The 57,671-nt window shown below is 46.7% G+C and carries 58 protein-coding genes and 1 pseudogene (2 of these 59 running past the window's edge); 13 read left to right on the plus strand and 46 right to left on the minus strand.

What is annotated here, in order from left to right:
- From R7E47_RS12060 to R7E47_RS12080, 5 genes are all read right to left on the minus strand, one after another.
- Window positions 1-165: the 5' end (the start) of a NupC/NupG family nucleoside CNT transporter gene (locus R7E47_RS12060; RefSeq protein ID WP_005380131.1), read on the minus strand. Its footprint begins 1,119 nt before the window's first position; the window shows 165 of its 1,284 coding nt (coding positions 1-165); it begins with the start codon at window positions 163-165; its stop codon lies off the left edge, out of view.
- Between the two features lie 204 nt (window positions 166-369).
- Window positions 370-1,143, minus strand: a complete 774-nt coding sequence (locus R7E47_RS12065) for a TatD family hydrolase (protein ID WP_005380129.1) — start codon at window positions 1,141-1,143, stop codon at window positions 370-372.
- The gene (locus R7E47_RS12070; RefSeq protein ID WP_005380125.1) at window positions 1,130-1,327 is read right to left on the minus strand and encodes a DUF5363 family protein; all 198 of its coding nucleotides are present in this window, start codon (window positions 1,325-1,327) and stop codon (window positions 1,130-1,132) included. The genes R7E47_RS12065 and R7E47_RS12070 overlap by 14 nt, the downstream gene beginning before the upstream one ends.
- 94 nt (window positions 1,328-1,421) lie before the next feature.
- A complete protein-coding gene (prfC, locus tag R7E47_RS12075; protein WP_318084318.1) occupies window positions 1,422-3,011 on the minus strand; it encodes a peptide chain release factor 3 in 1,590 nt (529 codons plus the stop codon).
- A 256-nt stretch (window positions 3,012-3,267) separates the two neighbouring features.
- Window positions 3,268-3,915, minus strand: a complete 648-nt coding sequence (locus R7E47_RS12080) for a LexA family protein (RefSeq protein ID WP_000854920.1) — start codon at window positions 3,913-3,915, stop codon at window positions 3,268-3,270.
- A 117-nt stretch (window positions 3,916-4,032) separates the two neighbouring features.
- Here R7E47_RS12080 and R7E47_RS12085 point away from each other — a divergent pair, with 117 nt between their 5' ends.
- The 7 genes from R7E47_RS12085 to eexS are packed head-to-tail and all read left to right on the plus strand — an operon-like array spanning window position 4,033 to window position 7,708.
- A complete protein-coding gene (locus tag R7E47_RS12085; RefSeq protein ID WP_022609764.1) occupies window positions 4,033-4,284 on the plus strand; it encodes a helix-turn-helix domain-containing protein in 252 nt (83 codons plus the stop codon).
- A gap of 55 nt (window positions 4,285-4,339) precedes the next feature.
- Window positions 4,340-5,209 (plus strand): hypothetical protein, encoded by an 870-nt coding sequence (locus R7E47_RS12090; protein ID WP_028867980.1) that lies wholly within the window; start codon window positions 4,340-4,342, stop codon window positions 5,207-5,209.
- The gene (locus R7E47_RS12095; RefSeq protein WP_024015940.1) at window positions 5,196-5,858 is read left to right on the plus strand and encodes a DUF6475 domain-containing protein; all 663 of its coding nucleotides are present in this window, start codon (window positions 5,196-5,198) and stop codon (window positions 5,856-5,858) included. Before R7E47_RS12090 ends, R7E47_RS12095 begins: the two co-directional genes overlap by 14 nt.
- A complete protein-coding gene (locus tag R7E47_RS12100) occupies window positions 5,845-6,393 on the plus strand; it encodes a lytic transglycosylase domain-containing protein (RefSeq protein ID WP_024015939.1) in 549 nt (182 codons plus the stop codon). The genes R7E47_RS12095 and R7E47_RS12100 overlap by 14 nt, the downstream gene beginning before the upstream one ends.
- Entirely contained in the window at window positions 6,390-6,689 is a 300-nt protein-coding gene (locus tag R7E47_RS12105) for a flagellar transcriptional regulator FlhD (protein ID WP_000210563.1), read from the plus strand. The genes R7E47_RS12100 and R7E47_RS12105 overlap by 4 nt, the downstream gene beginning before the upstream one ends.
- Complete coding sequence (locus R7E47_RS12110) at window positions 6,686-7,219, plus strand: FlhC family transcriptional regulator (RefSeq protein WP_000566755.1); 534 nt, start codon at window positions 6,686-6,688, stop codon at window positions 7,217-7,219. The genes R7E47_RS12105 and R7E47_RS12110 overlap by 4 nt, the downstream gene beginning before the upstream one ends.
- A 57-nt stretch (window positions 7,220-7,276) precedes the next feature.
- The gene (eexS, locus tag R7E47_RS12115) at window positions 7,277-7,708 is read left to right on the plus strand and encodes an entry exclusion protein EexS (RefSeq protein WP_024015938.1); all 432 of its coding nucleotides are present in this window, start codon (window positions 7,277-7,279) and stop codon (window positions 7,706-7,708) included.
- 32 nt (window positions 7,709-7,740) lie between these two features.
- Here eexS and R7E47_RS12120 read toward each other — a convergent pair whose 3' ends face one another.
- From R7E47_RS12120 to R7E47_RS12130, 3 genes are read right to left on the minus strand one after another with little or no spacing between them, the layout of a single operon-like run.
- Window positions 7,741-11,310 carry a conjugal transfer protein TraG N-terminal domain-containing protein gene (locus R7E47_RS12120; RefSeq protein ID WP_064497034.1) on the minus strand — a complete coding sequence of 1,190 codons (3,570 nt, stop codon included), beginning with the start codon at window positions 11,308-11,310 and terminating at the stop codon, window positions 7,741-7,743.
- A gap of 3 nt (window positions 11,311-11,313) precedes the next feature.
- The gene (locus tag R7E47_RS12125) at window positions 11,314-12,702 is read right to left on the minus strand and encodes a conjugal transfer protein TraH (RefSeq protein ID WP_024015936.1); all 1,389 of its coding nucleotides are present in this window, start codon (window positions 12,700-12,702) and stop codon (window positions 11,314-11,316) included.
- A 2-nt stretch (window positions 12,703-12,704) separates the two neighbouring features.
- Complete coding sequence (locus R7E47_RS12130; RefSeq protein WP_024015935.1) at window positions 12,705-13,649, minus strand: thioredoxin family protein; 945 nt, start codon at window positions 13,647-13,649, stop codon at window positions 12,705-12,707.
- A 267-nt stretch (window positions 13,650-13,916) separates the two neighbouring features.
- On the opposite strand from R7E47_RS12130, the gene R7E47_RS12135 reads away from it, so the two are divergent.
- Genes R7E47_RS12135 through R7E47_RS12145 form a run of 3 tightly spaced genes read left to right on the plus strand, consistent with a single transcriptional unit; the run spans window position 13,917 to window position 17,654 of the window.
- A complete protein-coding gene (locus R7E47_RS12135) occupies window positions 13,917-15,152 on the plus strand; it encodes a hypothetical protein (RefSeq protein WP_043960473.1) in 1,236 nt (411 codons plus the stop codon).
- On the plus strand, window positions 15,145-15,666 hold the full coding sequence (locus tag R7E47_RS12140) for a hypothetical protein (protein WP_024015933.1): 522 nt from the start codon (window positions 15,145-15,147) through the stop codon (window positions 15,664-15,666). The genes R7E47_RS12135 and R7E47_RS12140 overlap by 8 nt, the downstream gene beginning before the upstream one ends.
- The gene (locus R7E47_RS12145) at window positions 15,657-17,654 is read left to right on the plus strand and encodes a hypothetical protein (RefSeq protein ID WP_024015932.1); all 1,998 of its coding nucleotides are present in this window, start codon (window positions 15,657-15,659) and stop codon (window positions 17,652-17,654) included. Before R7E47_RS12140 ends, R7E47_RS12145 begins: the two co-directional genes overlap by 10 nt.
- A gap of 102 nt (window positions 17,655-17,756) precedes the next feature.
- On the opposite strand, the gene R7E47_RS12150 is transcribed toward R7E47_RS12145, so the two are convergent.
- The 14 genes from R7E47_RS12150 to R7E47_RS12215 all read right to left on the minus strand — a co-directional run bounded on the left by R7E47_RS12150 (window position 17,757) and on the right by R7E47_RS12215 (window position 28,819).
- Window positions 17,757-18,464, minus strand: a complete 708-nt coding sequence (locus R7E47_RS12150; RefSeq protein ID WP_181477985.1) for a hypothetical protein — start codon at window positions 18,462-18,464, stop codon at window positions 17,757-17,759.
- 89 nt (window positions 18,465-18,553) lie between these two features.
- Complete coding sequence (locus R7E47_RS12155; protein ID WP_001207587.1) at window positions 18,554-19,627, minus strand: primase-helicase zinc-binding domain-containing protein; 1,074 nt, start codon at window positions 19,625-19,627, stop codon at window positions 18,554-18,556.
- A gap of 90 nt (window positions 19,628-19,717) precedes the next feature.
- Window positions 19,718-20,059 (minus strand): hypothetical protein, encoded by a 342-nt coding sequence (locus R7E47_RS12160; RefSeq protein ID WP_001014428.1) that lies wholly within the window; start codon window positions 20,057-20,059, stop codon window positions 19,718-19,720.
- The gene (gene radC, locus R7E47_RS12165; protein WP_049195485.1) at window positions 20,059-20,556 is read right to left on the minus strand and encodes a RadC family protein; all 498 of its coding nucleotides are present in this window, start codon (window positions 20,554-20,556) and stop codon (window positions 20,059-20,061) included. Before radC ends, R7E47_RS12160 begins: the two co-directional genes overlap by 1 nt.
- Window positions 20,557-20,642: 86 nt before the next feature.
- A complete protein-coding gene (locus R7E47_RS12170; protein ID WP_067206266.1) occupies window positions 20,643-22,298 on the minus strand; it encodes a VWA domain-containing protein in 1,656 nt (551 codons plus the stop codon).
- 69 nt (window positions 22,299-22,367) lie between these two features.
- Window positions 22,368-22,808 (minus strand): hypothetical protein, encoded by a 441-nt coding sequence (locus tag R7E47_RS12175; RefSeq protein WP_111804987.1) that lies wholly within the window; start codon window positions 22,806-22,808, stop codon window positions 22,368-22,370.
- Between the two features lie 61 nt (window positions 22,809-22,869).
- Window positions 22,870-23,823: a DUF3150 domain-containing protein gene (locus tag R7E47_RS12180; protein WP_000027441.1), complete on the minus strand. Its 954-nt coding sequence runs from the start codon at window positions 23,821-23,823 to the stop codon at window positions 22,870-22,872.
- 98 nt (window positions 23,824-23,921) lie between these two features.
- Entirely contained in the window at window positions 23,922-24,689 is a 768-nt protein-coding gene (locus R7E47_RS12185) for a hypothetical protein (RefSeq protein WP_067206273.1), read from the minus strand.
- Window positions 24,689-25,648, minus strand: coding sequence for an AAA family ATPase (locus tag R7E47_RS12190; RefSeq protein WP_022614428.1), 960 nt, complete (start codon window positions 25,646-25,648; stop codon window positions 24,689-24,691). The genes R7E47_RS12185 and R7E47_RS12190 overlap by 1 nt, the downstream gene beginning before the upstream one ends.
- A 209-nt stretch (window positions 25,649-25,857) precedes the next feature.
- Window positions 25,858-26,874, minus strand: coding sequence for a YqaJ viral recombinase family protein (locus R7E47_RS12195; RefSeq protein ID WP_000862954.1), 1,017 nt, complete (start codon window positions 26,872-26,874; stop codon window positions 25,858-25,860).
- A 60-nt stretch (window positions 26,875-26,934) separates the two neighbouring features.
- Window positions 26,935-27,078: a hypothetical protein gene (locus tag R7E47_RS12200; protein WP_000167276.1), complete on the minus strand. Its 144-nt coding sequence runs from the start codon at window positions 27,076-27,078 to the stop codon at window positions 26,935-26,937.
- A gap of 81 nt (window positions 27,079-27,159) precedes the next feature.
- Window positions 27,160-27,978: a phage recombination protein Bet gene (bet, locus tag R7E47_RS12205; protein WP_000414662.1), complete on the minus strand. Its 819-nt coding sequence runs from the start codon at window positions 27,976-27,978 to the stop codon at window positions 27,160-27,162.
- Between the two features lie 79 nt (window positions 27,979-28,057).
- Window positions 28,058-28,477 (minus strand): single-stranded DNA-binding protein, encoded by a 420-nt coding sequence (locus R7E47_RS12210; protein ID WP_012368368.1) that lies wholly within the window; start codon window positions 28,475-28,477, stop codon window positions 28,058-28,060.
- Window positions 28,478-28,492: 15 nt separating this feature from the next.
- Window positions 28,493-28,819 carry a plasmid-related protein gene (locus tag R7E47_RS12215; protein WP_140077943.1) on the minus strand — a complete coding sequence of 109 codons (327 nt, stop codon included), beginning with the start codon at window positions 28,817-28,819 and terminating at the stop codon, window positions 28,493-28,495.
- 369 nt (window positions 28,820-29,188) lie between these two features.
- Between R7E47_RS12215 and R7E47_RS12220 the strand changes: the two genes are divergently transcribed.
- Window positions 29,189-29,791 (plus strand): hypothetical protein, encoded by a 603-nt coding sequence (locus tag R7E47_RS12220; RefSeq protein WP_140077944.1) that lies wholly within the window; start codon window positions 29,189-29,191, stop codon window positions 29,789-29,791.
- Window positions 29,792-29,968: 177 nt separating this feature from the next.
- Here R7E47_RS12220 and R7E47_RS12225 read toward each other — a convergent pair whose 3' ends face one another.
- The 6 genes from R7E47_RS12225 to R7E47_RS12250 form a co-directional block, all read right to left on the minus strand.
- Window positions 29,969-30,625: a quinolone resistance pentapeptide repeat protein QnrS2 gene (locus tag R7E47_RS12225; protein WP_012537714.1), complete on the minus strand. Its 657-nt coding sequence runs from the start codon at window positions 30,623-30,625 to the stop codon at window positions 29,969-29,971.
- Window positions 30,626-31,058: 433 nt separating this feature from the next.
- On the minus strand, window positions 31,059-34,751 hold the full coding sequence (traN, locus tag R7E47_RS12230; protein WP_140077945.1) for a conjugal transfer protein TraN: 3,693 nt from the start codon (window positions 34,749-34,751) through the stop codon (window positions 31,059-31,061).
- 2 nt (window positions 34,752-34,753) lie between these two features.
- Window positions 34,754-35,782, minus strand: coding sequence for a TraU family protein (locus R7E47_RS12235; protein ID WP_039995231.1), 1,029 nt, complete (start codon window positions 35,780-35,782; stop codon window positions 34,754-34,756).
- The gene (locus R7E47_RS12240; protein WP_008844790.1) at window positions 35,766-36,890 is read right to left on the minus strand and encodes a TrbC family F-type conjugative pilus assembly protein; all 1,125 of its coding nucleotides are present in this window, start codon (window positions 36,888-36,890) and stop codon (window positions 35,766-35,768) included. Before R7E47_RS12240 ends, R7E47_RS12235 begins: the two co-directional genes overlap by 17 nt.
- Before the next feature lie 10 nt (window positions 36,891-36,900).
- Window positions 36,901-37,413 (minus strand): S26 family signal peptidase, encoded by a 513-nt coding sequence (locus tag R7E47_RS12245; RefSeq protein ID WP_169666767.1) that lies wholly within the window; start codon window positions 37,411-37,413, stop codon window positions 36,901-36,903.
- A complete protein-coding gene (locus R7E47_RS12250) occupies window positions 37,397-37,744 on the minus strand; it encodes a hypothetical protein (protein ID WP_008305502.1) in 348 nt (115 codons plus the stop codon). The genes R7E47_RS12245 and R7E47_RS12250 overlap by 17 nt, the downstream gene beginning before the upstream one ends.
- A gap of 129 nt (window positions 37,745-37,873) precedes the next feature.
- Between R7E47_RS12250 and R7E47_RS12255 the strand changes: the two genes are divergently transcribed.
- Window positions 37,874-38,977, plus strand: coding sequence for an RNA-guided endonuclease InsQ/TnpB family protein (locus R7E47_RS12255; protein ID WP_032479266.1), 1,104 nt, complete (start codon window positions 37,874-37,876; stop codon window positions 38,975-38,977).
- Window positions 38,978-39,039: 62 nt separating this feature from the next.
- Here R7E47_RS12255 and traC read toward each other — a convergent pair whose 3' ends face one another.
- The 10 genes from traC to traL all read right to left on the minus strand — a co-directional run bounded on the left by traC (window position 39,040) and on the right by traL (window position 48,324).
- The gene (gene traC, locus R7E47_RS12260) at window positions 39,040-41,451 is read right to left on the minus strand and encodes a type IV secretion system protein TraC (protein WP_008844786.1); all 2,412 of its coding nucleotides are present in this window, start codon (window positions 41,449-41,451) and stop codon (window positions 39,040-39,042) included.
- Window positions 41,451-42,143: a DsbC family protein gene (locus R7E47_RS12265; RefSeq protein WP_008305510.1), complete on the minus strand. Its 693-nt coding sequence runs from the start codon at window positions 42,141-42,143 to the stop codon at window positions 41,451-41,453. Before R7E47_RS12265 ends, traC begins: the two co-directional genes overlap by 1 nt.
- A 131-nt stretch (window positions 42,144-42,274) precedes the next feature.
- On the minus strand, window positions 42,275-43,213 hold the full coding sequence (locus R7E47_RS12270; protein WP_000356587.1) for a nucleotidyl transferase AbiEii/AbiGii toxin family protein: 939 nt from the start codon (window positions 43,211-43,213) through the stop codon (window positions 42,275-42,277).
- Complete coding sequence (locus tag R7E47_RS12275) at window positions 43,206-43,997, minus strand: type IV toxin-antitoxin system AbiEi family antitoxin (RefSeq protein ID WP_002026815.1); 792 nt, start codon at window positions 43,995-43,997, stop codon at window positions 43,206-43,208. The genes R7E47_RS12270 and R7E47_RS12275 overlap by 8 nt, the downstream gene beginning before the upstream one ends.
- 219 nt (window positions 43,998-44,216) lie before the next feature.
- Window positions 44,217-44,603 (minus strand): TraA family conjugative transfer protein, encoded by a 387-nt coding sequence (gene traA / locus R7E47_RS12280; protein ID WP_000180225.1) that lies wholly within the window; start codon window positions 44,601-44,603, stop codon window positions 44,217-44,219.
- Window positions 44,600-45,172: a TraV family lipoprotein gene (locus R7E47_RS12285; protein ID WP_148532759.1), complete on the minus strand. Its 573-nt coding sequence runs from the start codon at window positions 45,170-45,172 to the stop codon at window positions 44,600-44,602. The genes traA and R7E47_RS12285 overlap by 4 nt, the downstream gene beginning before the upstream one ends.
- Before the next feature lie 74 nt (window positions 45,173-45,246).
- Window positions 45,247-46,536, minus strand: a complete 1,290-nt coding sequence (locus R7E47_RS12290; protein WP_053410659.1) for a TraB/VirB10 family protein — start codon at window positions 46,534-46,536, stop codon at window positions 45,247-45,249.
- 6 nt (window positions 46,537-46,542) lie between these two features.
- Entirely contained in the window at window positions 46,543-47,436 is an 894-nt protein-coding gene (locus R7E47_RS12295; RefSeq protein ID WP_053410672.1) for a type-F conjugative transfer system secretin TraK, read from the minus strand.
- Entirely contained in the window at window positions 47,420-48,046 is a 627-nt protein-coding gene (locus tag R7E47_RS12300) for a TraE/TraK family type IV conjugative transfer system protein (protein WP_000667170.1), read from the minus strand. Before R7E47_RS12300 ends, R7E47_RS12295 begins: the two co-directional genes overlap by 17 nt.
- Complete coding sequence (traL, locus tag R7E47_RS12305) at window positions 48,043-48,324, minus strand: type IV conjugative transfer system protein TraL (protein WP_000433889.1); 282 nt, start codon at window positions 48,322-48,324, stop codon at window positions 48,043-48,045. Before traL ends, R7E47_RS12300 begins: the two co-directional genes overlap by 4 nt.
- A gap of 288 nt (window positions 48,325-48,612) precedes the next feature.
- Here traL and R7E47_RS12310 point away from each other — a divergent pair, with 288 nt between their 5' ends.
- Complete coding sequence (locus R7E47_RS12310) at window positions 48,613-49,185, plus strand: hypothetical protein (RefSeq protein WP_001167481.1); 573 nt, start codon at window positions 48,613-48,615, stop codon at window positions 49,183-49,185.
- 78 nt (window positions 49,186-49,263) lie between these two features.
- On the opposite strand, the pseudogene istB reads toward R7E47_RS12310, so the two are convergent.
- From istB to mobH, 8 genes and pseudogenes are all read right to left on the minus strand, one after another.
- Window positions 49,264-49,995: pseudogene (gene istB / locus R7E47_RS12315) on the minus strand (IS21-like element helper ATPase IstB); the annotation flags it as partial.
- Window positions 49,996-50,034: 39 nt separating this feature from the next.
- Complete coding sequence (locus tag R7E47_RS12320; RefSeq protein WP_318084319.1) at window positions 50,035-51,306, minus strand: transposase; 1,272 nt, start codon at window positions 51,304-51,306, stop codon at window positions 50,035-50,037.
- Complete coding sequence (locus tag R7E47_RS12325) at window positions 51,266-51,514, minus strand: hypothetical protein (RefSeq protein ID WP_001083547.1); 249 nt, start codon at window positions 51,512-51,514, stop codon at window positions 51,266-51,268. Before R7E47_RS12325 ends, R7E47_RS12320 begins: the two co-directional genes overlap by 41 nt.
- A 159-nt stretch (window positions 51,515-51,673) precedes the next feature.
- On the minus strand, window positions 51,674-53,230 hold the full coding sequence (istA, locus tag R7E47_RS12330; RefSeq protein ID WP_000850406.1) for an IS21 family transposase: 1,557 nt from the start codon (window positions 53,228-53,230) through the stop codon (window positions 51,674-51,676).
- 271 nt (window positions 53,231-53,501) lie between these two features.
- Complete coding sequence (locus R7E47_RS12335) at window positions 53,502-54,137, minus strand: DUF4400 domain-containing protein (RefSeq protein WP_318084320.1); 636 nt, start codon at window positions 54,135-54,137, stop codon at window positions 53,502-53,504.
- Window positions 54,124-54,684, minus strand: coding sequence for a hypothetical protein (locus R7E47_RS12340; protein WP_053410663.1), 561 nt, complete (start codon window positions 54,682-54,684; stop codon window positions 54,124-54,126). The genes R7E47_RS12335 and R7E47_RS12340 overlap by 14 nt, the downstream gene beginning before the upstream one ends.
- Before the next feature lie 9 nt (window positions 54,685-54,693).
- Window positions 54,694-56,514 (minus strand): conjugative transfer system coupling protein TraD, encoded by a 1,821-nt coding sequence (gene traD / locus R7E47_RS12345; RefSeq protein ID WP_053410664.1) that lies wholly within the window; start codon window positions 56,512-56,514, stop codon window positions 54,694-54,696.
- Window positions 56,515-56,562: 48 nt separating this feature from the next.
- Window positions 56,563-57,671, minus strand: the 3' portion of a protein-coding gene (gene mobH, locus R7E47_RS12350; RefSeq protein ID WP_053410665.1) for a MobH family relaxase. It continues 1,042 nt past the right edge of the window; only the last 1,109 of its 2,151 coding nucleotides appear in the window; its start codon lies off the right edge, out of view; its stop codon occupies window positions 56,563-56,565.

Raw genomic sequence — 57,671 nt, forward strand, 5'->3', positions numbered from 1 at the left:
TAGATCACGGCCCCAAGGTACATACAGAACAAATGCACCTAATGCGAATTGGATAGCGAATGCGCCACCCACAGTTCTAAAGTTGATAGCTTTTCGGTTGTTAGAAAATGCCACTGCAATCGCAAGAAGCACTACCATACCGATTAGGCTCATAAACAGGCTCATAGTTTATGACTTCCTTATAAGTTATTTATTGGCGTGTTACAAAATGGAGCTATAAAGCGGGGGCAATTATACTCATGCAGAATCAATTAAAGTAATGCCAGCCTCACACTTTCCTATAAGATTCATGATTGATTCAACCAGCTTTGTGAGTTAATTCACAATAAGCAGGAAAACGTTTTCGATTTCAAACCACATCTTTAGATTTTATTCACATATCGAGAAAGCAAAATTGCTATTTTTCCACAGTTGAGAGGCAATCGATTGCTTTCGGCCGTTATGCAACTCTACGAGCTCATTAAAGACGTGAATGAGTTTGGCTGGGTGATTTGACTCCCCTTGATATCCAAGTATAGGCATATCTGGTGCGTCTGTTTCGATTACTAGGTTTTCGAGTGGTAATTTTTGAATTGCGTCGCGTGTTTTCTTGGCTCTTGGGTAGGTAATCGTTCCTCCTACACCGATAAAAAAACCTAATTTGACCCACTCCATGGCTTGCTGATAACTCCCAGAAAAAGCGTGTAGCACACCACCTCTAGGGAGATTCGCCGCTTTCACCATTTGAATGAGGCGATTGTGCGCTTTTCGGCTATGTAAAATAACTGGGAGTTCGAAGCGTCTAGCCAGCTCAAATTGAACTTCAAGTATCTTTTCTTGCAACTGTGGATCAACATCAATGGCAAAATCTAAACCACACTCTCCTATTGCCACGCACTGCTGCCCTTTTTGATTTAGATAGCCTTCTAGCTCTGTAAGGTGCTGCTCAACGTTATCTTCAAGAAAATACGGATGAAAGCCGAGCGCATAATACAAATTGGCATGTTGCTCTGCCAAAGTTTGAATACGAGCCCAGTTTTGCGGACCGACGGAAGGAATCAAAATTCTTGCGACGCCTTGCGTTTGAGCAAGCTCAAGTTGATGTGCAAAGTCATCTTGAAACACATCAAAATCAAAGTGGCAGTGCGTATCAAAGAGCTTCATCTTGACGCTTTTTATCTGTATCTGCGGGCAGAAAATCAGAGGATGGTTGGGCTTCACTCTTCTCTTCAGTTTGATGGGCTGGGTCTTTTCGATATGGGACACAACTGCGTTTCTGATCGGGAGTTAACCCCATCTCTTTACACCAGTTGTCGTAACGCTTTAGCCCACGTTTAAACCAATTCATATCTTATCCTTATATAAAAACGCCCTTGGCTAAGTTTATAGCCAAGGGCGTTTTAAAATCTAGTTTGCGTTAAGGCTTACCCTAACCGCGCAAATTAGTGCTCACGCGTCGCACGGAAATCAACGTCAGGGAAACGCTCTTTCGCCAAGTTTAAGTTAACCATTGTTGGAGCGATATACGTTAGGTTATCACCACCATCCAATGCTAAGTTCGCTTGATTCTTGCGTTGGAACTCATCCAGTTTCTTCGCATCACCACACTCAACCCAACGAGCAGTTGCAACGTTAATGCCTTCATAAATCGCTTCAACGTTATACTCAGATTTCAAACGAGCCACAACCACGTCAAACTGAAGCACACCTACCGCACCAACGATCAGATCGTTGTTTTGCAGTGGACGGAATACCTGTACCGCACCTTCTTCAGAAAGCTGAACCAAGCCTTTTAGTAGCTGCTTCTGCTTCAATGGATCTTTCAAACGAATACGACGGAACAATTCAGGCGCAAAGTTAGGAATACCAGAGAACTTCAGAGACTCTCCTTGCGTGAAAGTATCACCAATTTGAATAGTGCCGTGGTTATGCAAACCAATGATGTCACCCGCATAAGCGTGCTCTGCACGTGAACGGTCACCAGCCATGAAGGTTACCGCATCAGAGATACTTACTTGTTTACCTAGACGAACGTGGTTCATCTTCATACCTTGCGTGTAAGTGCCCGATACAATACGCATGAATGCGATACGGTCGCGGTGTTTTGGGTCCATATTCGCTTGGATCTTAAATACGAAACCAGAGAACTTCTCTTCAGTCGCTTCAACTTCACGTTCAACCGCTTGACGAGTTTTCGGCGCTGGAGCCCATTCAGTTAGACCGTCTAGCATATGATCCACACCAAAGTTACCTAATGCAGTACCGAAGTAAACTGGCGTCAGGTCACCTGTTAAGAACATTTCCAAATCAAACTCAGGGCAAGCACCCATGACAAGCTCAAGCTCTTCTCGAACACTTTCCGCAAGGCCTGCACCAACTTTTTCATCAAGCTCTGGGTTATCGAGACCTTTGATGATTCGAACTTCTTGAATCTCATGACCGTGACCTGATTCGTATAAAATCGTTTCATCACGGTGAATGTGGTAAACACCTTTAAACTCTTTACCACAGCCGATTGGCCATGTGATTGGCGCACACATCATGCCCAATTCGTTTTCTACTTCATCCAATACTTCCATTGGATCACGAACGTCACGGTCAAGTTTGTTCATGAAGGTTACGATTGGCGTGTCACGTAGACGTGTAACTTCCATTAGTTTACGAGTACGGTCCTCAACACCTTTCGCTGCATCGATAACCATCAGACATGAGTCAACTGCCGTTAGAGTACGGTAAGTATCTTCCGAGAAGTCTTCGTGTCCAGGCGTATCAAGTAGGTTTACCAGACAATCGTTGTAAGGGAACTGCATTACAGAAGTAGTAACCGAGATACCACGTTCCTTTTCCATTTCCATCCAGTCTGATTTTGCGTGCTGTGCGTTACCACGACCTTTAACCGTACCTGCTTTTTGGATCGCGTTTCCGAATAACAGTACTTTTTCAGTAATGGTGGTTTTACCCGCATCCGGGTGAGAGATGATAGCAAAGGTCCTTCGCTTATTGATTTCATTAAGAAAATCTTGGTTTGCCATGTATAAATTCTTTTAGTTTGTACACGGATTTGTACACACTTTTGGAAGTACTCTCTTTTCAGTTCTTCGCTTGTCAAATCCGTCGTGTTAATCGTAATTGGCCGCTATTTTCGCTGATCTTGACTTTATAAACAATCAATGGTTATCTAATCGGTTACCATTTACTCTCAGCGTGCACCAATGCTCAGTTGTAGCTGTTTGCAATCGTTGCTTCTTCAGCTAATGAACAACTGTGGCTAAACCACAAATTCCTTCGCTACCAGAAATCGATGATAGCTTGTCGTACTACACCGATGATGGTGCAGTTGCCGTTGATCGGTATTGCAGGGTATTGCGGGTTCAAAGGTTTTAGATACTTCTGTTCACCATCAATAACCAACTGCTTAAAGGTTGCTTCTTTCGAATCATCCAAACGCGCAACAACCAATGAACCTGAAGAGTAAGGTAACTCAGGATCAACAACGATCACTGCCCCCTCAGGTATGGATTTTTTTCCGCTTGGATTTTCCATACTGTCGCCTTTTACGCGAAGTGCGAAACAACCCTCATGTGCTTTCCCAGTGACTTCACGCCACTCCTCAGCATCTTCATGGGCAAATCCCTCCGCTATTTCAGTCCAATCACCGGCCTGAACCCAGTTAATGAGAGGAATTCTTCCCTTAATATCAGGCCCGACTTCTACATTACCGACCCCCAAGCCAATCTCGCCATCACCTGTGGCGAGCCAATGAGCATTCACGCGAAGCGCCTCCGCGATCTGCATGGTGTAACGAGACCTAGCCGATTTACCAGAGCAAATCTGGCTGATCGACTGCTGTTTGATACCAATGCGACGAGCCAACTCAGACTGAGTTACCCCAGTAAGCTGCAAGGCATGGTTTAGTCGTTCGGATAAAGTTTTCATAAGCCCGCATTTTACAAATAAAACTGTAGTCTTTCAACAATTTTAACTGTTGACTTATCTACAGTTTAAACTGTAACATTCAATCTTGTAACAGTTATTATTGTAACAGGAGACGGTATGGAAGTGTTCAAAACGACACAAAAACATCTCCGCCGTGCCATTGACTTGGTCGGCGGGCAATCAGCATTAGCAAGAGCCATCAACTCAAAACAGCAAAACGTCTGGTTTTGGTTGAATAAATCAGGGCGTGTTCCCGCTGAATTCGTTTTACCCATCGAACAAGCTACGCAAGGACAGGTAACCCGATCTCAGTTAAGACCGGACATCTACCCCGAATGCCAAAGCGAGCTGAAAGCCAGTAACCAGTAGGATTAAGGGCAAGTAATGGTCAGCATTTTACGTAAATACAAAAGCGAGTACCTCCATGCGTGATTATGGCAAGGTCTATACCCGCTTTTGGCTAAAGCAAAACGTTTTGTCCTGGAGTGACTCAGCGAAGTTGCTAGGACTGTATTTGCTTACATGCCCACATTGTAATTTGCTTGGCTGCTTTCGATTGCCGATTGGTTACGTTGCTTCTGACTTGAACTGGGATGAGCAACAGGTTGCCAAGGCTCTAAATGAGTTAGAACAAGATCAGTTCCTCATTCGTTGCGAGGAATCCGGTTGGACTTTGATTCGGAGCTTTCTGAAGCACAACCCAATCGAAAACCCAAACCAAGGTAAAGCAGCCTTTCGGTTGCTTAAAGATGTACCTGCCGACTTCATTGGTATGGTATCACTTTTGAAATCTCTTGCCGCTTTTCAAGCTCGGCTACCAGAAGAATTTTCATCATTGTTTATGCCTGATGGCAACCCGGTAAGGGACTCTCAACGGTCGGATGACTCTGAGGGAAGCAATAAACCAACAGTTAAAACTGTTGACCACATACAGTTTGAAGACTTCTGGGATGTACAAATACGCAAAGAAAAAAAAGCGAAAGCCAAAGAAGAATGGCTACGCATGGGCCTCAATGAAGACCATGAACTCGCCTTGGAAGTGCTAACACGCTGGAAAGAGCAACGAGAAAACCGATTGCAGTATCAAGATCGGACTAAGACCCCTATGCCACATAACTGGCTTTTAAACCGGCAATGGGAAGACGAGTACGTTCGCATTGATGAAGTACAGCAATCATCGACGAGCCTAAAGGGCAGCAATCACCAATTGAATATTGAAGAAAGCAATCGCCGCATTGCTGAAAGCTGGGCCGGACCAGGTATTCGGGAGGTTCGTTCAAGTGCAGGAGGTTGATAAACGCGAGTTTGCTGAAATTTGGGGAGCAGCTTGGGCCATGTATGGCAAAAGCGTATCACCGCAATTGCTATCCATCGCATTTGAAGCCCTTCGTGCTTATAGCATTGAAGAAGTGCGAATCGGTCTGACTCGGCATATTCAATCACCGGATACTGGGCAATTTTTTCCAAAGCCCGCTGACGTCATCAAGCATATCGACGGCAACTCAGGTTCAAGAGCCATGGTTGCTTGGAACAAAGTTGACAAGGCTGTTCGTCAGGTTGGCGCTTGGACATCCGTGATGTTTGACGATGCGCTTATCCACCGCGTGATTTCAGACATGGGTGGATGGGTTGAACTCTGCAAGGTTGATGACAGGGAATACCCCTTTAAGCAAAAAGAGTTTTTAACACGCTACCAGGCTTACTTGCTGCGGGACGAAGTGGGTGAATACCCAAGGCTATTACAGGGTATTGCAGACCATCAGAACCAGCAAAAAGGATTTGATATGCAAGCGCCGGTTGCCGTAGGCGACTGGTCAAAAGCGGCACAAGTTTATACGAGAGGCATCGCCGACTTTAGCGCAGTGCCATTAAAAAGAATAAGCCCGAAAGCCATTCAGGCGCTTCTCGGAAATCAATTAGAGGACAAAAATGAAAACGATTAAAGCAAAAACCATTGCCCTAGTGATAGCCATGTCCGCAAGCACTTCAGTCTATGCGTTTCCGGGCTATCAGTGGGAAAAAGCAGCACATAGCGTTGGTATTGATCCAGTCATGCTCTACGCCGTTGCCTTGGCTGAGTCGGCCTCACATCGTGGTCTCAACATGACCAGTCCATGGCCATACGCAATTCGCAATGGTTCAAACGCAACCTACGCCAAATCTAAGACAGAAGCAGAGCAACTGTTAAACCAGGCACTGCAAGAGACTGAAAAATATCAGCTCGATATTGGCCTTATGCAAATCAATTTGCATTGGCATGGGCATCGGGTGAGCTCAGCAGCGGAACTGCTAGACCCCATCACCAACCTTACGGTCGGCTCAAGTATTTTGGCCGAAGCAATCAAGTCTTCACCAAATGATTTAGAGCTTGGCATAGGCCGCTATCACAGTTGGAACGAAGAGCGTGCACGCTGGTATGGGCAAAGAGTGCTTTCTATCTATCGCAATATTTTACATGAACTGGAGGTCCGTCAATGACAACCAATCAACAAGACTTCTATCAATTAAATTTGGCGTACCTACACGCAGCACGAGAATTGGCGCGAATTGATCCGCAAGAGGCCGTCTTGCGCTTTGGACTTACACGCGACGTGGTTGATGCTCTGATTAATGCTGGTGTTGACGACCTGCAACGAGTGGCGACCTCATCATTCATGCTGTTTCAACCAAGGGGTAACCAAAGCCAACTGATTGAGATGGTGAAGAGCAAAGGCACAGGTATCCCAAGAATCGCTTATTTATTATCAACCCTAAACAACAAGGGGGATGCATGATTGATAACCTGTCCAAAAGTGAGCTATTTACCCGAGCCTCGCTGCTTATTAAATACGGATTTCGAACAACCATTATCGCGCTCGATACAGGTTTGCCAATCCACATTATCAGAAGGCTCCACAAAGAAGTGACTGGCAAGTCACCTTGTCCTGGTCAATTGCCAGAATCTGATGCCATCGTCAAAAGCAGAAGAGCATTAGTTGAAGGCTCCCTGCTTATGGCGCTTTATGTCAATATTGGTGGTGATAATGTCTACAAGCAATTAAATATCGATGCTTTGATGAAGGCTTACGATGCGTATTTGGTTGCAAGAAAAGAAGCAGATCTTCCAGCTGAGATCCCCTGGAAAAAACTGACCATCAATGAAGGTTGGGTTCTAGCTCGTGATTTAAGATCACAGCTTGCATCCTTACACCGGTGTCGATGCGGCAGTCTGTATTTGACGGTATCACAACAGCGCATTCAGCTTAAATGTCCTGTGTGCGAGATTATGGCCGAGCAAACCACTAGAGCACTTTTTGAGAACTAACATGCAGATGCATGATTTGATTGTGCACCTCCCGTGCACTTTGAGAGTACTAAGAAGATGACAAACTTACTTAAATCTTTACCAGCACGCTGCTGGTTTATATCACTGGGGCTTTTTCTGGCGACTTTGGCTGCGGCTCATTTCTTTCCTTCAGAAATATTAACGGCATCTGCCAAGTTAGCGGCTTTGCCATTTCTGTTCTGCACCGTCGTTTTTTTCAGCTACTTGGGTTTCAAAGCGACCTGTAATCCCATCGGACTTATAGCCATAATCACTATGCTTGTAGCAATCGCATATTGGCAAGCGAGTTGGACAATTGTTGGTTTGGGACTCTCTTTCTTAGCTATTTGTACTGGAATTAGATTCTTGAGTAGCCAAGTTAAAGATTCGGGTAGAACTTTGAGCATTGAAGAAAAATGGTATTGGTATAAGCTCCATTCGTTTTTTGATGGCTTTTATCCAAGGTATCCCAAAAAGCCAAAAAAATAGCCAGCCAACCACAAGCTGGCTACCTTCTATTTTCAGTTCCTTCCTGATGCCTGGTTATAAGCCCTAATATCGATCAAGTTGTTCTGAGCATAATCTCCCGCAAGCGATGCATTTGAGATCACCGCTATCTGCTTATCCACAAATGCTTTATCTTCTTCAGACACACTGTCAGGGATGTAAGCGCCACTCTCATCCTTTTGACGATACTCATTTAGCATTTGCTCCCTTAGACCTAGCATTTCAGGCGACCAACTCGATGAGTCTTCAGAGTTGAATACGCGTCCCGCCAAACCTTCATTGAAAGCTTGAGCGAACACTTGACTTTGAATCGGGGTCAATCCCATTCTCTGCCCTTCGCTGTATGCTTCCTGTTTGAAATCATCGGCATACTGTTCTAAGAACTCACCATATCGATTGTTAACTGCCGCACCAAATGCCCCCGCCAACATGGCTTCAGACTTAGTGCCCCAGTTTACTTCGGAGGCATACTGCGAACTCGATCCACTGTATGCATCATTAAACGCCGTCAATGGATTTTCCAAAGAGGTTCCGGCATCAACGGCGGCTTTTAACCCATCCCAGGTTGATTTGCTGGCCACCGTTGCGTTGTGCAAGAAACCTCGTGAGCCAGGATCTTCAAGCGCTTGTTCTTTGTAACTCTCATAGTCTTCGCCAAAGTGATTCAAGGTATGCAGAGCTGCATCAGTATGCTTGCCACTGAAATCACCAATAGCACTGGCGCTGTTGAAGAACATTTCAGCACCAGAAACTCCGCTATCATCAGCCATAATGCGTGATCGCCACTGAGATCCAGCTTCACTGTTTAGTCCAGATTGATAGGTACTTGTGTCAGTAGCTACGGCCTGCTGAGCTTGCTGCTGATGCGCATTCAACTGTCCATCTATACCAGACAGATTGGTTTGGTAAGCCGATTGAGCTGCGTTGAACTGAGTTTGAACTGTTGCTGCATCCTCGTAGCCGCCCAATACACCCGATTCAACTTGGCTTTGAGTACCACCAAAAGTAGGTGCAGTTGATGACAAGCCTTCATTTGAGCGCGGCTGAATTGATCGTAAATCGGCTCCGGTAGCCATGGCCATAACCGTCATTGCAGCTTGATAATCATTGTCGCGTTCAGCGGGCGTTGAAGAGTTGCTATAGGTTAAAGACTCCATAGCTGCCGCTACATACGCCTGATTATCATCAGGTAGCAAGCGCTGATACATTGGAAGGTTTTCACGTAAACGGTTACCTGCTTCAACATGCTGGTTCATATAGCGACCTAAATAATCCATGACTTCAGGATTGTCCGCCGCTAATCGGGTTAACGTCGCACCATCAGTATTTCTTTGTCCTGATAGACTGTAGCTGGCCTGATCAAGCTCACTAAAGCGATTTGATGCCGTGACAACGTCTTGTGCTGAACTCTGAAGTGACTGATAGTCTTGGTTAGACAACGACATTTCAACGCCAGAACGTCTTGAATCTGAAAGGTCCTTAACCATCGCATCGCGATACTCAGCACGTCGTGAATCACTTAATGCCAAGCTTTGCATCTCCCCAGTGAGCGTATTTGCGGTCGTAGATCGAGAACTGCCTTCTGACGACTCAACTTGGCCACTAAAGTTACCACCTAAATCCAGCCCTGCTCGTACCCTTGATAGTTTTGGTACACGAGATGAGTCTGGCTTATCGACTCCTGGCAAGTTGCCCTGTGGAGAATCATTGCCGCCAGTACCAAGAAGCCTTCCAAGAAAGCCCTTATCAGCAACTTCTTTCTCACCGGGATTAGTAATGGTTCCATCGCCACCGACCCTTAGGCCTCCCGATAGCACGCCCGATACCAAGCCACGTACAGCATCTTTTTTATCGTCTCCAAAACCATACCGAGTTTGCAGGTCATCAGTAACCTGATTAACAACGGCGCTAGATGCGGAGTTAGAAGAACCAATCTGACGTCCAACCGAAGAAAGGTTGTCGTAACTTAGCTTTTCACCAAAGGTTCGACTCATGGTATTGCCAACCTGACGGCTAAAGGCTTGAGTTGCCTGAGTCATGGATTCTTTTGCAGAGCCGACCATTGAACCCACTGCGTTTCCGACAGAGAAACTGCTTAGTAGGTTTGACGCGCCGGTCATAGCAGAACCAGTGAGGGCTGAATTTTGGAACATTGACTGTGATTGCATTACCGGGGCATTTTTCGCGACATCTGGACTTGCCAGCTTTTCATCAATGGCATCACCGTTTTGTAGACGCCCAGCCAAGTGGGTAGCGGTTATTGCTGAGCCATAAACGAGCATGAGCGAAATCGCCGGAACACTCGACGCCAACATGCCGCCAGTAGCTATCCAGGTTTGCAGCACTGAATCCATCTGCATCATCCCAGCAAAAGATGGCACTTCTGTACCTGCAAAGGCATCAAGAGCAGACATTTTCCCTGCAACGGTTAAATGAATATACAGGTTAATGATGGCCATGACAGGCATCCAAAGTTGAATCCAAAGCAGGATTAACAAGTACTTCCCAGCCATTCGCATCCCGATTTGGCCAAGGGCTATCACAAAGGCCATCAATGGGGTGATGGCGTAAATGAACCCCTCAAAAAACGTCATCATCGGACGAACGATACTCTGGAACAGGGTCTGCTCCGCCGCCCATTGCGTATTACGCTGCTCAATCGCTTGGTTAACCATAACGGCTGCGGTGAAAGCTTGATCATCCATATACTTGCCCGTCACGCTTTGCTCATAAATAGGCAAAAGCACTGACGCGGTCATATACTCTTGGGTGTTAACCGAAGCCAAACCAAGGTTATTCAGTGCATTTCGGATCACGTCATCAGTGTCCGTTGCTGACGAAGTCCCCAATGAGGCTGACAGAACCTGTTTAAGCCTTGGAATGAAGGTTGATTCTGTCATGAGTTTCAGTTGGCTATAGGCATCGGTGCAGTCCAGATCGCTACTGCTACCACTGAGCATGATTCGAGTGCCATAAATGCGCGAATCAAACCTAATCGCTGTCATCGGGTTAGGATCACTCAGCACCTGATCGAGGTTCTTTTGGCCGATGTCGATACCAATCAAGGTGCACTCTTTGATGTAGTTAAACCACGATTGCTCGATGTCCGAGCCGCCGACACGATTTGCATCACCCAACCCAGAGCGATCCATCACCTGTTTTCTCACTTTAATCAGTGACTGTAAACTGGATGCAAAGCCGTATTCCGTCATCGCGGGAGTTGAGAAGGCGGTTTCAAACAATCGCGTGATTTGAAAGCCAACAGTCGAAATCGTACTACCTGCGGCAGCAACACCGATGGGCACATTATCAACCACTCGAACTTGTCCGGTGTACGCATCCTCAATGCTCACTCGGGTACTGGGTCCAAACATGGTTGCAAAGACTAGCCATGAGACTAAAACGTGTTGAAAGTTAATCCCACGACCGCCTTGCATTAAGGCCTGGACAGAGACCATCAATACCCCAATGAGCAAGCCAATGCGAACCATTGAAGTAAAATCGCCTGTACCAGTGATCATCGCGACAGCGTTCAGGACCTGCTCTAAAAAAGCCGAATCCCCGATGGAATAGATTTCCCACATGACCTATTCCCCCAGCGCCGTAGATTTAACGGTGTAATAACGCTGTTTGCGAATGGTCTGTATCACCTGGTTAAAATGTGCCAGCAACTCTTGCTCTGAGCCGTATCTTCGCTGCAACGCGGCGTACTCCTCATTGATTTGGCGACGTGCACGTTCAAGGTCTTCCGTTAATAACTTCGCATAGGCATGATCTTCCACACCGGAGGTACTTCTAGCTGCATTGAGCATGTCTTCAACTAATGCTCGGGCCATCTCAACAGCAATAAATGGTGCCGCTCGTGAAGCAAACGACCTAGCGGCCCCTTCATTTAATGCAGAAAGAGTTCGAATCATGCCCCCAATGCTGGCAGGAGCCGAGGTCATAAAAGCCTTTTCGGTGGCGCTAGCAGCCCCTGTATTTCGAGCAAACTTAAAAATAATGCCGTTACTAGAACCTGTACCAAGAAGTAAATTTTCTACCTGAGTTGATAACCCGGTAAGAGTCACGTTAGTGATTATTGGGTTCAGACAACCGTCTTGCGTCACTGTGTCACATCGGTACATAGCGACGTTACCGCCATGAATTAGATGTTCAATAGTCACTTTATTGCCATTCAGTCTGGTCAGTTTTGGGGCTTTACCTTGACCATCAGCCGCATTCGCTAAATCACCAACGATGATCGAGCCCGTCACGGACATAACCGCTTCAAGAAAACGGTCATCCCCAGATGCAAACCAGCTTGATGCCGAGTGACGTTTCAATGCTCGCCAAACCAAATTACCTTTAATCGTTTTGTTCACATCAGATGCCGCGACACTCGAAGCGTTCTCATATGGGTTCTTACCATTGGATTCACTCCAACTGGTAAAAATGTCTCCAGCCCCTTTAAGTGAGCTCAACATGCTGGCCTCTGTTTGCCCCTTCTTACCAAAAGCAGCTAGGGTATCGTTCACGACTCCCTGAGCCATTTGACAGGAATTGCCAAAATATTCGTTCAACTGCTGGATTTTCTTTTGCAGTGTCTCCATGTGCTGGGAGCATTTCTCACACATAGCACTGAGCGCCAATTGGAATGCATATCCTTTGGCGTTTGCAGCAACAGAGCGAAGTAATTGAACAAACTGATCCGCGTTAACAAATGACAAACTTCCCGCGAACATATCAATGCCGCCACAACCGGCTTGGAATGACGGTGGCACCATAGAGACGAGGTTCTCGTTCATGATCCTGTTACGAACAACAACGCTTCCTCCAGATATAACGCCACGCCGCTGACTCTCGAATACACCAGGCGCAGTGGTGTTGGTCATTGAACCAAACAACTGGTTCATCTCCTGTTGCAAGCTTGCTTGGCTCATAGATGAAAAACCAATCGCACAGGCGATTAGCGATACTCGGATTACTTTTTTCATTGTTATAACCCTCCTTGTGCACGCAGATAGCGAACAAGGAACTCAGGGTCCTGTAATATCTTTTCGTTAAGCTCTTGGGCTGACATCGCGAGTGACACGCCGGGTTGAACAGGTCTGGTGGCATAGTAAGTTTGATCGTCAATCCAACCGGCTTGATGGGCTGCGAGAATGATTCGATTATTGAGCTCATCAAGGCTCATTGCGCCTTGTCCAATCGGAGTAATAACGTTAGGCGGGTCAACTAAGAACACGGCAGGGACAGTCGTAACGGACAAGGATTGGGCTTGTCCTGAATCGACTTTGTAATTGGGAAACTCTCCACCGGGTAAAGGCAAGCCATCGACAGCAATAGCAAACACCTCGAACCCATAGTTCAAGGCCATAGATTCGATGATAGGCGCTTGAGCATGGCAATAAGGGCAATCCGAACGATAGAAAAAGAACAAACCAGCCCGCTTCGCTACTTCACCTAAAGCTACATCACGTTGAGCGCCAGCTTCTCGATCCATCCGATTGGCAGCATAGGTCGCCAAGGGTCTGCGACTGATTTCATCCAAAACAGGATCGCCCATGACCACCTGCTGACTAACATCAGCAAACTGTGAGCCCTTATCCATCATGACGCGCTGGAGATACAGATAGGCTCTGACGTTCTCATTCGTCGGCTCATCAATTGCCTTGTCCATGAACGATTGCATATGCTCTCGGAACCATGCGGCACTGAAGGGCTTTAGTTCGCTCTGACTGGACTCCACGACACCAGTTTCCGGCTCTATCAGCTCATCAGGCTGCTCAGGTTCAGGAATAACCTGATACCAAAACCAGCCTTCCTGACCACGCTGATAGAATGGTCCATCACTGGCATGGGCGGGCAAGATGAATAGCAAGAAAATAATGATTGGGATGGTCACCCATAGGATGAACCAAGGGAACAAGGGGGTTCTCATTGTCAGCTCCAGAAAATTTCATAGAGCTAACATGCTAAAGATCCCCGTCAGGGCGATTAGCCAGATAGATGAATGAATCGTGTGTGTTTCTGACTAGCTGTCTTGACCAGTAACAGCTAACTTTAATGAGCCAAAAATATGGTTTTCCGTTTTGAGCTAGGAGCGGACATCGAACTATCAAACTTTGCAGAGGAAATATAGCTGTGGGTTAACTTTTAAAGAGTGATCGTGTACATTGGCCAGATTAAATCAAGATGACACTTTTTTATGGCAGTAGAGACTATCAATAGGGAAGCTGGAGACTCTGGCAAAGGCTTTAGATTACAGCTCATAAGGGCGATTAAGCTCATGCTGCAAACGATTCAGCAGGATAGAAGTACTGTATTTTTTACTGCGGTGGAAAATCTCGAAGATGTTTCCCATCAGACTATTGTAGATGGAGAAGTCAGTAATTACTTCGAAGAAGACAAGAATTATGACTTGAATGGCAATTTCACAATTTTTAGTCCTCCGGTTATAAATACGTTGGTCAGTTTTTATGACATCTATGTAGATCAATTTCGCACCAGCAACAGCGTATATTTGGGCTTTTACACGACGAGGGATGTCGGTAAGGAAAGAAAATCCAAGCTCAATAGCGGTAAAGAAATAGCTCTACCAGAAAAACCAATTTTAGAAATTCTTCAATCGTTTGATGATGTTTCAGACGATACAATTAATTTAGTAAAAGAAATTCTTGTTGAAGAGTACGCTTCCCAATATAAAGAAAAGCCTAAGTCAGGAAACTTAGAAACGCTTCGGGGTCTAAATGCTGATATGTTTAAAGAGTTTTTGAGGAAAATTTTATGGCATTTCGGTCAGGAAGATGAGGATGCACTCAAGCAGACAGTTTTAACGGATATTGAAAATTCACCACTTCACAACAATGCGCATATAGGCAAAGAAAAAATAATATTTTGTTTGTTAATGGATAAGCTGAGTGAAAAGCAAAATAGTAAAAACTTAGTCGATAAGTTGGTTCATAGTTCAGATGTAAAACTGATTTTTAAAGAAGCAGAGTCTCAAATTCCAGACGAGAGTATAGACCCTACTTGGCGCTATATCGCCGAGCTTGAAAAGGATGTGACCGACAAGCGAAATCTGAAGGAAAAAGTACTTTCAGTAATTGAGGATATTTCAGATCGTCGAATTAGACTGTTAGCTAGAAAAGCAAGTGGCTCTAAGTATGAAGAGCGTGAAGCAGACAAGTCTTTTTTGTCTTTGAAGTATCGTGTTTTTGAAGCTTGTGAAGAATATTTTTCAGATGATGGATATGTAGCCCCTGAAAGCGGCAACGACTTGGATGCTGTTCTTCAAACGCTCTTATCAAAAGCAGTAGAAGATATTTCTAAGTTAAAGACCGATTACAAATATACGATTTCTAATGATAAAACAATAGAAGGAATTATTTGGAATTTATTTGATGGGTGTTTTTTAGCTTTTGATGAGTGTAGTGATGAGTGATGTAAGTACAAAGAAAAGGCTAATGTACTTAAGCGGTGAAGATTTCTATCTTTATTGCTATTCCGTTCTTGTTATTTTGGATTCTTTAGGTTGTCGTGATGGGAAATTTTTTAGAGACTACAGGAAGTTGGCTTTTTTAACTGACATTATCAGTAATGATAAAACAGTCTATGTGGTTTCTCATTCTTCAGGAGAAAAACTGAACCCGAAAGATTATGAGTGTTTACTTGACAGCTATTCGAATGGATTAACTAGAAGAAGTGAAATTCTTAAGTTGTTGTTTGTTCTTGAGAAGAGAGGCTATGTGACTTTGAATCGAGGTAAAGCACAAGAAATTGATGTTACTTTGACTAAGGATAACCTTCCCAATGACTTTTTGAACAGCAATGTTTTCGAGTCGGAATCTAAGAATATAATAAATATATCAAAGAAAGTGGGACGGTTGGCATCGCTAACTCTGGATACCATGTTAGGTAAAATTTATGTTGAAAATGGAGTTCGAACATGGGTCTGATGCGAGTTAATAAGCTTATTTATGAAGGAAGCAAGTATTTTTTCGAGTCTAAAGAGTTCGACGAAAATATCATCCTAATTGAGGGCGATAATGGAACAGGGAAAAGCACCTTCTGTAATTTGATTTATTTTGCATTGGGTGGAGAGGTTCCAATATTTCGAAGAAATAATGATAAGCGCCACGATGAAATAACTTCTGATAGTGATAACTATGTTGATCTTTATATCTCAATCAATGATGGCAGTTATTTACTAAGGCGCTACTTTGGAGATAATGAAGTAACAGTAATCCCCTATGAGCGGGTGGTTGAGAAGATATATTCAGAAGATAAAAATACTTTAATTAAAGAGAAGGTAAGATTTTCTCTTTCGGAAGATAAGACTGAAATATATCCCGTAAACAGAAGCAAAGATTCATACGTTTTTTCTGACTGGATTCTCGAGAAATTGGAAATATCTGTGGTCGAGCTTTTTCATGGATATAATACATTTAAAATTAATATATCAGACTTGATGCGGCTGATTTATCACGATCAACAGCCGAACCCAGAGGGTATTTATAAAAAGCCAGATACTAATTCAACGTATGTTTCTGATTCTGAGTTGGTTCGAAAAGCTATTTTTGAACTCTTAGTTGGTAAAGCCTATTCTGATTACTACGACTCTATTGTCGAGGAAAAGAAGCTGTCGAGAGAGAAAAGCTTGGCTAAAGCGGTTGTGAATGAGTACACGCTTTTAGCCGACAAAATGCGAAAAAATGGCGGGGCTAAAAATGTCAGTTTTTTACAGAAAGAAATCTCTGATAAAGAGCAGCAAATTGACAAGTTGCATGATGCCAGACAGGCATTCAAGCGAAATCGAACTGGATCAAATACAATTAATCAAGATATTGAGTCGTGCAAATCAGAATTAATTGATTGTGAACTTAGATTAAGCCGATTAAAAGAAAATCTGGTTTCAGCTCTTGATGAACGGTACAAATTAAACGTAGTTAGAAATGAATCTGCTTCAGAAATTAGACGCATTGAAAAAGTTATTTTTTCACACGATCATCTAAACCTTTTTACATCTGATACTTGTCCATACTGCTTAAGTCACGTGGATCGTGTGGAAGGGCATTGTGTTTGTGGCGCTTCGATAGAAGAAGAACAATATGAGAGGTTTTTCTACACATCAAAAGAGTATAAAGATATTCTGAAAACGAAACTTAAGGCACTGTCAACAATTAAAACCGCATATGATGATTGTGACTCTGAAGTTCAAGAGATTAAAAAAGAAATTGAGTTGATAGAGAAAAAGTCGGTGACTTTCCGTGAAAAGCTACAAGAAATGCTTGGGCGGGTCGATGAAATTGTTGACATTGAAAGCCTAAATGATATTGACGATAAAATATTGCAGCTTAGAGAAGATGTTGCGAATTTGAATCGATTGTTGGAGATTGAATCAAAGCTGGAACGTATCCAAAAAGATTTTGATCTGGTTAGCTCTAAAGCAAAAGACGCTGAGTTAAAGAGGAAAGGGCTTGAGATTAAAGCTCAACAGGATGTAACTTCGAAGGTAAATGCGTTTAGTAAAAAGTATGATGAGCTGATGAAAAATACTTTGCCTGATTGCAGATCGGCAAAGATTGCGCTTGATAACTATTTGCCTTCAATTAATGATGGTCTCTATCGAGAAACAAGTTCACTTGTTTCAATTCGAATGATGTACTTTATCACTCTCATGCATTTAGCTTTGTCTGATGAATCAGTGACATTCCCGCGCTTTTTACTTATTGACACACCTGAAACTGCCGGAATCGAATTAGAGTATCTGATTAACTGTATTCGTCAGTTGGAAGAATTGAAAAATTATGGAGCTGACTTTCAAGTTATCATTTCGACAGGTTTAAACAAGTATCCCGAGTCATTAAAGGACAATCGTGTACTCTTTATGCCCGATAAGCAGAAGGAACATATGCTCTTGAAGAAGAAGAGCCTTTCTAAGTAATAACGTCAAGCAATTTAGATTCAACTAGTTAGTATGATTAGTTACTGAAGTTCTGCTATCGGCACGTAAGTAATATTCAGAAATTTTGAATACTACATTAACTCAATTTACTGCAAAAACCGTAACCAACGTTTTAATTGAGTCACCCGGAACCATAACAAAGTTCATTTTGCTACCAACATGCTGCCAGAACTCGGCCTCTTGTGCATATTTTTTTGTTTTTTGGATAGCGACGCTTTCTGGTAACTGGGCTTTAGTTAGCCCAGAGCATAGCAGCTTTGTGCACAAAGCCTTCCAAGGATGCTTAGGAGCACCGTCTGAAAGCCGTTCCACAAACCGTTCCAGTGCATGACGAGTCACCACGACAGGTCCAATGTTCGGAACGTTGATGACCTCATCGATTTCTCTCACGGTAGCATTATCGACGCTGTATTCTTCGAAGGAATATGAGAGCCAATCTTCCCGTTTCTCTACCGATATCTGTGCTTCCTGGTATCGAGTGAGCAAAAACCTAGTCAGGCTGTAAAGTGAATGCTGAGTTGAGCGTTGTTTCTGTAACTTTTTGATAGCTCCTTTACTGACCCGGATTTGAAGCCCATTACCGCTTCGGTTACTCCCCATCACCTCTTTCACTGACAGTAGGTGATGAATCGCATAGAGCTCAGCTGCAATTGGCTTTTGCTGCTCAGTTAGCTTGTCGTATTGCTCACCTAAATCGACCTTTAGTTCACCACCTCTTCGAAGGCCGGTCTTCCAGTAAACCGTAAACTCACCATCAATCTGCTTTGTTAACAGGGTTAATACCATCATGTTTGTTTCTCCTATTGGTTATCTATTTTTCATTCTCCATGATTTTTCAAATATGCAAGGCGCAAAAAAAGGGGCCGAAGCCCCTTAGATCAGATATGAACTTTCGGAAAGCCCATGGCTCCGTAAACATTCAGCACATCATTCCAATCCCAACTTTTCACGCCAAGTGACGTTGGTATCGGAGGGATCAGAACTTGTGTCAGAATGCCTTTTTGCCAGGCTTTTTTCTTGAGTTCATTCGCTGCATTCAGGCCGGTCTCAGAGAGATCGTGATCTGCCCAGATGTACAGCATTTTCACATTACTTGGTGGTTCAAACCTAGCCAGTAGCGTTGCATTCACAACCGACCAACATGTCTGTCCCGTAGCTCTGGTAACCGCTAAAGCTGTTTCGATGCCTTCAGAAACACCTAATACCTCACCAGGCTCACCTATCGGAATGGCACCACCAGTGATTGTTCTGTCACTTGGTATCGGCATCATCTTTTTAGGCTTTTCAACCGGCGCTTTGAATCCATCTTCACTTAGGTAGATCCGATGAAACGTGGCCGAACGCCCTTGCTGAGTAACGATTTTACCTAGCAGCGCTGGGTAGCTATCGATAAACAAGCCATCTTCATCATGGTAAGGCAAGTTTGGATGATACCTCAGCACCGAATCCCATTCAGGACGAAGCCGGGTAACAATGCCACGACGATGCATGTAGTTCCAAACTGGTTGCGCACGAGTATCTGCAAGAGAAAACGTTTCTCCCCAGGTTTGATTCAAGCGATGGATAATCGCTTTGTCCTCGTCCTGCTTTCTAGCCTTCCAATCAACTGCGTTACTCGGTATTGGCCGAATAGGCGCTTGTATTTGTCCGGGTTGAATACCAAGAACCTGGCCAATTGCTTCAATAGACTGAGCAAAGTTCCATCCATTAATCCAAGACAACAGTTCAAAACCATCATGAAAGATACCGCAGGTGTTACAAACGCCACCTCCGGTATATTCAGCATCTTTGAATAGCCTAAAGCCATCACGACCGCCATGAACAGGACAAGCCACATGACGGCCCTTTCGAGCAATGGCGGCATCAAGTTCTGGCACCAATGCCGCCAAGACTTGAAGCCATTGGCCATTGAGATATGGCCTTACTGTGTCAATTTGTAAAGGTAACGCCATATAACCTCCTTAAATAAAATGCCGACTCCTACCCCAGGTGGTAAAAGTCAGCTTAGGTCCAGCATTAGCCGTTCGGTTAATACAGGAGCGTTAGTCAAGCTGGATACCATGTCGTCTTAATAGCCACATGATGGACTCACGAAGCACATCAGGATCGACAACGGCAGCCATTGCGCAAACACGAAAGCAAAATGGCGCTATTTCGTCATTTTGAATCCACGACAACACATCCTTGCGCAACCGAGTACTGACACGACCGTCCAGCAATACACGGATCGCATCCAAAAGAATGCCTTCGCGTAACTGCCAGATTTCCGTGTCAGACCAAGTGACTGGGGCATCATCAAACTCAAATAGAAATTCGAGCTGTGATGATGTGTGCTGATGGGACTGCTTTTGTGATGTAGGAGAATGGGCAATACGCCCATTCATTACAGATAACCGCGTTCGGCAAGCGAAACGCAGCCCTCGTATGCGACCACGACATGGTCAAGCGTTCGAATATCAACAAGTGACAAGGCGTCACGGAGTCGATGAGTGATGCGTTTATCAGCTTCACTGGGTTCAGGATCACCCGATGGATGGTTATGAACCAGTATCACTGCTGCCGCATTAAGTTCTAGCGCTCGTTTTGTTACTTCCCTTGGATACACGCTCGCCGCATCTAAAGTGCCTTTGAACAGCTCTTCAAATCGAATGACACGATGCTTTGTATCAAGAAACAGCACGCCAAAGACTTCGTGCTCATACTCGTGCATCAGTGTTTGCAGGTATGAGAACGCCGACGATGGCTGTTCAATTTTTCGACCTTTACTCAATCGACCACGGGCAAGCTTGAGCGCCATATCTAAGATATCCGCTTCAGTCACTTGCTCAGGAACGATATAAGTACCGGCTTCTTCGCCAGCTAAGAACTTTTTGTTTTTCATAGGAGTCTCCCCAAAAAAAAAGCGGAGACGAACCCATGCCCTGAAGGGGACGGAATCGTCCCCGCAGGGTGGTAAAGTTGATGTGGTTACTGAATTAACAGTTGTTGTGTTACTTCGAATAACTCACGCTTCAGATCTTTGACGTCGTTAATCACGATGCTTTGAGGAAAGAATTTCTCAACACTGCGTGTTTGAATCCCGATCCCCAGCAGCTCAAAGCCACTGCGTCTGCACCGGTCAACAATGTCATGCGTGGCAGCCCAATCATCTGGGTCACCATCGGTTAGCACTATCATTAGCTTTCGCTTCTGTTTTTGCGCTAACAAACTGTTTGCCGCAAACCACATCGCTTGTGCCATAGGCGTACAACCTCGTGGTTTTTGGTCAAAACAGGCGGCCCGATGTCGAACCGATTGCTTGGGCAATAACGCGATAGAAACTTCCTGATGAATACCAGGAAAATAACTGACCGCAGGTACAACACCCGGTATGCCTTCCAGTGCCATGGCCAAAGCCAAAGCGGCTTCATTGGCAACATGAAAGTACTTTCGATTACCTTCGCCAATGGGTTTACCCATTGAACCCGATATATCGACCAGCAAGTGCACAGCAGCATTAGGCGCAATGCGAGGTTGCCTTTGAATAAACAATCTCGACTCACCGGCTTGTGAAGCGGCAAGACGATGGGTTGCAACTCGAAGACCGTGCCTTTTGGCATGATTCCGATTGTCCTGACTGGACTGAACCATGCCCCTAAGTCGGGCTCGAATTTGAGCGGACTCAGACGCCGATAAGGTCAAGATGGCCTCATCACCCAACATAGCCTGCTCTGCTTGGGGCAAACTGAGTGGAGTGACACCCTGATGTCCTTCAGCTTGTTCCGACAACACTTCTGCCACTTGTGCAAAGGTATCGGATTCAAACTGAGCGGCACTGGCCTCTAAGGCTTGTCGCAAATTGTCAGCTTGATCAGAGTTATCAGAATCTCCCGTTTCAGCAGCATCCCCCGTTGCAGACGAACCTGTTTCCGGGGTTTGACTGTCACTACTGCTATTGCTGTCATTACTCGCATCTTGTCCAATGTCATCACCGTTATCAGCATCCGACTCATCCTGTGGTGGACGAGATTCTTCTTCCAACATGGCAACGATGGCATCGACAAGTTTCAGCACTTCACCTGTAGATGCCAGGCTAGGCACTGCTGTCAGCATGGCGCTTAACCGGCTCATCGCTGCGGCAGGAAAGAGTTGTCTCACCCTTTCATCAACAGCTTGATACAAAGGCGTCAGTGCTTTCTGGCCCAGAAAATGGCATCTCAAGCGAAACAACAACCAGGCTTGCAAGTTAGATGCAGGCTCAGGCTGTTCAGGTACACACATTTGCTGTGTGTCCACCATGTACTCAATCACTTGCGAAATACTGCGCCGGGTTCCGGGGTAATCCTTTGCCAATTCGTTTTCAATGCGCACATCCTCAATAATATTGAGAAGTGCCTTACGGATCGGCTTAGACGACGCCTTCTTCACCATGTCAAAATTGGTATGCCGAATATGCGCCGCTTCATGAGCCAGATAACCCCAAGCTATCTGTTGATAGTGTGGGTCGTCTGGGTTTGCTGTTGGGATCACAATCCGCTCACCATCGGTAAACGCATCTTGTCCTTGAATAAGCACCTTCACACCAAACTTTTCGCCATAAGCGGCGGCAACGATTGGCAGTGCGTTTTTTAATGGATGATTCATGGGAGTCTCCTAATCATTAGGGGGAATACTCCCTCAGCGGGAGCGTTTCCCCGCTGGGAATGTAAGTGTTTAAACCTGTGCTTTTAGCTTATCCAGGTCATATTTTTGACCTAACCAAGCCACCAATTGAGCTGGACTCTCGTGCTGCTCAAATGACGTTTTAAGCTGGTCTAAACTCAGGATGTCATCCAATGTCAGACCGTACTGGTCTTGTAACTGAGTAGACACCTCGTGCTGATATTGCAGCCAGGCCCGCTCAAAAGCGGTTTGCTGCAATGCCATGTTTGGAACAAATACCATGGCCGTTACCCAAACTCCTTGTGCGTCCGCATCTGCGATCAAAACAGGGTTCTTGGGGATCAAGACACTATGTGTTGAGTACGACCGTTGTACTAACGTTCGACAACACGCCACTTCTGGTATCGATTCACTTTCAACCGCATCAGTCACACCACGAAAATGCGGTTCAAACTGGTTCAGTTGGCTGGGGTTATGGATGGTTGATTGCATAATTTCCTCTTACATAGTTCAGAGGACATGCGCCCTTAAGGGCAACATGCCCTCAAGGACGTTAGAAATAAAATGAGTTTGGTACAGTCGAACCAAGGTTTGGTCTGACGGTTGGTTGTGGTATTGCACGTAAGTTATCTGCCTGAGCAGATACTGGCTGTGCGGGTTTAGGTTCAGGTTTGGGCATCAGTTGTCTGATATCCAATTGACCTTCACCGTGCATTCTCATCTTGTCTGGATCAGACAAAATTAAAATGGTCGCCATCAGTTCGTGATAGAGATTGTCTGTCACAGGGCCGGTCTTCGGCAGACGAACAAATAAATTGTCCATCGCTTCAACCATCGGCTGAACTCGATGATCCAGGAAGGACAAACCATCCAACTTGTCTCTTAATCGCTTGAGCGGATTAAGGGCTCGCTGACTGATTTGATTCTTGCCTGCAACGGAACGCTCAAACAGTTCATTGGCATCACGAGCCACCTCCCTAAAGAGGGTGTGTCCCATACCATTGACCTTGTCATCTAAGCCTCCAGCTTGTTCAGCCGGTTGCATTCGATAGATGGCATAATCGAACTGAAGCCGTTGTTCCACGTCTTCGATGGGTGACAGCGCACGCCGGATTGCATCTGCAAATTCCGGGTGTTTCGCAACCCAGTCAAACGTCACCTGATCATAGTTGTCCAAGAACAACTGCTTACACTGCGCAAACTCCTGACCGATCCGGTCAAGCTCTGGAACAATCTGATCAATTCGGTCTTCAGGGACGGCATAGCCACCTAAAAACCGCACACCGACTTGCTCACACAAGCGCTGCGCTTCTTTTTTAAGCCGTTCAAAGTTCGCCAATGCCTCTGGGTCGCAAATTTTTTTACTCCCTAAGCTGGCAACATCCTTCGGTGGAAGTTGGCTGCCATTGGCTAATCTGAAATCTTCAGGCCTTAGTTTTTTTCTACCGCTCCAGATGGAACAGTCGATGTGACAAATCAAAAGTTTGTCGAGGGTTTGAATACTCATAGTGCATCCTCATGCGAGATGGGGACGCACCACTCCAAACAGGAGCAATGGCCCCCGTTTGGGTGGTAGTAGTTGACGCGCTAATGGCAATACCACTATCAGAAATAGTAATTTTGCGAATCAGGCGACGATTGGTTGAGATCGATTTTCGCAGGCATTAAGTCCAGTGCTTCAGCAATCGGGCGAACCCGCTCTAAATCACTGCCTAGCAACCGCAATACATCTTTTTCCAACTTCAGTTGGTCGGATACTTCTATCCCTTCAGGACTCGCTACTGTGAGCGAACACAATGGTGGTAATTGACGCTTAAAGGCCAGTAACAGCAACAATGGCCACGGGCCATCATCAGTGTTAACAATGCCAGCGCCTTCACCTGACACCATGCTGATTTGATTGGTACTAGGTAATCCGCTTTTGCAAAACCCTAATGACCATTTTCCAATCCTGACCTGGTTATCATCAATAACAGCCAAGCCATAGGCTTCAAGCAGCTTTGCCATATCGAACAACGCTTTTTGAGCCAGCGAGATTTGGCCATTGACGTCCTTGCGAGTACGAAACTCCCAACTGACGTTATTGGCGCACGCGACGCTATCTAGCGCATTTGAGAGTTCAAATGGCCGCCCTTGATGATCAATGCCGACTTGTCCAACAAATCGATAACCCTTGTTGATTTTCTCATTGATTCGTCGGTCTGCTTCAGCGTTAGGATCAGTCGAGTCAATCAATCGCTGCTGCGACATTTGACCAGCTTTTCCAAACCGAACTTCAATCTCCTGGGTGTCTGATCCAACGTAAATGGCCCATTCTTTGGCTGTCCCATCAGAATGACTGTAACGGTAAAGAGCAAAGCACTTTTCCATCATCAATCCTCCCAGTGGTCACCGAAGACATCAGCGGCAATACGGTGAATAGCTTCACGTTGCTCCAACTCAGCACGAGCCGTCAAAGACCGAACCAGTGCATACTCCACTGCGTTAGGAGCACCTTTGAAAGCAAGTGTTAACTTTGCCCAGCGCACCAAGGTCCTAGTGGACATGGTGATACTAAGCTCAGCACCGCCATCCGCGCCCCCAATAAAGAGACGACGAATGTCACCAGCCACTTTCACCATTTTCTGGCGAAAGACTTCTGGCAAGCCCGGCGCAACGTTCTCCAGAATGGCTTCCTCTACAGAAGGCTCTGCATAGGTCGCTTCGATGATTCTAAAGCGATCAAGAAAAGCCAAATTCTGTTGGAGCACACCTTGATACAAGCCCGTTTGGTCACCGCTGCCCGCACTGTTGCCGGTAGCGATAAAACGAAACTTGGCATGTGGCATGATGATCTCACCGCCATTTTGTGCGATGACCAACGGGGCACCTTCCAAAATGTCATTGAGCCCAGCCAGTTCAGCAGGCTCAGCAAGATCCATTTCATTAATGATCAGCAAATGGCCATGCTTGACAGCCAGTGCCAGCGGCCCATACACAAAGGTCATGTTGCCATTAACCAGTGTGTGGTGACCGATAAGATCGGACAACTCCAATCGACCGTGCGCAGTAATTTGCTGAACAGGCCAATTCAATCGAGAAGCAACTTGGCAAATTAGCGAGGTCTTACCGCATCCCGTGGGGCCTGTAATATACAAACCGTCACCGTCTGGGTTAGACAAGAACGCCAATACGTCACGTAAGTCTTCTTTTCTAAAAACATACTCGTCCTTGCGAACGGGAATGTTTGGATGGGTAGTGTCGGCACTAAATCCTTCCAGAACGAAAGCATCAGGAGCCGGGACATTAAACGCTTGATTCACTTGAACCAAAAATGGGGATTGTTCAGTCATGGTAAACCTCATCAGTTTTGACGAGGCTCCATGCCCCAGCAGGGAATGAAGTCCCCGTCGGGTGGTATGTTGATTGTGGTATGGCTGTGTATGTAAGAGTTCAGCTCGCTCTATCATTCGTACCCAGCATTGGCTACGAGTGAAACTGCTTTCTGATGCACTCCATATGAGCGCATTAGAAAGGAGCCGAAATCGGCTCCAAGTGAACGTTAAAAATAAAATGAGCTCGGCGAGTCACCTGGCAGAACCAAGTTCTCTTGCTCAAGGCTGATTTTGATTGGTGTTTCAACGGGCTGCTCTGGCTTATTGGTGCTAATGCGCAACCGCTCTTGTGGCGCTTTTCGGTAAGCGGCTAAAACCTGTTCATCCAGCTCGCCTAACTTATCGGTGGCCAATTGCTTATAGTCCACCGTGCCCGCCATCATGTAGCGGCTGAGTTTGACCCCAGCATAGTCGGCATGAGCGTAGTTACCCATCATGGCGACCAATTTTGACTGGGCGTCTCGCATTTCCTCTTTCAAAGATTTAATGTGATTTTCCAGTCGGACCACTTCGGCATGTGCTGAGCAATACTGTCGAGACAGCGATGTCCAACGGTATTGGGCTTCACCCTTAGGAACAAAACAATCTTGCTCAGGGCATTTTGACGGTTCTTTTTTGGTCTGTACTAACTCCCAAAACTGAAGCGCTGTTTCTTGCAATTCAGTTAAGAACGCCGCGTCTCGTTGTATTTCAAACTCAATCAGTTGATCCTCAAAATAGAATACCAACCAACCACGCGTGCTATTGGCGACCAGTATTTGATGCTGTACTTGCACCCAATACAACTGGTACGCCTCGCTTTGTTCTCGATGAGCTTGCACATCCTCAAAAACTGACTGGCAAGGACATTTCAGTTCAACGGGCTCGCCCGCATCGTTGATGCCATCAAAGCTGGCTCGAAAGATTGCGTTATGATCGGCTTCTGCACATAACGGCAGAAGAAAGTCATTATGCGCATTTTCAAATGCTCGCCTTGCTTGAGGCTCCAACCGTATACCGCGAAGCACATTTGGATTATTCGACAGGTCTTCCGGTAATACGAATCCAGTTTTTTCTGCCCATAATCGCCAAGGTGTTTTGTAGGGTGAACGCCCCATAATAATTGGGGCTTCAGATGCCGTAACCCCTGCAATGCGCCACTGGTGCCATGCAGGAGTACGTTGTGATAGGTCGATAACCTTCATATTGCCTCCTTTGAAGGGAGACTCCCCCGAAGGAGAGAACTCCCCTTCAGGGTTAAGTGGTTACTTTGCAGCTTGTGCTAACGCTGTTTGGTGCTGAACAACACTTGCTTGAAGCGAATCAATTGCCGTTTTACCGGCTTGAATCGAACCTACGACAAGGGCAACAACCAATACCAAGCGAAAAAGTGAGGCTGATTTAGTCATGGAAGATCTCCAAAAAAAGACGAGACCTTCCCCCTGACGGGAGAATAATCCCGCCAGGGTTAGTAAAATGAATGCGTGGCTCTAAGAAGCTAAAGGCTGTGTGAGCGCTTTGGCTGCTTGTTGCTGTGCATTAAATATTTCTTGTTTCGCAAACGTCAGTTCAACACCTTGAAAATGTTCATTGGCATATTCCAATGCACTATTCCAAGCGTTTGAAGCTTCCGCCCGCTCGATAAGCTTGTAAACAAGCCCTCGGGTTCGATCATCAACTTGCTCGGGTGGAATCACCGATGGCTCAACAACGTGTGTTGCTTGGCCTTCGATAATTCGCTCCGCTTCGTCTTGATCGAAAATTCCCACAAAGCCAAACGCAATGCGGGAACACTGGATCATGGATTTATGTCTTAGCATTCGCTTAGTGTGCGTCTGCCATGGACCATCTACCCGGTAAGGGCCATTTTTGCCGTTACCTTCAAAAGGCGGTCGATAGACTTCATCCAGATACTCAGTGATTTTGACTGGGTGCGAACGGTCGCGCCGGTAGATGATGCATTCCATCCATTCCGGGCATTCTTTCGCGCCATCCAGGGAGACTTTGTTTTCTGAAGTCTTGAACTCCATGCCATCAAACTGGTCGTGTTGATTGATGATACGAGACCATCCATCGACACCTACCACTGGAATAATTCCAGCTTGTTTATCAGGGAACGCAAAAATCTCTTTGGTGAAAGGGTTCAAGCCGTACTGATCTGCGACCACCAAGAGCGCCATCATCTGCTCATTGGTCGGTGCACTACCGTCACGTTGCTTGAATGCTGTTGCTTTTAGGGTATCGAACAACTTGTTTGGATCGACACTAAAGCGCTCAGCAAAGCGTTGGATTAGCTTTGGTTTTTCCATTATGGACTCCGACAATCAAAGTGGGAGTCTGCCCCTGACGGGAAAGTACTCCCGGCTGGGTTAAAGCGTTATCGCTCGGTTAAAAATCTGGTTCAGGATAAGTTTGTGCCCAATTAGCTTGGGAGCTCGCATCATCCGCCGGTGATGGCTCAGATGCTTTGTTCACACTATCAAGAAGCAGAAACTCGTCCGCGTCCACTTCGGTCAATCGATGCTTAATGCCATCTTTCTCCCATGAGCGCGTGCGCTGAGGCCCTTGAACAAAAAGCTTCGCTCCTTTTTGGATCAAATCTTTTGCTCTTAGCCCTAACTTAAATCCACCACGATCTCGAAAAACGACCCGATGCCATTCCGTATGCTCTTTGAGCTCATTGGATTGACGGTCGCGCCATTTCTCAGAAGTGGCCAGCGAAATGCTGGTCACTAAATCACCTGATGGATAGGCTCGCGTCTCTGGCTCAGAGCCAACGTAGCCTATGAGTGTTACTTGGTTTTTCATGATGTTCTCCTCGTCTTAGTTGAACTCTGTGCACACAGTTGCTTCTACCTGGCTGGGCAAAGAAGACTGACGACGCAGATAGGTTGGTATTTCGAGTAAAGCCATGTCGTACTGATGTGGCTCTTTGTAAAACGCAGATGTCAAACGGGGCATACCAGGAGCTTTAGGCACTGCCATTGGACGACGTTTTGGTGTTGGTGTGAGCAACCGTTTGATTTGAATAAATACAAATCGAAACGGGCGCACGCTTTGACGAGCAAGCAATCGCAAAAGCGACCAGCTCAGTTTTGCAAGCAACATAATGCCTGCGACTTGGATAATAAATCCGAAGATATATTCCATGGGTGACTCCTTAATTAGGTTGTGAAGGAGTCACCCCCAACTGGGGAAAACTCCCCCAGTTGGGTGGTGAAAAGGCGAACCATTAGGAACGCATGGTTGAGCATGTAAAAACATGCAGGCTATTTGTTTAAGGAGGCTAGCTACCTCTTAGTACCACTGAGAATACTCAGCGGCGGGCTTCCTTTGAGCTCATGCTCTCAGGCGCAGATATCACTGAAACAGATCAGCAATATTTGATAGTCAGTGTAACCGTCTTATCCAGACAGGATAGTTAGAAAGATGCTCAATTCTTCCACCTAGCTGAAAGGCCATTACCGCACAGAGGATTAGGCTAGGGACTGATTATTGTCATATCAGGAGCAAAAACTTATGGCCCAAGCAAAACCCAATTACTCAAAACCCATCTTTGAACAATCATTCACAATTAATAGCTTACAGGCGCAACGTGTCGTTGACCGTGTTTTTAGACGGACGGTCAGTGCGCTTTACGGAATCGATGTCATCCTGCGCATCATTGGCGATGAGAACGAAATTGATGAAGTGGAACAGATCATTAGTCAGTTGATCGAGGATTGCGCTAAGGCGGTAGACAACGAACAATCTCGTTTGGACAAATTGATGGAGTCCAACGGCATCGATGAAGTACCTGACTACACCGACCCGATTACCTTCAACGCAAAAATCAGCTCGCCCCAGGTTGGCCAGTTTGTCGGCTTAGTTCGCAAACTCGATGCGTTGATGATCTCAATGGACACACTTTGGTTATCTAGCGTGCTTAGCAACAAACAACGTATTGATGGCAACTACGCATGGCAACAGCGCATTATCAAACTGGCTAGGCGCATTATTGATATCGAAATTCGAGCTCGAAAATCAGCCCAAGCGAAGGGTAAAGAAGCAGAGGTTGAACAAGCGGCGCCTTCAACCGATGACGATATCACTGAAGAGGAAACAGATACCCCCGCCAACTAGCCAGCTAGGCTCCCATCACACAGCCCCTCTCGAAGGGGCTATTGAAATTTAGTGTTGTGGATTTTGAAACACAGTTTTGGACAAGAATGAGCTAGAAGTATTGATCTAGCTCTGGTGATTTGAATTAGAAAATGTATTAATGTTGTGTATAGTTTATCAGCAGGTATTCGTAAGCATCTAGTCAGGAAAAACAACAATACCCAACGCTTCGAGAAGCTGTTCTTGTTGCCAGCTGGCAATTTTGATACCTGATGTATCGACTTTTCGAGGATCTAAACCGTCGAGTTCGGCGTGACATAAATTAGCACCCTGTAGGCTAAACTGTCCCCAGACATCTTCAGAAAAAACACCTCGACTTAAGTCTGACTCTTTCAGTGATGCGCCCGCGAGGTGAGTCCCTATCCAGCGATTTTCAAACAGCTCACATTTTTCTAAACAGACCCGCTCCATATTGGCATAAGACAGGTTACATCCAGTAATAAAGGCTGAGCAAAAGTACATACGATTACTCACTTGATTGGCAAAGTTTGCTCGGGAAAAGTTGGCCCCTTTTAAATCACACTCACGTAACTCAATACCGTAGCAATTGGCGTTACTAAAGTTTGCCATCGCAAGCTGGCATTGTTGGAAACTTGCATCGCGAAGGTCTGCGACATCAAAATGGCAACCTTCGATATCACCCTGTTCAATGAACTTGCAGTTAATAAATGTCGCATCACGCAAGTTAGCACGTCGAAAATCGCATCGGATAAAGGTGCAAGCAGTGAAAGTAATATCACTTAGATCTTGATGTGAAAAACTGTGGTGTCGATATGTGTGACGGTAGGTTTCCATGTTGACTCCTATGATGAACTGGACGCAACACTACCATCAAAGCCACATCACATCACCAAAATAAAAACACTAAAAATCAAGATCTTAAAAACCCTCATTTTGCCTATTTTAAGGGGGTAAAATAGCGCCCTGAGCCTCTATGTTAACGTTCAAAGTACGCGGCACCATTGAAAAAAGTTATCCGCTTAAAAAGCCACAGAGAAAAGGAACCCAATAGATTACTGATGTCCGCCATTAGGTAAAGTAACCTTAAACGGAAGCCTGCAATTTGAAGTAGATACAAGGTCTAAGAAGGAATGGGGCAAAAGCGCGTTAGCTGAAATATGTTCTATCTGTGATCACAAAGTGCAAAAATGGTTACTTTAAAGCGGAAAAACACATTAAAGTAACCAAAATGGAACATTATTGGCGCAGCTATTTTAGAAGGACATGCTCAATTATTCCCCGAAATTTCTTCCGTCGCCTCCTGACGCAGTTTCTGGGCATCCATTCCGTTTAGCCGGTCAATGGCTCTGTCTGCGGCACTCTGACGATTTCCATCAACGTTTAGCGTACTTCCTGAGCCAGTGAGTCTTTCCAAATCCAGTGACGGTATTTCTGGTAGGTTGCCTGTTATCGATAAGATTCCAATCCATTCATCGAGATTGACTTGGCTCCAATCGACCTGGTTTAACTGACTCGCGGTCAAACCTTCACAGTTTGGTGACTTCGCACTTCCCCAACCAAGGCCCAATTGTGGACGCACTTGCTCTTGAATGATCCGTGAAAGCGGCGAAGTAAAGCAGCAATATGACTGCCGTTTTTCAACACAGGCACCTAAGAACTTAGACTTGCAGTAAGAGCCCACGTAGTGGCAACTCTTCAATACTCGCTTGGCGTTCATTTCAAACTCACTCTGCTCACATTTCCAGATAAGCTGAATGAGGATCATGGTGACTGAATAAATCATGTAGGCCGTCATAACCGTACTCAGAACCGCGCCAGCTGCGCCACCCAGCGCAAAGTTACCACCCGAAACGACACCATCGGCTCCAACCGCGCCACCAACGTTACTAAACAGTGCCGATTGCGCCCCCGAACCAAAGGTCGTACCTACCCATTCAGCCGTTTTGTTGGTCAACACCTGCATGAAGCCAGTCGCAGCTTGCTCCGCTCCCGCGCCAGCAGCCGTTGATGGCCCAGCCCCCATAAGAGAGTCCCATGCAGACACAAAGGGCTCTTTAACCGCACTCCAGGTGCTCGTGATTGGCTCCCTGAGCGTATTCCAGGAACCATAGATTGCCGAAGACGGATTCATGGCCATGACTGCCGTATCAAGTTTGTTAACCGCCACTATCATCGTGATGTAATCTGATAACGACACGCCACTTGGCTTTTCACAGCAATCCACTATGCCACCAACGGCTTTTTTGCACTGGCCAGCATTACCTTTAAAGACCGTACACTCGACGTTATCTTGGCCATCAGCTCCCGTACATGACATATCATTGGTCATAAACTGCGCCGCATTAAGCATCGCAGCGGCCTCTGCAAAGTTAGCCTGCTTGATTGACTCTGGCTCTAAACAATCTGTGCCCATACAGCGAACTGGCCCCTCACAGTTGTATTGAGTTTCCATTCGTGCATTTTGCACTTCAACGCTTTGTCCGCAGTCATACACCAAACTTTGGATATAACAGAAGCCTTCATGACCAGCCCCGCCTTCAGTGCATTCGGTTCTGACATACTGGCAGGCCGGGTTTTGCTCCAGCGCGGAACACGTATTGGTGGTCGTGTTTTGTCCGTTATTGACGATGGTTTGAGTATTACCATTGGCATCTACCCAGCTATCTGAGCTGCCCATATTGAACTCTGGATGAGCAGTCGAAGCATTGTAGGTTGCTCTTGCCCTCCAGCATGAGAGCCCTAATCCATCAGAGCTGCCACGACTCGTTAAATGAGCAGGAGACGAAACAACAGCCGGATAAAGGCTTCCAAGCTTTGCCAACTCGCCACTACCAACCGTTAACCCGTCGATTCGTTTTGTGCCCGTATCCAAACACTGCCACTGCACCGCAGTAAACTGATCCGTTTGCATCAAGCATTGGTCTATGCCTGGATCACTTGATTGATGAACAACCTCCTGTTCTAAGTACTTGCCAGAGAAGGTCAATGAAGCGCTCAGTTTCGCAGGAGCCAAACACTTCTGAACTTCTCGGCTGCAAGTATCGAAATCGACTTTGTTCCAGCCGGATTCACATCTGGAGCGAGTGACTTCGCGGGGTTCATTCCACGAAATAATAGACCCATTGACGACTTTACAGAATGAGCCAACCAAGGTTCCTTTTGGACAGGTCATTTCAGGGTACTTAATGGACGGTTTCGTCTCAGTCACCGTTTCCTCATTGCCCGTCAGTGAGAGTGTCGTTTTCCAACCATTTACCTTGGATGGCGACTCGGTGATTTTTATCTCAGTATTTTGATTATCAAAAATCCTCAGCGTCGCGTTTCCAGTTTGCATGGTACTGCTGTGCTGTGGAACAAAGCTGAGCGTTTCGGAGCTAAAGCAACCGCGCTCAATGAACCAGCTTTGTTGATGGGTTTCAGCGGATACACGTCGCTCTAACTGACACTGAGTAAGCGTGCTGATCTTCTCGCACACCTGATAATCCGGTACATGCTTGGTTTCAGTAAATGGCGTAATCGTCTGAGTAGGCTCACAGGCCTCAAAACTACTTGGCATAAGGTTGGATACCACACACTTTGGATCGCTGGTTTGCAATCCACAGTCATAGGTATCGGTAAAACGAGTGCATTCACCTTTATCATTGGTCTCGGCACATTCTGACGACATGAAGCCACAGGAAGGATTCGCTTCAAGCACTTGGCAAGCCTGATTTTCAATCCCCTTATAGCTTTCGTCATCCACACTGACTTGAACACGCCGACACAAAGGCGATATGCCAGTCACAGGGCTTGGGGCAAAGTAGGATTCACAAACTGAAACACCATTGACCACCGTACATCCGTTGGTTGAAGAAGGCTGATCCGTGCATTGAATGCTGTAGTCTGAAAACTTCGTCGGGATATCCGCTGCTTGTTCAATACAGGATTGCGGTGACCAACTATCATTCATCACCACCTTGGTTGGATCAAAGCGCACCTTGATGCGTGCATAGCCCTCACCACTACCCGTTACCGATACGCGAATTTTGACTGGCACTTCTAAACCGGGCTCTAACGCTTTTAGCTTGGCGGTGAGGTCAGTATTAGGATTGCGTTCCCAACTGGTACTAAGCTCGCAGCGACCTGCCGTTTCTGGTGGAAAGTTATTGTTCGGCCCAGACCAGACTTTCTGATCGCCAAGCCACACCTGCATGTAGTCATCCCATTTGGCGTACTCAAGAACGGCTGAGGTAATCGCATCGGGGTTCACGACTTTGAGTGTGATGGCCTGTTCAAATACTTTACAACGGCCACTCCAGTAGTTGTCGCCTATTCGTCCAATCCAAACTTCAAGACATCCCTCACCACAAGAGCGAAGGTTCATAGGTCCTGAAACATGCTCAATAATGCCTGCCGTGTAATCGTGAGTAATAGTGCAGCTGTTAACCGCTGTATTGAGCCTGTCGCATTGCTGGTAATTTGGGCTACCTTCACCTTGAGACTCACAGCCTGGGAAGCTTTGTGTTAATAGATTGGGGTCAGTTTGAACCGCATCGGTTAATGCCCAAAGCGGATCATTGACCATATCTGGCCGCGACCTGTCTTTGATTTGCTGTAGCGAACGAAATGCTTCACCCGTAGCGCCACTTTCGGATGCCATGCTCTCTTGGCGCTGCGTCCCCAATTGATTCATACTGGCATCAGAGCCATAAACGCCCATTAAGACATCCAATGAGCCCTGATCCATACCAGGGAAAAGCTCTTGCAAGTTAATCGTCTCATTACCACTGCCATTCGGCACCGACAATGTATTGCCATTGAGTGCGGGCATCGTCCAGTTTTGCAGCAATTGCTTACCTTCCTGTTGTCCGCTTAGGCCGGATTGACGCTGCACATCAGCGGCCACACCATGTAAGGGCAGGCACGCCATAGTGATTGATAAAATACCCGCTAACACTCGGGTAAAAAGTGTTGGTTTCATGGTTAACCTCCCGAGTTACAGCAGTCTTGCCAGCGCCACAAAATGTAGAGCGCATCTTCACCGGCACCGGGGATCGTTCGCCACTCTCCCCATTTCATGGTGCTTTCACCGATAACATGAGCACTTTCAGTTTCTGGTACAGGAAAGAACATACTCATCTTGTATTGGGATTTCGGTAGCATGGGTTCGATAACAGGTCGGCATAGCGCACTGTTCCCCATTGTTCGTCTAGCAAGACCACGTCTGTGTTGAGCCGCGATTGCACGCGCCGCTAAATGGCTGGTGTTTTCTGCTAATGAGCCAAAGGCTAAAGTGTGGCCAGATAAGGGATATAAATGGCCCCAACTGCCAGCACACCAAAACAACTGGTCGATGGGTTTACCAAGCGTTGATGAAGCAGCGTCAGCGGTACAAGCAGAGATAGCCAATGGATTAGCAACAGCAGCAGCTTCAGGCTGAGTAAAAAAGGCCAGTTCATCGTTCAGCCATGTTGGGTCCAATTCCGACAAATACATCAAGTCAAAATCCATGTAACCATCGGCATTGCAATTGCCATCCATGAACAAATCGAGCATGACCAAAAGCGGAAAGGCGTAATAATGGTAATGGTAGAAAGCAAGATCACCGGTATCGTATTCACCTTCACCATGACCACCTTGCAATCGCCTATCACCTAACGGTAAGCGAATCCCTCCCAGTGAAGGCGAACAACCTGGCGTTCTGACCAGTTCAATCAAACGCGCTGGCTCCCACATACTGGTAACAATACCTGGCCTTGGCACGCCTAAGTTGTCTTCACATAAGCAAAATGACTTATTTGATGCGCCGCTTGGGACATTGCCAGAGCCAAGAGGAAGACCGGCAACCCGGATAGGAAAAATGCATGACCAGCAAACATCCGTCAGCAACTTGCCGGACAATAACCCCGCGTCTGGGCAAGTCAATTCGGCTTTTGCAGGAATAGAGGCGCTTAGGACAAACATGACAACGAGAGTCCGCATCAGACGATACGTATTATTGAGCTTTTTCATGAACAAGCTCCTTTGCTGGAATTTCTTCTATTTCAAACGCGAGCCCCTTTGCTTGAACAAACGATGGGGTGACTTGCAGATCAAAGCGCTGCTTTAGCGAGGCATTGAGAAGGTAAACCGGACTATCCAATGTCTTTTCGAGCGCATTGAGGCGATTCCAGCCTTGGGCACGGTCGAGCTGCGTGGTGATAAGCGTAATGCGGCGCAGCGTCCTATCTTGCGTCTCAAGCCAATGCGCTACTGCGTCCACTTCTTCAGCGTTCGACGCATTAAACACCACGAGCTGCTGAGTAAATGGCAAGGCTTTGAGCGGGTTAATACGCGTTCCTGCTGGGATCAATGTTCGGCCATTGGCATCCAATAGTGGCCGCTGCATGACGATGGTTGGATCAACCGTTCTTATCCGATACTGCGTGGCTTTGGGTAAGTCAGTGAATGTTTGGCGAGACCAGAAACGCTCAATGGCTTTTTTCTTTAATGCGCCCAGGTCAATCGACTGTAATCGCTGCATCGCCACTTGCATCAAATCCGGTTCTAAAATCGAATGAATCGGACCGCGTTGACCCAATGAACCGGTATTGCCGGTTTCAATTTGGCGTTGCAACCAGTCCTTGCTGTAAACCCCTAGTGCACTTGCAGTCACCTTGTCATCGTCTATGCGAAAAATGGCAGGCACGCTAGTCACCCGCCAGTGCACAAAGGCTTTCGGATCGATTCGAACCTGAGGAACAGGATCAAGCCCCGTCATCAGGGTATGCCAATCACGGATAGCTGCCCCCAAGGTCTTTCCTTCAGGAATTCCCCGAAACAACACAATAGCGCCGGTAGCACTGGCCTCTTTGAAAAGCTGCTTCAGTGACGAATCTCCCAGTGAGGACGACGCAAATATCAACCATTCATCGCTGTGTTTGAGCGACGCAGGTTGTTCAACCGGTGCAAAAGGCTCTATAAATTCAGATGCACCATCCACAGCACTTTGTAAAATGCTGCGGCTCATTTCGACGATCTTTTTGTCCTCGTCAGACAACGGATAAGGCTCTTGTGCCCAGGACACTTGCACCCAAGCCAATGGAGCAACCAACAAAAATAAGAGGCATAGTCTTCTCATCATCCACCTCCTACCAAAGCGGCCAAGCGCGACCGACAATCTGCTCGCGCTTAACGGCATTCCAATAACGGGAGTCGAAACTCGTTGCGGCCTCACCGGAAAACCAATACTCGTTTTCTTGCAGCGTCAATGAGCGGCTAAATTCTGTTTCAGCCACACCAAGACGCTGGGCTAATGCCATGCCGGTAGAGACTTCAGCACCATTCACCAGCACATGCTCAGGCGTCACCTTGACTTCATCCCCTGGCATCCCTGTTAGGCGTTTCAGCATCCGAGTACCGTCGTTATATAACGGAGCGAGTCCTTTTGAGTGGAAGGCATACAGACCATCCTTAACGGGCTCTTTATTCCATAAGTCAATCAGATATACCGTGGTATCAGGAAGGCAGCGCTCTTGCTGGGTATCAATACCTATTCGGTAGCGCATCATGGCATAGGTGCCTACCAAGGCCATGATTAACGCAAGAATGGTCAGCCGGATGAGATATGGCCGCCAAGGCATTCTTTTACGGAGTATCTGCATGAGACACCTCCTTTGAGCCTACTGGCACGAAAACAGAATCATCAGCGCCAACCACCGCTTGGGCATCCAGCACGATAAAACCGGCTGCTTTTAACTTTTCAATTTGCTGATTGGTCTGAAGCAACCTGGATTCGATGTCTTGTTCGCTGGCATTAGGACCCAGTGACAACACCGCATCCCCAAAATCCACGACTGCAATGGGCGTACTTAACGCCAACTGGCTGTGGATGGGTTCGAGTGTTTTCATTAAAAGCCAGCTGGTCATTAAACCGCTACCAGCAATAGACAAAGTAATAGAGGCCATAAATGGCCAAAGCGTGGTCTTATTCATCTAAATCCCGCGAGAAACCCCGTCCTTCTAGGGCGAGGAGGGATAGCGGTTGCTCCGAAGGAGCAAAAACTACCCGATTGGTTAATGTTAATATTTACTTTCACAAAAACAACTGTATTCTTGTGAACTATGAAAGAGATCGCTATTAAACAACGCTTTTACCCAACGACTGAACAGGCTCAATTGCTTGCGCAGACTTTCGGCTGTGTGCGTTTCGTTTATAACGCGATCCTTAAATGGCGTACCGACGCTTTCTACAACGAAAGCAAAAAGGTTAACTACAACACGGCAAGCTCTAAGCTGACCGAACTCAAGAAGCAAACTGAGTTTGAATGGCTTAACAGCGTGTCGTGTGTACCGCTCCAACAATCTTTGCGCCATCAACAAACTGCGTTTAAGAACTTCTTTGAAGGAAGGGCGAAGTATCCAGCCTTTAAGAAGAAGCGCAGCAAGCAAAGCGCAGAATTCACGAAGTCGGCGTTTAAGTTCAAAGATGGCAATATCTACATTGCCAAGTCCAAACAGCCGCTTGATATTCGCTGGTCGCGTGAACTTCCTAGCGAACCAACTACCGTCACTATCTCGAAAGACAGTGCAGGCCGCTACTTCGTGTCTATGCTTTGCCGCTTCGAGCCTAAACCACTGCCTGTTACCAAAAAGACAACGGGTATTGATTTGGGTTTGACCGACCTTGTGATTACCGCTGACGGGTTTAAATCTGGCAATCCCCGCCATACTGCAAAGTACGAGAAGAAATTGGCTCAGGCGCAACGCCGCCTTTCCAAGAAGAAGAAAGGAACTGCCAACTTCCACAAAGCCAGAATCAAAGTTGCTCGCATTCAGGCGAAGATTGCCGACTGCCGCCGCGACTTTACCCACAAACTCACCACTACGTTGATAAACGAAAACCAAGTGATTAGCTGTGAGAGTTTGAGCGTTAAAAACATGGTCAAGAATCCGCGACTTGCTAAGGCCATTGGTGACGCCAATTGGGGCGAAATGGTTAGGCAGCTTGAGTACAAAGCAGAATGGCGCGGCAGAACACTTGTCCAGATTGACAAGTGGTATCCGTCTAGTAAGCGTTGTAATTGCTGTGGTCACGTAGTTGATTCTCTACCGTTACATATAAGGCATTGGACTTGTCCAGCGTGTGAAGCGCGCTTAGACCGTGATACCAATGCCGCTATTAATATCAAAGCCGCTGGGCAAGCGGTGTTAGCTTGTGGAGCGTAAGTAAGTCCCGATTGTTCTAATGAACTTCGGGCATAACGCCTTGAAACAAGAATCCCCTTCCTTTAGGGAGGGGAGCAGTCAAAGCCTCGCTCCTTCAACAACTGAGAGATGGCATCAGCAACAGAAAGGCCTTTGCGCGTTAACTGTTTAATCGCGTTTACATCTTCTGCACGGGACGAGTACAACAGCTTGTGAAACGGATCGACGATAAGGCGGCCAATCCCGGTGCCCATCTCGGTAATAAAGAAAATCTCGGAATAGACACCCGTGACGGTATGAACCGTTTTCAGGTATTCGTAGCCGCCTTCACCTAATGGCAAACGGCCTTCTTTTTTGAGCGCGTTGATGGTTTCGGCTTTTTGGCCAAGCAGGTACATATTGGCCGAGTTTTCAGCGATGGCTTTACCTGTAGGGCTGTCGTATAAATCGTTGACCGACTGCGTTACTGTTACAGCACTGCCGCCATATTTTCGAAATCGACGGTAACCCGTCTCGATAAACTTACCGACATCACCTTGAGTCAGCAGATCCCAGGCTTCGTCAATGAACACAATCTTGCGACGATCCCGCTCACCTAAGTACATCTCCTGTTGGATTTGGTAGATAAGCTGAAGCAACACCACTTGTTGCAGATGCTTACGCCCCTTGAGCTCTTCTAACTCCAGAACGGTGAATCGGTTTTTGAAGCGAATATTGTTGTGACCATTAAAGAAGCGGCCATATTCGCCCTGTGTCGTAAACGGATAGAGCTGCTCACCCACGTCCTGCACACGTCGGTCTTCATGATTTTTTAAAGCCTCTGCCACATCATCAACCAACATGGCACGACCTTTTTTCTCCCACAGTTCACGGGTCTGACGTTTTAGGTTGGCCATCTGAAAATCGGTTAATGACTGCGTAGGTGCGGCCATTGCGGCCAATAACCCAACCAGTACATCCGCTTCTTCGTCATAGTCCTCAACGATTTCAAACGGGTTTAAGCAAATGCCACTGTCCCGCCCGAACTGTAAGAACTCACCATCATAGACTTCACACAGCTTTTCATAAGAGCGGCCAACATCAATTACCCAGCATTGCCCGCCTTCAGATAAGTAGGAGGAGATGATTTCGTTCACCAGGAATGACTTGCCCGATCCCGATTGCGCCGCGATGCAACAGTTGTAATTACTGCCCGAGTCATAAAGGGACACACTCATGATCTGGCCATTGCGGGAAACAAAGTTAATCACTGGCGTGCCCGTGCCTTTCCAATCTGCAAACAAAGGCAACAGTGGGATCACATGTCGTGTCGCCATGGTCTTAAATCGAAACAAGTCGTTCATCGCCTGGCGGTCGGCACCAAATGGCAAGGCATTCAGGAAAATGGGCAAACAGAAGTACTTGTCTTCCATCAGCTCAAACCCGAGTTCTTTGAAATAAGTTCGAGCATTTGAAACAGAGCTGATGGACGCCTCTTCCGTCGGGGAAAACAGCGTTAAGGTCATATTTGCCCGAATAGGACGATCACCTTCTTGCAAGGCTTCAAAAAGAACATCAAACCCCTTTTTCTTGGCTGCCAGCACCGGCACAAACTTGAGCATCGGGCCATAAGCCTGATTGACCGCCCATTGACGCTTCGTCTCTAAACGAGATCGCATCGCCTCGGCTGAAGGAAAGTGAATGGTGACATTTAGCAAAAAGCTGCCGCGTAAGCCGCGACTGCCCGTCATCATATCGCCCGCAAAACTTGCGGCATGACCAAACCAGATCCGCTCAGGCAAGCGCTTAAACGATAAGGTTTTAACTCGGTAATCACCCAGCATCAGACCTTGGCTATCCACCTTGATAGCTCGGTCATAATCCAACACTTGCTCTCGAAGTGGTTTATCTGCCTCACTGCGGATTGGAGATGGATTACGCCAAGAAGCATCTTTTCCCCAGTTAAGTTGCGCACTTAATGCCGCGAGCCAATTTCGGTCAGTCATCTCAGTGACGCGAAAACCAACCGTTGCCAACGCCTGAGAGAAAGAAGCTCGAAGCGCGGATGCTCGACTCAACTCACGCTCCGTCGGTATAGGACTTTCCAAAGGCAATTTGCAGGTGACGATCAGTTGAAAGTTGCGTACCTGAGTCTGGGTCGATTCTTCTATCGATTGAACCGTGCCCCCATCGAGGAAATCCGCACGTTTGCGTATCGACGCCCTAAGCAATGGATCGGATTGACGATGCCGTAAGCCCATCATGCGCTGAAGGTCGGTTTGAATATCAGGCGAGGCGTACAGGCCAAATTGCAGCAAAGTGTCTTTTGGCCAGTCGTTGTTGAGTAGAACATTAACCCTGTCTGCAACAGACTCATCACCACCAGGCAATGGGTCACATAGAAAACCAAAGCCAACACTCTGGTCTTCCATGAAAAACAGTTGCTCATCGTCGGAATAGGCCAATACTGGCAAGAGCTCTGAAGCGCGTTGCCCTGAATACAGAGAGGCTTTCATTAACGCCCCTCCAACCAAGCAGAAAGATCATAAGGACGGCCTCGGCTGATGCGACCATCATTGGCGACGATGAAAGGCACACCTTGAATGCCCAGGATTTGAGCCGTCACCAAGGTACGCTGCATTGGTTCTAAGTTGCAGGCATCATCCTGTTCTAGGTTACCAATCCGGCCATTCAGCAATGCATCGGTGGCCGCTTTTTTGTCACGCGCACAGCCAAGCTGGCGAACCTGACGCTCTGAATCAGGACCAAGCACTGGCACAGGGAGTATTTGGAAGGTGTATTCTTTGGTTAACGGTAAAGCTTGTTTCAAAAGCTCATGGCAGTGCGGGCATCGTGGGTCAACAAAGACCACCACTTTCTTTTTGCCTTCACCCAGCGTCAGTGGATTCAAATCATCCATTTTTAGGCCAAGACGACCTAAGTCCAGCGTGTTCCCCGCTTCACGAATTTCTTCAAGGCTGGTAAGCGGCTTTTTGGACCAGGCATCATAGAGCGTGCCATCAATGACGAACCGGCCACTGTCTGACATGAAAACAATACGGCCATTGCTTTCGACCGCTTTCATACCCGTGACAGGTAAAGAAACCATGCCGTCAATTTTGCCAACGGGCGACACTTCAGACACAGGTTCAGCTTGAACCAAAGGAGACAGCGCAAGCGCCAGAATGATTGGAGATAGTTTTCGCATGAGGAGTCCTCGTTAATGTAAATCGAGGCTCCAGTCTATGCAGTTGTCCTATGTGGACTCGGTTAGATAGATTGAAGAAATCGCAATCTAACTAGGGGGCTTATAGCTCGTTGAGGTTTGTTATAAACGAATTACTCGGCGTTTGCGTTAACAAGCCAATCATCAAGCACTTGCTTCAATTTATCTAATTGCTCTTGGTGTTTTGCTTGATTCTTTGCCAATTTGTTAATGTTCTGCAATTTCCAACGAATCGCTGGCAAGTCTGCTGCATTAGGATAGTCAAACAATGCCCAGTCAGGTTGCCCTCTTTTGAATGACATAAGGAAAGCATGATCTCTTTCTGTGAAATGTTTTTGCAGTTCAATTAACATCATGGGCCTAACAGAGGCTAAGTCTTCGCATTCAACTTTTTCAAAAGTCATTCCGTCAAATTCTGCCTGAAATTTCTCATTCAGAGGCTGCCAGTTTGGCGACATGACTTCATTAATAGGCCGAGGGTGACTTAATGTATAGGTTAAAAAACCCACCAAAATCTCTCTCGAAATCCCTTCACTGCCAAGTAACATACGCACATCAAATAAGTCGCGAGGATGTTGGCGATCCATTGCAGCACACAATTTCCCACCATACAGATCGGGAAGACTGACTACCTGAATCTCAGCATAACCAAACTCGTCTTCAACAGACTCTTGAACTGGCATTATTTCTGCACTATGCAATGTACCTCTGGCGACGGGCGACACTTCAATTTTGATCGTCGCAACCGGACTTGATACAACGATTCTCAGTTCATCAGCTTTATTATCCTGAAATGCCGCTCTGATATCTGGTTGAGTATTGATTCTGTCTGTAATGCGCTGCAATGCAGCCCTGACATTAATCAAAGCCTCATCTCTTGGTTCAAGTGGAAGATAAGCAAGATCAATATCTACAGATAGCCGAGGAAAATCTCTCACAAATAAATTAATGGCGGTGCCACCTTTAAGTGCAAAAACCGTCTCTGTTGCTACCACAGGAAGCATTCTTATGAGCAAGGAAACCTGTTTGTAATATGGGCTATCTTTATCCATTATGTTGTTCACCTTTTTTGACGCTTAATATCTCTGGCACTGTGATTTGATATCGCTCATCAAAACGTCCTTTTTCGACAACCTGCCGCTTTCCTGCACCCAATTTAATTCTTGTTTCATCTATGCGATTGACCCACTGGTGATCGTAGTATCGACCCAGAAATAGAAATATTCGGTTTGCCTGCACAGAGCTGCTTCGCTCAAGAATATCTTGTACTTTTCTAGGGCTAAGATTGACTAAACCCTGAAATAATTCTGCGACATGCTCAAATGAAATCAGCTTCCCAATAGCGTCTACCACTTCATAGGCAGCAAGTTCTGCACAGCTGACAGTGAGTTCTTTCTCTTTAACCGTGATCCTTTTCAAATCTTTCTCGGGATTCACTTCAAGCTTATGATTTCCACAGTAAAACCAATTCTGATAAGGGAATTCACGAAACCATTTTGGTAAGGACGACTTATTTTTAACGCAAATCCAAACTTGCTCTTTGTTCAGCTGTAAATAGTGACTCAGTCCTTGGTGAGTTAAGCTGCTCAATCCAGCCAAATGAACTGAAACGCCCAATTGCACATCTAATGCTTGAATGGCATCAACCCAAGTTGGCTTTATATCGCCCTGCGCATCTGGACGATAATACACGCCAGAACATAGCTTCTTTAGCCAACCGTTCTGCGCGTACTTTTGAGCCAAGGAATAGCTCACACCGTTTTCAGTCAGCCATTGCTGAAGTACTAGCGCACCAGGAGAAGTATGAGCAACAAGCCAGTTTATCTTAGATGACATTTTAACACCCAAAGTATGAATATCACGAACAGTATAAACCATATAGTTTATTGTGACAGTGATTTTAACACTTTAGGTATTAATATACCAAATACTGTAAACCAAGCCCGCTAATGCGGCGTTGTTGAAATGAAAAGGTCTACACAACATCACCAATAACCCGATGTTGTGTAGACCTAGTTTGATTACCTTAAGTGAACTGCCTACTGTGGTTCACATTCAGGTGCCCAGTAAAACGGCGCTGATTGCTGGAACTGTTGTGCCAATGACTTCTTGAGTGCTGGCAACAACAGGTAAGGTTGCAGACATAACACTTTCAACGACTGTTGGTGTGTTGTAGAGACCCATACCGCCACCAATGCCCAAAGCAAAAGCCATCAAGCTTTGGCGAGCGATACCGCCCACAATACCCACCAGAACCATGGCTCCCGCTACGATCCGTCCCAAAGTACCTTGGGTCCAGTCTTTTAGGGTATCCCACACATCGGTGAAAGCATCACCACCGGTGCCCGCAAATGAGGGCTCCGAAATCATTAACGCCATTAAACCAAGCGCACCAATAGTCATTAGGCGCTGAGTTTGAATGGTGCGAACTGCATTTGTCATTCGTTAGTTTCTCCGTAGATACTCAAGTTATCGCGCTTACCATCAGCTCCCGCTGAGGCTGAATCGCTTTGAGTCTGAAGTGGACGTAGCACTGGCGAAACCGTTCGAGGTGCTGACACCCCAATATCCCACCGGCGCGGTTCAATTTCGGTAAACACGTAGCTGGATAAATTCAGATCCCCACGGTCATCCTCCCAAGGCGCAATCCAAATCCGCATTACCCTTGAAGGAATGCGAATAGGTGCAGATTGCTGCGTCTCAGGTAATGCTGGATGGCTCAGCAGTCCTGTCTCTAAATCAGATTGTGAATACCCAGAGGGAGAACCAATTCGAGTCGCCACAGCATCAATCGTCTTGGGTGCAGCGCCATTACTGGTAAGCTCATAGACTTCACGAGCGGATAAACAGCGCACACCGTCAGGCATACCTGGGCATCCATATTCACTACTCCCAAGACTCAATGAACTACAGCCAGACAATAAGGTTGAGCCGACTGCCAATAAAAGTAATCCAGCTTTAGACCACTGTTTTGGCTGGTGCTTTGAGTTGTTCTGCATTGATGTCGTCATGGTTAACTCTCCTCTGGATACACATCTTATTGTCTGAAACGGACTTCGATCGGTTAGCAACATGCAGGATTTTTTCATCTTCTTGCACCTCCCCCTTGCGAAGTGGCCAACGACAACGAGGCACCACGAGTGACTATGACTTCAATTTTCCTTGCAGCGTCTACCTCTATGACTGGGAACATATTTTCAGCCATGTCCAAATAGAACTTGGCCACTCGATCCAATGCTTTACCAGTGCCTTTAATCGCAGCACCTTGTAATGCTTCTTGGCTCATGACTTGCTGGTACAGCTGAGTATCACCGGCATTACCCGTCTGAATAGTCGGAACAGGATTCACATCAAATGCGCCTGCCAAGCCCTGAAGGAATCCGGCCATCATCGATTTGGCCACCAGCTGGCCTTGTTTCGACACTAATCGGCCACGAATACCGGCTTTGCCGTCTTCACCCACGGCATAAGAATCCAGTCGTGTTTCAATGACGCCACCATCTTCTCTCACACATGAAATGGTCTCGCCTCGCAAATAAGCACGCTCAGAGCTCAAATCACCGTAACCTGCGGCGATCAAGAAACACTCTTTGATATCCGCTCTAAATCGGTTGGGTAAAATGGCTTCCTTTTGAATCCTCAGCAATGCAGGAAAAGGCTCGCGTCTTGCGGACTCGTGAGTAGGAGCATCCAAACCTGTGATCAAAGTACCTGAGATGATGCTGCCCGCCGGTAGATACAAAGGCGGCGCTTCTTGCACAACAACCTCTGGTTCAGCAACCACTTCAGGCTCAATCATACGAATCGTGATTGGCGGCAATGGAACATCTCGTGCTCGTGTACCTTGGCCATTGGCTGGCTGCTGATAGAGCGGATCAGGCAGCGGCGCATTGGCAAAATAGTCGTCTGGGTTAGACGGCAGAGGCTTTTCTTCTTTAGGCAATTCCATGGCAGATAAAGGCACTTCAAAGCGGCTATTTGTGCCTTCAACTGCTGCATCACCTCCAGCGCGAACATCATCAAGTTCCGCTCGAAGGCGAGCCAACTCCGCATTGACCTCACTTGGTATAGAAGGCGAACCTGGGCTTAGCCGTCCTGAATCAACGTCACGACGCAAGCGCTCAACTTCACGACGTAACTGTTCATTGCGCTCACTGAGTAGTTTTACGTTCGCAGCCAAACTATCGACCCCAACATCACGAGTATTGGTATCCGTAAGAATGTGCCGGATCGTTTCCTGCCGGTTCCGACTGCTTGAGCCATCGTCAGGATTAGGTGAAAACACCATCACCATAAGGATGAGACCACCAGCAATACCAGCAACCGATAGACCCCGCTTCATGTTCGGGCTCATTTGTTCCCATTGTGCTTTCATCGTTATTCACCCCCCCACAAGAAGCGAAGGTCGCAGACTTTCCACCGCTTCTTCACGATGATTGCGAACAACCACATACAACTCAGTCTTTTCACCCGGCAACAAGATATTGCGAGGCCAGTAGGCGCTTGCCACTATATCTGGTGTATTACAGGCTATTTCACTGGCTTCTATCGGCTCATCGGCAAAGCTTTCAACTAGTCCTACATAGACAGTGAAGTAATGTCCCGTCACAATTTGCCCCTGCTTAAAACCAAACTTTAAGCCCGGCTGAAAACATTTCGGGCTTGTGTCAGTTTGGCCAGCCAAACGGATGTCATAGCCTTGTGGTAGTTCATTTAGTGCAAGTCGTCTGAGTAAATCACGTAGGCTATCGACGTATGGCTGAGCCGTTTCCCAAGTGGCGGCTTTTCGGTTCACGACGCCCTTAATAGGCCACTGCTGACCATCAATAGCTAAGGTGATTTCACGCGGTGGAATACGACGGGGTACTAAGGTGACTGATAATGCGGGCGCTTCCTGACCAGGCGGAGTGATGTAAAGTGAAACCGGTGATTCTTTGTCCGTGGCCACATATACAACATTCCCCTTGATTTGCGTCTGAGCATCACTGGTTGTTCTCACCTGAGGCGATTCAAACGGCGTCACAATCCGATTCAGATGACCAAGTGCTACAGGGATCAGTTCATTAACCCCCGGTGTCATCTGTAACGTTGTTGGCACATCCGTTGCTACCTTATTGCTTTGAATAGGTGGATTTGCTGTAGCAGGCTGCTTCATCACACTGGCTGGCACAATCGGCAATTCCACGTCTGCATACGACGCTTGAGATAACAGGACGCCACTCAAGCTCATTGCGATTAAGCTTGGTGTCATCCATCGACTAATTTTGGTTCGCATCATTCACCCTCCGGTTTTGCTCTTGGGTCAACTTTTCACGAACGCGCTTCGTTCTAGCTTGCCCCTCATACGTATCCATCCAACTGAGCTTTGGACGGTATTGCTCAATATCGATGTCAAACTCATAGGTGCGAGTTTGGCGCTGTTCATCTCCAGATGGCCCAGAAACCAAGGAATAACCGGTCACAAAGACATGGCCGGTTTCATACTCATACTCCACTTGTCTGGGTTGGAATTTGAGCGTGACTCGGTCTTCTCGGATTTGCCTTGCCTGAATTTCCAGTGCATCGACCACTTGCTGGTACACCGCTGGAGAAAGCAGTGGTTCTATAGCAACCCGGATAAAGGACACATTACCCGGCGTCACGTTGCCCATAAGCTCAGCCAGGTAGAGCCCCCAGGACTCCAGGTAAGGTTGAGTGGCTTGGTTTCGTGACACTTCAGCCGTTTCAGACAAGGTTGGCGGTTGAATAGCTACCACGGTATTGCGAGAAAATGCCGCAACCGCAAGCAGCAAGTTAGATAGCACCAGCACCGCAATCAGGAACCGTTGCCATCGGTTCTCTAATTGCGTGCCTTGCCATGATTTTAAAAACACGTCGAACTTCACGGCAGATAGCTCCTGATAAATGGGTTAGGGATCGTCTTGGCTTTGGTTGGCAACAGCCCGGCCCAGTAGATGGCGTGAAGAATAAAACCATCTGGGCGACCATCACGAAAACGCCGATAGAGCTTGGTTGTCACCAACCCCAACAGGCATAAAACCAAGGCATTACCGGTAAAAATGCCGATCACTAGCCCCAACAGAATGGGAGCCATCTCATCGGCACTCCAAAGCAGGAAGTGCGGCGGGTCATCGATATAGGATGGAATATTCACAGGTTCCATAGTCACTCCTCGTTGTTTGAATTGAGAAGTGAAGGATGCCTTGGGATTGGTAGGTTCAGTGGTCAGCTAGATGCCGAATTCTTGAAGGTTTTGAGGGTTCTACTCAGACAATACTAACAATTGATCTTTTTGATGCGGTTGATATGATGGGGTTATTGGTCGTGTCGAGACCAGCTGCCCACTTTAGCAAACCCGGACGGGACGACATGCATATCAAATTTATTTTTTGCTTAGGTTTTTTCTGCGACCTCGGCAGTGGGCACCGTATTCGCTAATAGGAGAAACTCAATGCAAATTACTAAAATCATTTCCTCTGCCTCGGTTGAACGTTTAAAGCAAAAAGCACGAAAGCTTAAACGTGAAAAATCCATTCCACACACTCAAGCACTCGATGAAGTTGCAGTATCTGCTGGTTTTAATCATTGGCATCAAGTTGTGCTAGCTAATGACTTACTGAAACCATCAGAAGTGGCGTTATCTTCTGGATGTGTCATGGCTTTTGATGTCAAAGATGGTATGGACGTCGATACCAGTGATGGGGTTTTAATTGAAGACCACTTCTTGGAGATGCTCACTGAAAAGCAGCTATTTGAAATTTATGCCAATTCCCCTGATGAGGACGACGAACAAAACAGGCCGCTAAAAGAAACGCTATCGGATTCAGAGCTTCATGAGTATTTTCGAGATTATTGCTCATTCATGTACTTTCGTATTGCCGAGCCTCATGCAAACAAACCGTTAAAAGAAGTATTGGCTCTTATACGACAGTACTCGTTTTGGATGCCTCAATATATTTGGCTTCAAGGCCACCTTATTGATACTTACCATTTGCCTGCTGAAGACGAGTGCGTATTTTTATAACTATGAACGCTGATTTTTGCTTAGCGTGAACACTTCCACCCCTTATTCTTGCAGATGCGGCACTTTTACCTTAAGTGTTCACAGTTGGTCAAGATTCGCTTGTTTTTTACGCATGGATTCTCCTTTCAAACTAATTTTATAGGCGTTGTGTAAAAGCCTATCTAAGATGGCGTCAGCAAGTGTTGGATCGCCAATAGTTTCATGCCAATGATTGGTTGGAAGTTGGCTAGTAATGATTGTCGATCCGATTCCGTGCCGGTCTTCAATCACTTCCATTAAGTCCATTCTTTGCTGCCGCTTTAGGGCGTCCAATCCCCAGTCATCTATGATCAGGATTTCAGTTTTCCGCAACTGTAAAAGCACTTTACCAAAGCTACCGTCACCGTGTGCGATCGTGAGCATTTCAAGTAGTCTGCTGGCCCGGTAGTAGCGCACGGAGATTCCTTGTTCACAAGCAGTTTGCCCCATGGCGCAGGCCAGGAATGTTTTGCCTGTGCCTGTTGGCCCTTCAATCAGAATATTTCGATGCTGCTTAACCCAGTCAAACTGCAATAGCTGTGCGACGGTGCTTTTGTTTAAACCACGCTTGGTTTGGTAATCAATGTCTGATGGTTGGGCATTGATTCGGAGTTTGGCTTGTTGTAACAGGCGTGCAATTTTACGGTTATCTCGGGTTGTGATTTCATGATTAACCAAGAGTGCGAGTCGTTCGAGAAAGCTCAGCTCCTCATAGGTATTGGGTTGATCACACTGCTGAGACAGAGCCTCAGCCATACCGGTTAATCGCAAACTGTTTAGCTGAGTGCGTGTTTTATTAACTCAAGTTTCGGAGTTCAGTTTAGCCTAAAATCAGCACTCATCACCAATAGATTTGGCTTCTAGCCTCAGCGTGAAGGTATCCATTTGCATGACTTGCATAAAGAACTCCTGAACCGTTTTGTCTATTTGGTTCATGATCTCTTGTGCGGCGCAGACTCCGTATAGCTTGCTGAGCTCATCAAGCGCTCCCGATATCAGTGCTCTAAAGATAACCCAGAGTCGGCTAGCAAAATCTAAGGTGCACAGACTGTTGATCATGTCGTTACGACTATCACTCAGTCTAGCGGCACCTTCCTCGTGTTGAGTCAGTAGCAGCAAGCAGAATCGCAGCGCCGTTAAATGGATGGACGCGATATAAGCACTGTAATGTGTACTTTGCTCTTTGAGGAACCCAAGCTTTTGTTTCGCTTCCTTAAAGTACACTTCGATGCCCCAGCGCAACGCATAGATTTCGAGTATTCTCTCATCACTGAGGTGAGTGTCGGTGGATAAAAACAAGGCCCAATCATGCTTTCCAGCGCGCTGTTTTTCTTCGTTGACACCACGAACAAACAACAGCTTGACCTTGATCCAGTGATCAGGCTCTTTGATGCTTTTTGCTAGATTCAACTCAACGGTGATCGCCTTAGACTGGTATGGTCTACCCTTAATCTTCTGCCATTGGCCTTTGATGTGGTGTTGGTAAAGCTCAGCCGCTGTTGAGAGAACCTTGTCACTACCGGCCACGCGGTAACTCATTTTATTTTTCTTCATACGGACAATGGAGACTAACGATTGCGCTTCCATAAAGGCCAGCATGGACTTACTGGCAAACCATGAATCGGCTAAAAAATACTGTGCATGAATGCCGGACCGATCGGCTCGCTTAATCATGCCATGGACCATCTCCGGTTTAGTCATTGACTGCGCATCACGATAACGTTTTGCGGCGATACTGCGACCATCGGCAAAGGCTTTGGTCAGAGGTTGTGATTTAACTCGACTGATATAGAGTTCGCTATCTAAAGGGATAAATTGCTTTTCAGTCGCCAGCCCTAGGGTCAGGATTTGCTGCCCCATCACACAACGACCATTGAGGTGATCAAAGTGGCTAGAGATGCCTGGCATGGTTTTACCGCGCCGTGTTTTAACAGAATCATCAACAACATAGGCGCGTATGGCGCTGTGGTCAGTCAAACTGATGACGGTCTTCGCTGTTTGAAGGTGCAACTTGCGCCAATCCAGATCTTCCCGATTAAGAAGATCATAAAGGGCATCCTTCTTAGTGATCGAGAAGCTTTGTAACGACTCCTTTGAAAACATCGTTAAGCCAGACCCAAAGCAGTAAAAGGTACACTACATCACTGACGGGTGATCCTGAACGCTTTGAAAACCGCGCTTGTTTCAGCAGTCGATTAAAACCGATGCGCTGCCATGCTTTGCTAAACAGATTATCCACTTGAACATCGTGGCGGCTTAAATACTCAGCGGTGAGCGATGGCAAAACAGAAGAGGTTGTGTCAGAATTCATACATAGCCTTGGGTGGGTGTTTTGTTTTGTCTAGTTAACTAACATTATACCACGAAAAGGCTATTTTTATTTATATTATTCAGTAACTTAAGCTGTATTTTTTGCTGTTTTTGAACCCCGAAACTTGAGTTATTAATCATTCGTTTTTCCTTTGCGTAATTAGTGATAGTACTTGGCACCGCGAACATTATCGTGACTGAGGGGAAGGGAAATCTGCTTGTCTGCATCGCCATCTTCCATGGGCAGGTTGTCTAAACCTTTGCTGAGAATTGAGGCAATGTTTTTGTACGTAATAGCGTTAATATAATGTGCGCGACGACAGGCGGCTTCGAGCCTTTCCTGGCCATACTTCTTTGTCAGGTTAAGTAAACCCAGGCAAGCGCGATAACCGTGTTCGGGGTGACGGCGACCAGCAAGTTGATGCTCAACCACCAATGTCGTGTATTCGCCAATTCGGGTTGCCCATAACACAAACCGCTGAGGCGACCACTCTTGATGCTTCAAATGCGCCTTCGCCATATGCGTGGTGTCAGTCGTGTGGCCGTGTTTAAAGGCTCGCGGGTGGTGGGCCACCTGCTTTCCCTGATGATTAATGGTCAAGGTGGTTCGGCTTGCATGAATCATCACGTTTTGTTTTACCAGTTGATATGGTACGGAGTAGAAGTGACCGTCGTATTCCACATGGTAATCAAGATGAACTCTGGCCTTTTTAACCTCAAGGTACTCATAGGGGGATGGTGGTAACGGTCTTAACGCAGGCTTATCAATACTTTCAAATTGAGATTGGCGAGATCCCGGACGTTTTTTAAACGGGCGGTTGTTGAGGTCTGCCAGCAAAAAACGAATGGCTTGATTAAGTGACGCGAGAGTAAAAAATGGCTGCTTTCTCAGGCGCATCATGATCCACCGCTCAACCACTTGAACCGCGACCTCTGCTTTAGATTTGTCCTTTGGTTTGTAGGGGCGAGCTGGGATGACGGCAACATTGTAGTGCTCTGCAAGTTGCTGATAGGTAGGGTTTAGGTCAGGATCATAGCGGCAGGCTTTGCTAACGGCACTTTTCAGGTTATCTGGCACAACCACCTCCGGAACACCACCAAAAAAGTTAAATGCTCGAACATGGGAACCAATCCAGTCAGGCAAGCTTTGTGACCATGTCGCCTCAACGAATGTATAAGAGCTGGCGCCCAGGACGGAGACAAAAATCTGGGCAGTACGTACCTCGCCCGTTTGAGGGTTAATGACATCCATGGTCGGCCCGCAATAATCGACAAACATCTTCTCGCCAGCTAGGTGTGTTTGTCTCATCGATAGCTGGCGTGAGCCCTGCCAACGTTTGAACAGAACGGTGAAGCGAGAATAGCTATAGTGATTACTGGGGTGGTCTTGTGTGTACTCTTCCCACAGCAATTGTCGTGTCATTCCCTTGGTCCCCAACTCATCGTGAATTGCATTGAAATCGGGTTCCGCAAACACGGTGACCGTGTCCTTTCTTGGTTTTCGTGACGGCTGCAGGATGGCTAAAACTTGTTGCTCTGTCATGCTCTCTGGCAAAGGCCAACCAATGCCAGCCGCATCGGCTCGATTGAGGTACTTTGAGATAGCCCCCGTTGATATATTCAGGCTACGGGATATTTGCCTGGATGAGAGGTCGGCGCCGTATTTGAGGCGCAGAATTTCTTTGATTTTCTGCATAGAGATCTTCTTCGTTTTCATAACGGCTCCTGAGGGTTAAACAAAGGAGCGCAGGTTAATGGTTAAAAACTGACCTGCAAGAAGGGGTGGGGATTTTTGCTTACCGTGAACACTAAATTTTGTCATGCGGAAAAAGTGTTCACGCTTAGGCAAAAATCAGTGTTCACAGTTAAGAAAATTAGGTGTTCACGCTAGAGAAAAACTGGTGTTCACGGTTGGGAAAAATACGCAACGAGAACGGCAATACCGTAGGCGTAAGGTTTTAGCTCTACAAGATGAGGCCCAACTGGCCTCATATCTTCTTCTGCAAGTGACTTAACGCCAACCCTGCCATCAATGCCAAGCCGATGATCATCGACGGTAGTACCACCGGTGGAATAGCCAGCGGGGCGAACAATCCCATAAACAGCAAAATGACACCTGAGCCCAGGATAATCATGCTGTAGCGGTGAATGATTGGGCTCGAAAAATCAAAGGTTGTCTTCTTAATCTTCCAAGTCATCAAGCCGTCCCACAGCGCCGGTAACATGAGAATAAGCGCAAAGGGCAACCAGACCATCAGCAAAGCAAATCGAGTGAACACTTGGTACAACACATCAAAAAATGCCTGAATACGGTCTTCTACCCAGACAAACCAAAAGCCTCCCATGTTCTCCATCCCTTTAGAGCGCAGTCGCTGCTCTTCAGTGGGGATTAGAAAATCACGCACAGATTGCTCCACCTGCGTATCCACAATCCATGACTGATACCAGCGATGGCTAGTTTGACCAATCCAATGGCTTGTTTGTGAGCCCAATTGGTTTTGGATCATCTGCTTCTCTTTACTGATGACCCGGCCAGTCCAATCACCGGGCACTAACACGCCAATGGCAATAATCTCTAGCATCAGTGCCAGACACAGTAGCCAAACCGACTTATGCTTGCTCATGCCAAACATCCTCTTCAACTCGCGCCAGCATGGCTGCAACGGTTGGCGTCATAATCCGGGCTTTAATCACTTGTTGAAGCCGCTTTGTCGTCGTATGACCACTGACATAACGCACATCGATGCGTCCTTCAGCCAAATACGCCATCCGATTTGGACGATTACGAATCCAGGAGTAGAAATACACACCATCTACGGCAGCCCACTCGAAATGATCAGGGTCACGCAGCCGAATCCCCGTTAAAGCACTGGCGGCAGTCCAGGTCAGTGCCTCAATGAAATGCCAAAGGCGTACACTGTCATCATCACAACTGACTTCTTCATAACTGCCCAAACCATTACAAAAGCACAAATCAAAGATGGAATGGCCATCTAACGTGAGCGCATCCGTTAAATAGTCCGCTAAACAGTGTACTGAAGCCAAAGCATGAGGCCAGTCTGTTTCAAGCAGTCTTAAAGCTTCCTTGAACTGAGGGTTATGTTGCTGCCACTGAGCGAGCATTTCTTTACTGGTAAGTGTTGTCATTTTCAGACAGACAGAATGATGCATACAGACTCCTTATGCTGCCTGTGTAGAGCTGGTTAAAATAGGAAGGCGACCCTTAATCACGCGGCCACCTGAAAGCTTGGCGATGTACTCCAGGTTGGGAAGCTGGCCTAATAACTGCGGTGGAAACATATCGCCTTCTTCCTCCATCAAGCGTTCGCCATGATTGCCGGTAAACAACGCGGGGCTGTCCGAGTTGGACGACATACCTTGAGTTTGCATGATGTACTGCAACCGAGTCTTAGGCAGATTGTCGGTAATGTACTGCTGCGTTTCGGCATCCATCACCCGAAGGGCTATCAAGTTGTTAATGTTACCTAACACCTGGCGAGCCTTAGCTTCACTGCCTGTTCGAGCTGCAAAGTCAGCAAAGGTTTGTGTAGCAATTACACAACGCATTTTTGCGCCACGGCCTTTGTTGAGCAGTTGAATGAAGGGATCGTTGACGACTTCAGCCGCCTCATCGATGAAGATATTTACGGGACGATTTTCAACACCATAGTTATAGCGGTCACCGGCCACGGCGGTGAGATCGGATAAAAGCAACGAACCAATGGCGCTGCCAACCATGGCGTCGGTCAATGAATCCAAGCCGATATAGGCCACTTGGGCATTGTTGATAATACGGCCAGAATCCGTAATTAACCGGCTGTCATCTACATCATTTGCAATCGGTGATAGCAATGGGCCTAGTTCACTTGATGTGAGCATATTGAGCACCGGCATCAGTGAGGCCACCATCTTGGAATAGTGGGTTCTGTCATGCTCAAACATACTCAAAAGGCCTTCCAAATCGGTATTGGCGGCAACGGGCTGAATGCGTTCGTAGTAAAAAAGCAGCATCGCCATAGCTTGTTTAGCTAAGGTGTTGGCTTTTTCGGTAAAGCGCTTGATCTCCACACTAAAGTTCGGATACACCTGCTCACCCCAGGCTGTGACGGCTTTTACTACCAAGCCTTCTGGACCGCCTTCCAAGAATCGTCTCAGCGTTTTCAGATCAGGACGCTGTGAAGTAAGCAACAAACCTTGCACTATGTTATTCAGTGCCATTTGGCCAAATGCTTTAAATGGATCAGCACCGGTTTCAGATGGGATTAATGCCGCAATTCGGCTGGCAATTTCAGTGCCCCGGTTAAAATTCCTCAGGGGATTAAGTCGTACTGAATGCTCTGGAAAACCTGGATGAAAATACACAAAGCGTTCAGGACTACCGGCGGCAATACAGGCTCGCTGTGCATTATCCTTAAGTTCTTTGTCTCCCTTGGGGTCAATAATAATCACGGCTTCATTGCGCAAAATGGCCTGAGTGATCATCGCATCAAAGCATCGTGTTTTTCCCGCACCGGTGGTGCCGACAATTAAGGTGTGCCCCTCAGTGTGACCAACTGGCTGGTAAACATCTTCTTCTTTGGGCTCAACACCATGAATCCAGGTCGAACCCATTTGTTTGCCGTGACCTTGGTTAAGCAAGGTTTTCTTATCCCGCTTTAAGATTTCATAAGCGCGTTGAGCATGACGTTGGTCCCACTCAAAGCCATACCCTAACCACAATTCATCAGGATGTTTTGCCATCACTTTTTGTAAATGCGACAGCGCCATAAATGCCAATGGTTTGCCTTTTAGCCCCATCTGCAACTTATAAAGGCGATAAGCCTCAGGCAGGCGATACAACGCCATGCCCGAGGAAATCCCTGTCATCCACCAAAATGGCTCAGGTGGTAACTCTGTCAGCATTTCTGCGGCAATTGCCCCAGTTGCCCCAACCAGCCAACCTGCTGCTGCCATGGCTTCATAGTTCGTGCGCCAGGGCATCTCATATGCGTTTTCTTTCATTCATGCTCCGCAAAATAACCGTTTGCAATCCACTTAATTTCAAATGGATTAACGTTTAGCGTGAGCGGTAAACAGAACCGTTTCCCCCTCATCAAACTGGCATTGGTCACTGGCCGAGATCCCCCGAAGCAGCTGTCCGGCTGGAATGCCGTGCGCATTGGCGACTTGGCGTAAGGTTTGAATCGTGACGCGAATACCATCGGCACTATGATCCACGTCTGGGTAATCGCCATCGGTCAGTAAGATGGGCAAATCTTTCACAAAATTAACCATCTGTTGCCGCTGCGCGTGTTTTGGGTCTGTACTTGAATTCGCATTGGGCGCAATCGGCTTTTGCTTACGCTCCGCTCTTGTGGCGGGCTCTTTTGCTTGGGCATTGGCTGTCTCAGTTCGACTCGGACGCTGTGAAGCCTCTTCGTTCTGAATTGCTGTCACTGATTCTGCGTCTTGATTGGAGAGGTCTATCAGTGCAGTAAGCCCTTTAGAAATCGATACTTTCAGCAGTAACCCTTGCTCCTGAACGCCATCATTCGTAGTCACAGTTCTGGCCTTACGTGTCGGGTTTGCGGGATCTAATTCAAGCCAATCTAATCGACTGAGTTCAGCAAGCAGTTTTCGGGGGGCACACCAAGGTCTTACGGCATCGGGATAGCGGATCAGTATCTGTTCATCAACCATAACCAACGCACTACTGGCCTCTGGGAGCCATGCCAAAGATTCAGGCAGATTCAATGCTTCTGCATCGTGCTGGTTTACGTTATTTGAGATAGCGCCATCATATGAGTTGTTAGGCTTTTCACATTCATCACCTGGAACGTTTTCAGTTGCCTGAAGGTGATTAACATCACTAACAAGACGACGTTCATCATCTTGTTCGGACGAGTTTGTCGATGGCGACTCAGCCGAATTACTGAGTTCGATTGATGATGACGCTTCAGACAAGCCTGGCTGCTCACTGGAGCGACTCTGAGGCTCTGCTTGTGTTTGCTGTGTTGCTTCCCACTCAGGTTTACTAAACAGTGTCACACCAATTGGTACATTCGAGCTGAACAATAAATCGGCCTCAGATATATGCAGCATGGGTAACCAGATTGGCTTGCCGTCTTTGATCAGCACTTCAGGGGCTAGGCTTTCATATCGCTCATTTGAGGCGGATT

It is taken from the genome of Vibrio sp. Vb1026 (genome assembly GCF_033338745.1).
GTDB lineage: Bacteria > Pseudomonadota > Gammaproteobacteria > Enterobacterales > Vibrionaceae > Vibrio > Vibrio alginolyticus.

Coding starts and splice junctions, on each gene's coding strand:
- R7E47_RS12065 (WP_005380129.1), bottom strand. CDS start 1,143: ATGAAGCTCTTTGATACGCACTGCCACTTTGATTTTGATGTGTTTCAA.
- R7E47_RS12070 (WP_005380125.1), bottom strand. CDS start 1,327: ATGAATTGGTTTAAACGTGGGCTAAAGCGTTACGACAACTGGTGTAAA.
- prfC (WP_318084318.1), bottom strand. CDS start 3,011: ATGGCAAACCAAGATTTTCTTAATGAAATCAATAAGCGAAGGACCTTT.
- R7E47_RS12080 (WP_000854920.1), bottom strand. CDS start 3,915: ATGAAAACTTTATCCGAACGACTAAACCATGCCTTGCAGCTTACTGGG.
- R7E47_RS12085 (WP_022609764.1), top strand. CDS start 4,033: ATGGAAGTGTTCAAAACGACACAAAAACATCTCCGCCGTGCCATTGAC.
- R7E47_RS12090 (WP_028867980.1), top strand. CDS start 4,340: ATGCGTGATTATGGCAAGGTCTATACCCGCTTTTGGCTAAAGCAAAAC.
- R7E47_RS12100 (WP_024015939.1), top strand. CDS start 5,845: ATGAAAACGATTAAAGCAAAAACCATTGCCCTAGTGATAGCCATGTCC.
- R7E47_RS12105 (WP_000210563.1), top strand. CDS start 6,390: ATGACAACCAATCAACAAGACTTCTATCAATTAAATTTGGCGTACCTA.
- R7E47_RS12110 (WP_000566755.1), top strand. CDS start 6,686: ATGATTGATAACCTGTCCAAAAGTGAGCTATTTACCCGAGCCTCGCTG.
- eexS (WP_024015938.1), top strand. CDS start 7,277: ATGACAAACTTACTTAAATCTTTACCAGCACGCTGCTGGTTTATATCA.
- R7E47_RS12120 (WP_064497034.1), bottom strand. CDS start 11,310: ATGTGGGAAATCTATTCCATCGGGGATTCGGCTTTTTTAGAGCAGGTC.
- R7E47_RS12125 (WP_024015936.1), bottom strand. CDS start 12,702: ATGAAAAAAGTAATCCGAGTATCGCTAATCGCCTGTGCGATTGGTTTT.
- R7E47_RS12130 (WP_024015935.1), bottom strand. CDS start 13,649: ATGAGAACCCCCTTGTTCCCTTGGTTCATCCTATGGGTGACCATCCCA.
- R7E47_RS12135 (WP_043960473.1), top strand. CDS start 13,917: ATGGCAGTAGAGACTATCAATAGGGAAGCTGGAGACTCTGGCAAAGGC.
- R7E47_RS12140 (WP_024015933.1), top strand. CDS start 15,145: ATGAGTGATGTAAGTACAAAGAAAAGGCTAATGTACTTAAGCGGTGAA.
- R7E47_RS12145 (WP_024015932.1), top strand. CDS start 15,657: ATGGGTCTGATGCGAGTTAATAAGCTTATTTATGAAGGAAGCAAGTAT.
- R7E47_RS12150 (WP_181477985.1), bottom strand. CDS start 18,464: ATGATGGTATTAACCCTGTTAACAAAGCAGATTGATGGTGAGTTTACG.
- R7E47_RS12155 (WP_001207587.1), bottom strand. CDS start 19,627: ATGGCGTTACCTTTACAAATTGACACAGTAAGGCCATATCTCAATGGC.
- R7E47_RS12160 (WP_001014428.1), bottom strand. CDS start 20,059: ATGAATGGGCGTATTGCCCATTCTCCTACATCACAAAAGCAGTCCCAT.
- radC (WP_049195485.1), bottom strand. CDS start 20,556: ATGAAAAACAAAAAGTTCTTAGCTGGCGAAGAAGCCGGTACTTATATC.
- R7E47_RS12170 (WP_067206266.1), bottom strand. CDS start 22,298: ATGAATCATCCATTAAAAAACGCACTGCCAATCGTTGCCGCCGCTTAT.
- R7E47_RS12175 (WP_111804987.1), bottom strand. CDS start 22,808: ATGCAATCAACCATCCATAACCCCAGCCAACTGAACCAGTTTGAACCG.
- R7E47_RS12180 (WP_000027441.1), bottom strand. CDS start 23,823: ATGAGTATTCAAACCCTCGACAAACTTTTGATTTGTCACATCGACTGT.
- R7E47_RS12185 (WP_067206273.1), bottom strand. CDS start 24,689: ATGATGGAAAAGTGCTTTGCTCTTTACCGTTACAGTCATTCTGATGGG.
- R7E47_RS12190 (WP_022614428.1), bottom strand. CDS start 25,648: ATGACTGAACAATCCCCATTTTTGGTTCAAGTGAATCAAGCGTTTAAT.
- R7E47_RS12195 (WP_000862954.1), bottom strand. CDS start 26,874: ATGAAGGTTATCGACCTATCACAACGTACTCCTGCATGGCACCAGTGG.
- R7E47_RS12200 (WP_000167276.1), bottom strand. CDS start 27,078: ATGACTAAATCAGCCTCACTTTTTCGCTTGGTATTGGTTGTTGCCCTT.
- bet (WP_000414662.1), bottom strand. CDS start 27,978: ATGGAAAAACCAAAGCTAATCCAACGCTTTGCTGAGCGCTTTAGTGTC.
- R7E47_RS12210 (WP_012368368.1), bottom strand. CDS start 28,477: ATGAAAAACCAAGTAACACTCATAGGCTACGTTGGCTCTGAGCCAGAG.
- R7E47_RS12215 (WP_140077943.1), bottom strand. CDS start 28,819: ATGGAATATATCTTCGGATTTATTATCCAAGTCGCAGGCATTATGTTG.
- R7E47_RS12220 (WP_140077944.1), top strand. CDS start 29,189: ATGGCCCAAGCAAAACCCAATTACTCAAAACCCATCTTTGAACAATCA.
- R7E47_RS12225 (WP_012537714.1), bottom strand. CDS start 30,625: ATGGAAACCTACCGTCACACATATCGACACCACAGTTTTTCACATCAA.
- traN (WP_140077945.1), bottom strand. CDS start 34,751: ATGAAACCAACACTTTTTACCCGAGTGTTAGCGGGTATTTTATCAATC.
- R7E47_RS12235 (WP_039995231.1), bottom strand. CDS start 35,782: ATGAAAAAGCTCAATAATACGTATCGTCTGATGCGGACTCTCGTTGTC.
- R7E47_RS12240 (WP_008844790.1), bottom strand. CDS start 36,890: ATGAGAAGACTATGCCTCTTATTTTTGTTGGTTGCTCCATTGGCTTGG.
- R7E47_RS12245 (WP_169666767.1), bottom strand. CDS start 37,413: ATGCAGATACTCCGTAAAAGAATGCCTTGGCGGCCATATCTCATCCGG.
- R7E47_RS12250 (WP_008305502.1), bottom strand. CDS start 37,744: ATGAATAAGACCACGCTTTGGCCATTTATGGCCTCTATTACTTTGTCT.
- R7E47_RS12255 (WP_032479266.1), top strand. CDS start 37,874: ATGAAAGAGATCGCTATTAAACAACGCTTTTACCCAACGACTGAACAG.
- traC (WP_008844786.1), bottom strand. CDS start 41,451: ATGAAAGCCTCTCTGTATTCAGGGCAACGCGCTTCAGAGCTCTTGCCA.
- R7E47_RS12265 (WP_008305510.1), bottom strand. CDS start 42,143: ATGCGAAAACTATCTCCAATCATTCTGGCGCTTGCGCTGTCTCCTTTG.
- R7E47_RS12270 (WP_000356587.1), bottom strand. CDS start 43,213: ATGGATAAAGATAGCCCATATTACAAACAGGTTTCCTTGCTCATAAGA.
- R7E47_RS12275 (WP_002026815.1), bottom strand. CDS start 43,997: ATGTCATCTAAGATAAACTGGCTTGTTGCTCATACTTCTCCTGGTGCG.
- traA (WP_000180225.1), bottom strand. CDS start 44,603: ATGACAAATGCAGTTCGCACCATTCAAACTCAGCGCCTAATGACTATT.
- R7E47_RS12285 (WP_148532759.1), bottom strand. CDS start 45,172: ATGACGACATCAATGCAGAACAACTCAAAGCACCAGCCAAAACAGTGG.
- R7E47_RS12290 (WP_053410659.1), bottom strand. CDS start 46,536: ATGAAAGCACAATGGGAACAAATGAGCCCGAACATGAAGCGGGGTCTA.
- R7E47_RS12295 (WP_053410672.1), bottom strand. CDS start 47,436: ATGCGAACCAAAATTAGTCGATGGATGACACCAAGCTTAATCGCAATG.
- traL (WP_000433889.1), bottom strand. CDS start 48,324: ATGGAACCTGTGAATATTCCATCCTATATCGATGACCCGCCGCACTTC.
- R7E47_RS12310 (WP_001167481.1), top strand. CDS start 48,613: ATGCAAATTACTAAAATCATTTCCTCTGCCTCGGTTGAACGTTTAAAG.
- R7E47_RS12320 (WP_318084319.1), bottom strand. CDS start 51,306: ATGTTTTCAAAGGAGTCGTTACAAAGCTTCTCGATCACTAAGAAGGAT.
- R7E47_RS12325 (WP_001083547.1), bottom strand. CDS start 51,514: ATGAATTCTGACACAACCTCTTCTGTTTTGCCATCGCTCACCGCTGAG.
- istA (WP_000850406.1), bottom strand. CDS start 53,230: ATGAAAACGAAGAAGATCTCTATGCAGAAAATCAAAGAAATTCTGCGC.
- R7E47_RS12335 (WP_318084320.1), bottom strand. CDS start 54,137: ATGAGCAAGCATAAGTCGGTTTGGCTACTGTGTCTGGCACTGATGCTA.
- R7E47_RS12340 (WP_053410663.1), bottom strand. CDS start 54,684: ATGCATCATTCTGTCTGTCTGAAAATGACAACACTTACCAGTAAAGAA.
- traD (WP_053410664.1), bottom strand. CDS start 56,514: ATGAAAGAAAACGCATATGAGATGCCCTGGCGCACGAACTATGAAGCC.